Origin of the sequence: Vibrio wakamikoensis, assembly GCF_050337275.1 — a bacterium.
GTDB lineage: Bacteria > Pseudomonadota > Gammaproteobacteria > Enterobacterales > Vibrionaceae > Vibrio > Vibrio chaetopteri.
In genome coordinates this window covers 115,344-173,014 of sequence record NZ_JAKJST010000019.1, presented here as the reverse complement: position 1 = coordinate 173,014, position 57,671 = coordinate 115,344, and the positions used below count along the sequence as shown (strand labels likewise).

The 57,671-nt window shown below is 45.8% G+C and carries 54 protein-coding genes, 1 pseudogene and 1 riboswitch (2 of these 56 cut by a window edge); of the genes and pseudogenes, 23 read left to right on the top strand and 32 right to left on the bottom strand.

All coding sequences use genetic code 11. The features are described from left to right. The 4 genes from L4C42_RS11255 to L4C42_RS11240 all read left to right on the top strand — a co-directional run. Positions 1-157 carry the end of a HupE/UreJ family protein gene (locus L4C42_RS11255; RefSeq protein ID WP_353499602.1) on the top strand. Its footprint begins 416 nt before the window's first position, so the window shows 157 of its 573 coding nt (coding positions 417-573); the start codon falls outside the window, past its left edge; its stop codon occupies positions 155-157. A 3-nt stretch (positions 158-160) separates the two neighbouring features. Further along, a complete protein-coding gene (locus tag L4C42_RS11250; RefSeq protein ID WP_353499601.1) occupies positions 161-883 on the top strand; it encodes an urease accessory protein UreF in 723 nt (240 codons plus the stop codon). 83 nt (positions 884-966) lie between these two features. Further along, positions 967-1,602 carry an urease accessory protein UreG gene (gene ureG, locus L4C42_RS11245; protein ID WP_338166669.1) on the top strand — a complete coding sequence of 212 codons (636 nt, stop codon included), beginning with the start codon at positions 967-969 and terminating at the stop codon, positions 1,600-1,602. A gap of 98 nt (positions 1,603-1,700) precedes the next feature. Then, positions 1,701-2,102 carry a DUF4345 family protein gene (locus L4C42_RS11240; RefSeq protein WP_418642865.1) on the top strand — a complete coding sequence of 134 codons (402 nt, stop codon included), beginning with the start codon at positions 1,701-1,703 and terminating at the stop codon, positions 2,100-2,102. 103 nt (positions 2,103-2,205) lie between these two features. Here the strand turns inward: L4C42_RS11240 and L4C42_RS11235 are convergent, their stop codons facing one another. Both L4C42_RS11235 and L4C42_RS11230 read right to left on the bottom strand, forming a co-directional pair. After that, entirely contained in the window at positions 2,206-3,822 is a 1,617-nt protein-coding gene (locus L4C42_RS11235; protein ID WP_353499599.1) for a methyl-accepting chemotaxis protein, read from the bottom strand. A gap of 218 nt (positions 3,823-4,040) precedes the next feature. Continuing rightward, positions 4,041-4,166, bottom strand: a complete 126-nt coding sequence (locus L4C42_RS11230; protein WP_081941396.1) for a DUF3012 domain-containing protein — start codon at positions 4,164-4,166, stop codon at positions 4,041-4,043. A gap of 463 nt (positions 4,167-4,629) precedes the next feature. Here L4C42_RS11230 and L4C42_RS11225 point away from each other — a divergent pair, with 463 nt between their 5' ends. The 6 genes and pseudogenes from L4C42_RS11225 to L4C42_RS11200 all read left to right on the top strand — a co-directional run bounded on the left by L4C42_RS11225 (position 4,630) and on the right by L4C42_RS11200 (position 13,110). Beyond that, entirely contained in the window at positions 4,630-6,618 is a 1,989-nt protein-coding gene (locus L4C42_RS11225; RefSeq protein ID WP_353499598.1) for a methyl-accepting chemotaxis protein, read from the top strand. A gap of 117 nt (positions 6,619-6,735) precedes the next feature. Continuing rightward, the gene (locus L4C42_RS11220; protein ID WP_353499597.1) at positions 6,736-7,320 is read left to right on the top strand and encodes a TetR/AcrR family transcriptional regulator; all 585 of its coding nucleotides are present in this window, start codon (positions 6,736-6,738) and stop codon (positions 7,318-7,320) included. A gap of 105 nt (positions 7,321-7,425) precedes the next feature. Then, positions 7,426-8,454 carry an NADP-dependent oxidoreductase gene (locus L4C42_RS11215; RefSeq protein ID WP_353499596.1) on the top strand — a complete coding sequence of 343 codons (1,029 nt, stop codon included), beginning with the start codon at positions 7,426-7,428 and terminating at the stop codon, positions 8,452-8,454. A gap of 339 nt (positions 8,455-8,793) precedes the next feature. Next, positions 8,794-10,293: pseudogene (locus L4C42_RS11210) on the top strand (DUF1800 domain-containing protein). Positions 10,294-10,299: 6 nt separating this feature from the next. After that, complete coding sequence (locus tag L4C42_RS11205) at positions 10,300-12,066, top strand: DUF1501 domain-containing protein (RefSeq protein ID WP_353499594.1); 1,767 nt, start codon at positions 10,300-10,302, stop codon at positions 12,064-12,066. Positions 12,067-12,297: 231 nt separating this feature from the next. Continuing rightward, on the top strand, positions 12,298-13,110 hold the full coding sequence (locus L4C42_RS11200) for a MaoC/PaaZ C-terminal domain-containing protein (RefSeq protein ID WP_418642870.1): 813 nt from the start codon (positions 12,298-12,300) through the stop codon (positions 13,108-13,110). On the opposite strand, the gene L4C42_RS11195 is transcribed toward L4C42_RS11200, so the two are convergent. Then, positions 13,103-13,441: a DUF5329 family protein gene (locus L4C42_RS11195; RefSeq protein ID WP_353499592.1), complete on the bottom strand. Its 339-nt coding sequence runs from the start codon at positions 13,439-13,441 to the stop codon at positions 13,103-13,105. The two genes, L4C42_RS11200 and L4C42_RS11195, sit on opposite strands and share 8 nt — an antisense overlap. After that, a complete protein-coding gene (locus L4C42_RS11190; RefSeq protein WP_353499591.1) occupies positions 13,438-14,454 on the bottom strand; it encodes an MBL fold metallo-hydrolase in 1,017 nt (338 codons plus the stop codon). The genes L4C42_RS11195 and L4C42_RS11190 overlap by 4 nt, the downstream gene beginning before the upstream one ends. A gap of 178 nt (positions 14,455-14,632) precedes the next feature. Here L4C42_RS11190 and L4C42_RS11185 point away from each other — a divergent pair, with 178 nt between their 5' ends. After that, the gene (locus tag L4C42_RS11185) at positions 14,633-15,247 is read left to right on the top strand and encodes a TetR/AcrR family transcriptional regulator (RefSeq protein ID WP_353499590.1); all 615 of its coding nucleotides are present in this window, start codon (positions 14,633-14,635) and stop codon (positions 15,245-15,247) included. 89 nt (positions 15,248-15,336) lie between these two features. Here L4C42_RS11185 and L4C42_RS11180 read toward each other — a convergent pair whose 3' ends face one another. The 3 genes from L4C42_RS11180 to L4C42_RS11170 all read right to left on the bottom strand — a co-directional run bounded on the left by L4C42_RS11180 (position 15,337) and on the right by L4C42_RS11170 (position 17,945). Continuing rightward, the gene (locus L4C42_RS11180; RefSeq protein ID WP_353499589.1) at positions 15,337-16,191 is read right to left on the bottom strand and encodes an arginase family protein; all 855 of its coding nucleotides are present in this window, start codon (positions 16,189-16,191) and stop codon (positions 15,337-15,339) included. A gap of 6 nt (positions 16,192-16,197) precedes the next feature. Next, positions 16,198-16,932: an IclR family transcriptional regulator gene (locus tag L4C42_RS11175; RefSeq protein ID WP_353499588.1), complete on the bottom strand. Its 735-nt coding sequence runs from the start codon at positions 16,930-16,932 to the stop codon at positions 16,198-16,200. Positions 16,933-17,372: 440 nt separating this feature from the next. Beyond that, positions 17,373-17,945, bottom strand: a complete 573-nt coding sequence (locus L4C42_RS11170) for a porin family protein (RefSeq protein ID WP_429760523.1) — start codon at positions 17,943-17,945, stop codon at positions 17,373-17,375. A gap of 267 nt (positions 17,946-18,212) precedes the next feature. Between L4C42_RS11170 and add the strand changes: the two genes are divergently transcribed. Beyond that, positions 18,213-19,202, top strand: a complete 990-nt coding sequence (add, locus tag L4C42_RS11165) for an adenosine deaminase (protein WP_353499586.1) — start codon at positions 18,213-18,215, stop codon at positions 19,200-19,202. Between the two features lie 139 nt (positions 19,203-19,341). On the opposite strand, the gene L4C42_RS11160 is transcribed toward add, so the two are convergent. From L4C42_RS11160 to L4C42_RS11130, 7 genes are all read right to left on the bottom strand, one after another. Beyond that, on the bottom strand, positions 19,342-19,728 hold the full coding sequence (locus L4C42_RS11160) for a hypothetical protein (protein WP_429760521.1): 387 nt from the start codon (positions 19,726-19,728) through the stop codon (positions 19,342-19,344). Between the two features lie 259 nt (positions 19,729-19,987). Beyond that, positions 19,988-22,162: a TonB-dependent receptor gene (locus L4C42_RS11155; protein WP_353499584.1), complete on the bottom strand. Its 2,175-nt coding sequence runs from the start codon at positions 22,160-22,162 to the stop codon at positions 19,988-19,990. Between the two features lie 113 nt (positions 22,163-22,275). Further along, the gene (gene fecE, locus L4C42_RS11150; RefSeq protein ID WP_353499583.1) at positions 22,276-23,040 is read right to left on the bottom strand and encodes a Fe(3+) dicitrate ABC transporter ATP-binding protein FecE; all 765 of its coding nucleotides are present in this window, start codon (positions 23,038-23,040) and stop codon (positions 22,276-22,278) included. Further along, entirely contained in the window at positions 23,040-24,005 is a 966-nt protein-coding gene (locus L4C42_RS11145) for a FecCD family ABC transporter permease (protein ID WP_353499582.1), read from the bottom strand. Before L4C42_RS11145 ends, fecE begins: the two co-directional genes overlap by 1 nt. Continuing rightward, positions 24,002-25,000, bottom strand: coding sequence for a FecCD family ABC transporter permease (locus L4C42_RS11140; protein WP_420884627.1), 999 nt, complete (start codon positions 24,998-25,000; stop codon positions 24,002-24,004). The genes L4C42_RS11145 and L4C42_RS11140 overlap by 4 nt, the downstream gene beginning before the upstream one ends. A gap of 7 nt (positions 25,001-25,007) precedes the next feature. Beyond that, a complete protein-coding gene (locus L4C42_RS11135; RefSeq protein WP_429760518.1) occupies positions 25,008-25,919 on the bottom strand; it encodes a Fe(3+) dicitrate ABC transporter substrate-binding protein in 912 nt (303 codons plus the stop codon). Positions 25,920-26,074: 155 nt separating this feature from the next. Then, on the bottom strand, positions 26,075-26,686 hold the full coding sequence (locus L4C42_RS11130) for a flavin reductase family protein (protein WP_429760516.1): 612 nt from the start codon (positions 26,684-26,686) through the stop codon (positions 26,075-26,077). Positions 26,687-26,806: 120 nt separating this feature from the next. Between L4C42_RS11130 and L4C42_RS11125 the strand changes: the two genes are divergently transcribed. Further along, complete coding sequence (locus tag L4C42_RS11125) at positions 26,807-27,385, top strand: YceI family protein (RefSeq protein ID WP_353499579.1); 579 nt, start codon at positions 26,807-26,809, stop codon at positions 27,383-27,385. 71 nt (positions 27,386-27,456) lie between these two features. Here the strand turns inward: L4C42_RS11125 and L4C42_RS11120 are convergent, their stop codons facing one another. From L4C42_RS11120 to L4C42_RS11095, 6 genes are all read right to left on the bottom strand, one after another. Next, positions 27,457-29,073, bottom strand: a complete 1,617-nt coding sequence (locus L4C42_RS11120) for a methyl-accepting chemotaxis protein (protein WP_353499578.1) — start codon at positions 29,071-29,073, stop codon at positions 27,457-27,459. Between the two features lie 388 nt (positions 29,074-29,461). Continuing rightward, positions 29,462-29,755 (bottom strand): ArsR/SmtB family transcription factor, encoded by a 294-nt coding sequence (locus L4C42_RS11115; RefSeq protein WP_353499577.1) that lies wholly within the window; start codon positions 29,753-29,755, stop codon positions 29,462-29,464. 19 nt (positions 29,756-29,774) lie between these two features. Beyond that, positions 29,775-30,521, bottom strand: a complete 747-nt coding sequence (locus L4C42_RS11110; protein WP_429760513.1) for a phosphatase PAP2 family protein — start codon at positions 30,519-30,521, stop codon at positions 29,775-29,777. 208 nt (positions 30,522-30,729) lie between these two features. Further along, positions 30,730-31,026: a hypothetical protein gene (locus tag L4C42_RS11105; protein WP_353499575.1), complete on the bottom strand. Its 297-nt coding sequence runs from the start codon at positions 31,024-31,026 to the stop codon at positions 30,730-30,732. 149 nt (positions 31,027-31,175) lie between these two features. Then, positions 31,176-31,643, bottom strand: coding sequence for a DUF2850 domain-containing protein (locus L4C42_RS11100; protein WP_353499574.1), 468 nt, complete (start codon positions 31,641-31,643; stop codon positions 31,176-31,178). Between the two features lie 180 nt (positions 31,644-31,823). After that, positions 31,824-33,149: an ABC1 kinase family protein gene (locus L4C42_RS11095; protein ID WP_353499573.1), complete on the bottom strand. Its 1,326-nt coding sequence runs from the start codon at positions 33,147-33,149 to the stop codon at positions 31,824-31,826. A 130-nt stretch (positions 33,150-33,279) separates the two neighbouring features. Between L4C42_RS11095 and ppnP the strand changes: the two genes are divergently transcribed. Further along, on the top strand, positions 33,280-33,561 hold the full coding sequence (gene ppnP, locus L4C42_RS11090; protein ID WP_353499572.1) for a pyrimidine/purine nucleoside phosphorylase: 282 nt from the start codon (positions 33,280-33,282) through the stop codon (positions 33,559-33,561). Between the two features lie 118 nt (positions 33,562-33,679). Here ppnP and L4C42_RS11085 read toward each other — a convergent pair whose 3' ends face one another. Further along, positions 33,680-34,528 carry a pirin family protein gene (locus L4C42_RS11085; RefSeq protein WP_353499571.1) on the bottom strand — a complete coding sequence of 283 codons (849 nt, stop codon included), beginning with the start codon at positions 34,526-34,528 and terminating at the stop codon, positions 33,680-33,682. A 270-nt stretch (positions 34,529-34,798) separates the two neighbouring features. Here L4C42_RS11085 and L4C42_RS11080 point away from each other — a divergent pair, with 270 nt between their 5' ends. The 5 genes from L4C42_RS11080 (at position 34,799) to mepA (ending at position 40,547) form a co-directional block, all read left to right on the top strand. After that, positions 34,799-35,695 (top strand): ROK family protein, encoded by an 897-nt coding sequence (locus tag L4C42_RS11080; protein WP_353499570.1) that lies wholly within the window; start codon positions 34,799-34,801, stop codon positions 35,693-35,695. A 68-nt stretch (positions 35,696-35,763) separates the two neighbouring features. Beyond that, entirely contained in the window at positions 35,764-36,672 is a 909-nt protein-coding gene (locus tag L4C42_RS11075) for an ROK family protein (RefSeq protein ID WP_353499569.1), read from the top strand. A gap of 4 nt (positions 36,673-36,676) precedes the next feature. Next, positions 36,677-38,074 (top strand): glycoside hydrolase family 1 protein, encoded by a 1,398-nt coding sequence (locus L4C42_RS11070; protein WP_429760509.1) that lies wholly within the window; start codon positions 36,677-36,679, stop codon positions 38,072-38,074. Between the two features lie 54 nt (positions 38,075-38,128). Then, positions 38,129-38,228: riboswitch (purine riboswitch) on the top strand. A gap of 120 nt (positions 38,229-38,348) precedes the next feature. Beyond that, positions 38,349-39,356, top strand: a complete 1,008-nt coding sequence (locus L4C42_RS11065) for an adenosine deaminase (RefSeq protein WP_429760507.1) — start codon at positions 38,349-38,351, stop codon at positions 39,354-39,356. Positions 39,357-39,701: 345 nt separating this feature from the next. Then, positions 39,702-40,547, top strand: coding sequence for a penicillin-insensitive murein endopeptidase (gene mepA, locus L4C42_RS11060; protein ID WP_353499565.1), 846 nt, complete (start codon positions 39,702-39,704; stop codon positions 40,545-40,547). Positions 40,548-40,555: 8 nt separating this feature from the next. Here mepA and L4C42_RS11055 read toward each other — a convergent pair whose 3' ends face one another. Continuing rightward, positions 40,556-40,894, bottom strand: a complete 339-nt coding sequence (locus L4C42_RS11055) for a helix-turn-helix domain-containing protein (protein ID WP_353499564.1) — start codon at positions 40,892-40,894, stop codon at positions 40,556-40,558. A gap of 493 nt (positions 40,895-41,387) precedes the next feature. Here L4C42_RS11055 and L4C42_RS11050 point away from each other — a divergent pair, with 493 nt between their 5' ends. Continuing rightward, positions 41,388-42,578, top strand: a complete 1,191-nt coding sequence (locus tag L4C42_RS11050; protein ID WP_353499562.1) for a GGDEF domain-containing protein — start codon at positions 41,388-41,390, stop codon at positions 42,576-42,578. A 12-nt stretch (positions 42,579-42,590) separates the two neighbouring features. Here the strand turns inward: L4C42_RS11050 and L4C42_RS11045 are convergent, their stop codons facing one another. Further along, the gene (locus L4C42_RS11045; protein ID WP_353499561.1) at positions 42,591-42,968 is read right to left on the bottom strand and encodes a SirB2 family protein; all 378 of its coding nucleotides are present in this window, start codon (positions 42,966-42,968) and stop codon (positions 42,591-42,593) included. Between the two features lie 494 nt (positions 42,969-43,462). Between L4C42_RS11045 and L4C42_RS11040 the strand changes: the two genes are divergently transcribed. Continuing rightward, positions 43,463-44,833 (top strand): NAD-dependent succinate-semialdehyde dehydrogenase, encoded by a 1,371-nt coding sequence (locus tag L4C42_RS11040; RefSeq protein WP_429760504.1) that lies wholly within the window; start codon positions 43,463-43,465, stop codon positions 44,831-44,833. A 69-nt stretch (positions 44,834-44,902) separates the two neighbouring features. Here L4C42_RS11040 and L4C42_RS11035 read toward each other — a convergent pair whose 3' ends face one another. From L4C42_RS11035 to L4C42_RS11010, 6 genes are all read right to left on the bottom strand, one after another. Beyond that, complete coding sequence (locus L4C42_RS11035) at positions 44,903-45,910, bottom strand: metal-dependent hydrolase (RefSeq protein ID WP_353499559.1); 1,008 nt, start codon at positions 45,908-45,910, stop codon at positions 44,903-44,905. 171 nt (positions 45,911-46,081) lie between these two features. Further along, positions 46,082-48,916, bottom strand: a complete 2,835-nt coding sequence (locus tag L4C42_RS11030) for an FAD-binding and (Fe-S)-binding domain-containing protein (protein WP_429760502.1) — start codon at positions 48,914-48,916, stop codon at positions 46,082-46,084. Between the two features lie 21 nt (positions 48,917-48,937). Beyond that, the gene (locus tag L4C42_RS11025) at positions 48,938-49,603 is read right to left on the bottom strand and encodes a LutC/YkgG family protein (RefSeq protein ID WP_429760500.1); all 666 of its coding nucleotides are present in this window, start codon (positions 49,601-49,603) and stop codon (positions 48,938-48,940) included. Positions 49,604-49,616: 13 nt separating this feature from the next. Next, positions 49,617-51,053 (bottom strand): LutB/LldF family L-lactate oxidation iron-sulfur protein, encoded by a 1,437-nt coding sequence (locus L4C42_RS11020; protein ID WP_429760498.1) that lies wholly within the window; start codon positions 51,051-51,053, stop codon positions 49,617-49,619. After that, a complete protein-coding gene (locus L4C42_RS11015; protein WP_429760496.1) occupies positions 51,050-51,808 on the bottom strand; it encodes a (Fe-S)-binding protein in 759 nt (252 codons plus the stop codon). Before L4C42_RS11015 ends, L4C42_RS11020 begins: the two co-directional genes overlap by 4 nt. Positions 51,809-51,958: 150 nt before the next feature. Then, positions 51,959-53,650 carry an L-lactate permease gene (locus L4C42_RS11010; RefSeq protein WP_418642879.1) on the bottom strand — a complete coding sequence of 564 codons (1,692 nt, stop codon included), beginning with the start codon at positions 53,648-53,650 and terminating at the stop codon, positions 51,959-51,961. A 167-nt stretch (positions 53,651-53,817) separates the two neighbouring features. Between L4C42_RS11010 and L4C42_RS11005 the strand changes: the two genes are divergently transcribed. Next, positions 53,818-54,717, top strand: a complete 900-nt coding sequence (locus L4C42_RS11005) for a LysR family transcriptional regulator (RefSeq protein WP_353499553.1) — start codon at positions 53,818-53,820, stop codon at positions 54,715-54,717. Positions 54,718-54,735: 18 nt separating this feature from the next. Here L4C42_RS11005 and L4C42_RS11000 read toward each other — a convergent pair whose 3' ends face one another. The 3 genes from L4C42_RS11000 to L4C42_RS10990 form a co-directional block, all read right to left on the bottom strand. Next, positions 54,736-56,340 (bottom strand): SgrR family transcriptional regulator, encoded by a 1,605-nt coding sequence (locus tag L4C42_RS11000; RefSeq protein WP_429760493.1) that lies wholly within the window; start codon positions 56,338-56,340, stop codon positions 54,736-54,738. A 25-nt stretch (positions 56,341-56,365) separates the two neighbouring features. Then, the gene (locus L4C42_RS10995; protein ID WP_353499550.1) at positions 56,366-56,554 is read right to left on the bottom strand and encodes a hypothetical protein; all 189 of its coding nucleotides are present in this window, start codon (positions 56,552-56,554) and stop codon (positions 56,366-56,368) included. A gap of 128 nt (positions 56,555-56,682) precedes the next feature. After that, complete coding sequence (locus L4C42_RS10990) at positions 56,683-57,285, bottom strand: hypothetical protein (protein WP_353499549.1); 603 nt, start codon at positions 57,283-57,285, stop codon at positions 56,683-56,685. Between the two features lie 92 nt (positions 57,286-57,377). On the opposite strand from L4C42_RS10990, the gene L4C42_RS10985 reads away from it, so the two are divergent. Then, positions 57,378-57,671: the 5' portion of a YnjH family protein gene (locus L4C42_RS10985; RefSeq protein WP_112462483.1), read on the top strand. 3 nt of this gene lie beyond the right edge of the window; 294 of the gene's 297 nt are visible here — the first part of the coding sequence; it begins with the start codon at positions 57,378-57,380; the stop codon falls past the right edge of the window.

The window sequence follows — 57,671 nt, the reverse complement described above, 5'->3', positions numbered from 1 at the left end:
TGAAGCTGAAGGCACGCTAGGTCAGTTTTCGATGGGTATGGCCGTTGGCGCCTCGACACTAATGCTTCTAGGCACACAAATTGGCAGCCGAGTAGCATCTCGTTGGATGTCGGTTGGTGTTGCGGCAGCAAGCTCACTGTTTCTACTGGCAGCTTAGCCTATGACATCACGAGCCAATACCGCTCTTGATAGTGCCCTAGAGCCCACTACCAACAACGATGTGTCTAGCTATCGGCTATTTCAACTTATTAGCCCTTCTCTTCCTATTGGTGGTTTTACCTACTCCCAAGGACTTGAATGGGCGGTTGAGGCGGGTTGGGTGAAAAACCGCGCTTCGATGGAAGAGTGGCTGGCGAACATGTTGTTTAGCAGTGTTGCCACGTTGGAGCTGCCGATAATTGACCGGCTGTATCGAGCGATTCAAACGTGTGACACGGCGACAATCCACGATCTCTGTGAGCGGCTTTTTAGTAGTCGAGAAACGAAAGAGTTACGCGCTGAGGAAAAGCAGCGTGGTCTTGCACTCAACACGCTACTGGGCCGCTTAGACATTCGAGTCGATGGTATTGAGCTTGATGACTATCTGCCCAATCAGCTGCTCGGTCTATGTGTGGCTGCTGTGCATTGGCAAATTAATGTCAACGAGTTGAAGAAAGGGTATCTGTGGAGCTGGGCTGAGAATTTGGTGATGGCCGGTGTAAAGCTGGTGCCGCTAGGGCAAACCGATGGGCAGTTGGCGTTAATTCATCTCTCGGATCAGTTTTCAAAAGCATTAGAGATGGAACAGCAGACGGAAGATTGGATGATTGGCAGTTTCACACCTTCGGTGTCCATTGCTAGTAGCCTTCACGAAACACAGTACACAAGACTATTCCGCTCTTAGCTTAATGACGAGGCAGTAGATGATGAGCTGTCTCTTCAACGCTAAGGGGCTAAGAGTGAAAAAACAAAGGAAGAAATAGAATCATGACAAATACAACGGACAGTTATAAACAGCCATTACGCATTGGTATTGGTGGCCCAGTAGGCTCTGGTAAAACCGCTCTGCTTGAGGTGTTGTGTAAAGCGATTCGAGACAAGCTCCATATCGCGGTAGTTACTAACGATATTTACACCCAAGAGGATGCAAAAATCCTTACAAGAGCAGAAGCGCTTGAGCCGGATCGCATCATAGGCGTTGAGACCGGTGGCTGCCCACATACGGCGATTCGTGAAGATGCCTCTATGAACTTGGCTGCGGTTGAAGAGCTGGCTAAACGCCACAAAAATCTCGATGTGGTGTTTGTTGAAAGTGGCGGCGATAACCTAAGTGCGACTTTTAGCCCAGAGCTTGCGGATCTTACTATCTATGTGATTGATGTAGCCGAAGGGGAGAAGATCCCCCGTAAAGGTGGCCCTGGTATTACTCGTTCTGACTTGCTGGTTATTAACAAGATAGACCTTGCTCCTTATGTGGGTGCGTCATTAGAGGTTATGGAGCAAGATACACAGCGTATGCGACCAACCAAGCCGTTTGTGTTTACCAACCTTAAGGAGAGCAAAGGTCTCGATACGATCATCGATTTCATCTTAACAGAAGGTATGTTGGAGTTTCATAGTTAAGAATTTGAGGCTTCGCTTCTAATTACGCTGTCAAAGTTACACATAAGTGACGGTTCTGGCTTACACTTTTGCTATGACACGCGATACGCAGAACCTTTATGTTTCAAGCAAAATTGATGGTTTGGATAACGGCACTGGTATTTTTTGGTTACGGCGTTCTGTTTTCCCTTTCTCCGAGTACCTTGTTTGAAAGGGTGACAGACAGTGCGCTGTTTTCCTATTCGGCGGCCATTGACGTGAGAGCAACCTACGGCGGTATGATGGCCGCTGTGGGGATCACACTTGTGCTTTTGGTGCTAAAACAAGAGACTCTAAAACTCTCTGTCATTTCGGCCACTTTGCTGGCGGGGTTGATGGCGGTGACTCGTACAATGGGCATCATCGCTGAAACGCAGCCCAATGATACCATGCAGATCTACTTGATCACCGAAGCGTTTTTCACCCTTTGGGGACTGTTTATCTTATGGAAGTTTCCCAAGCGGCGAATGTACTTTAAGTAGCGAGTTACGATGCCGGCCTCTAATTTTAGAGGTCGGCATTTTTCTGTCGTTCAAACTCGTTCACTTTCTGGGTCACAGATAGGTTTACGCGAGTCTAAAATAATTAGGCGAGTCTAAAATAGGTCAGCTGCTGTTTTAGCTCTTCGGCAGCTACAGCCATCTCTTGTGTCTGCGAGGCAAGCTGATTACTGGCTTGATTGATCTCTCGTGCGGATAAGTGAATGGTGGTGACATTTTCACTCATTTCGTTAGAGACCATACTTTGTTGCTCAGCGGCTGCGGCTATCTGCGCGACCATGTCATTCGCCCCATTGAGGTCATCAACCATGGATTCTAAGGTAGTCTTGGTATCACTTGCCGCCGACACGCTCGCACTGATGCTAGCGTTATTTTGCTCCATCACACCTACCACTTCTCCGGTTTTTTCCAGAAGCTCATTGATGGTGGTTTGCACTTGATTGGTAGATTGTTGCGTTCGACTTGCCAAACTACGCACTTCGTCCGCGACGACGGCAAATCCACGGCCTTGTTCGCCCGCTCTTGCGGCTTCAATAGCGGCGTTAAGTGCCAATAGGTTAGTTTGTTCCGAGACTTCTTGTATAACCTCCACAACATCACCAATGTTGTCGACACCTAGCTTTAAATCCGCCATCAAATGTGTGCTTTGTTCAATAGCGATGGATATAGCGGATACTTCTTCAAGAGTGGAGTCCATGCTCGCACTGCTGGTGGTTGCGTGTTGGGCTGCACCACTGGTTTTCTCAGCACTTTGCTCCGCATTGTTTGCGACATCATTGATGGTGGCAGACATTTCATTCATCGCGGTAGAGAGCTGTTCGAGCTGAGCATTTTGCGAGTCTAAGCTTTGTGCCGTCTCTTCACTTGTCGATGCAATACTTTCTGAAAGACGACTCGCCGTGTTGGCCGTGAGTGTTGCCGCTGATAGCGTATCGCGTATCGTGCTTTGCATATCACTTAGGCCATGACTTAACTGCCCAATTTCATCTTTGCGGACTTGAGACAGATCCGCCGTTAAATCGCCATTGGCCATGCGTTTAAGATCGCTTAACAGTCGCTGTATCGGGTTAACGATGTTGTTGCCGATAACAAAGCTCGCAATCATCAGTATTAAGACACAGCCTAATGTAAATGCTATTTGCTTAATCACCTGCGTGATGAAGTCTTCTTTAATATCAGAAACAAACAGCCCAGACCCTACGATCCAATCCCACTGAGGGATGTGCGCGACATACGAGATTTTGTCTTTGAGCTCGCCCTGTGGAGATAACCAAGTGTAGTCGAGAAACCCCGCACTTTGTGTATTGGCAATCGAGGACATTTCACGCCAGTGATGCTTGCCAGCGCCATCGACGATATTGCTCATATCATTGCCGATAGATTTGGTTCTGAGAGGATGCAGCAGCAGTTTGTTTTGACTGTTGGTAATCCAAAAATAATTGCTCTTATCATAACGTATAGCATTGATTGCTTGTTTGGCGGCGGTCTGTGCTTGTTCTTGACTGAGAGTAGGTTGATTGCGGTAGTAATTGACAAGAGATACGGCTGCATCTACCTGAGCCCTGAGTTTATTTTCGCGTTCAGCAAGTTGCTGACTTTGCTGAAGGTAAACATTAAAAATACCTAATGAGAGCATTAGAAATGCGGAGAGGATGACAAGGAACTGGAGTTTGGTTTTTATACTTATATTGTTGAGCTTCATAACTAGCCTCTATGACATGACGTTCATAAAGGTTAATGCTATCGCATCATAGCGGTCGGTTTTAGTGCTCCTAGCCTAAAAAGATAGCCCGCGCGTGGTTGGTAGTAAAAAATGTAGGAACGATCGAGTTATGAAGGAAAAAATGCGAGAAAGTTATGATTGAAGAGTGAGAAAAGTGAGGCATATCAAACTACTAGTTGGACATGCCTCGCAAAAGCCTATTTGAAAATACAGTGCTTAGCGTAGTCGCTAGCTTCGTTTGCAGTCCAATCGCCTTTCGGTTTTTCCTGCATATCTTGGCACCATGCTTCGCTGCCAACTTCAGTACATGCAGCCAATGCCATCACGCCGAGCGCAACGACCGCCCAACGACTGAGTAATGTAATCATGATCTTATCCTTTGAGGTGACGTCCGTTTTATCTTGCGACTATGCCAATCATGGCGACTAAAAGCAACGTTCAAGCCCAATAAGTCAACTTGATCTCATGCTTGAGAGTGATTGTTTTGATGTTAGAAACGGGTTTTTGATAACAAATAGTGCTCAAATATTAAAAAATGATTAAATATCGTCCTAGTAAGCGTACGGTAATTAATTTTGGTTAAGTTACTGTCGCAAATTAAAAACCATTAAGTCTATTTCAACGATAAATATATAGAATGATATGTTTATTAATAGTAAGAAAACTAATCCATACGGTAAAAAAATTACTTTTATAAACTACTTGTCTTATGTGTTTGCTACCTTAATATCAAAAATATTAATATGATCTGTGGCCTGTTTGCTACGCTGTATTTTAGGGAATGGAATGTTGTTCAAGTTTAGAAAAAAAAACATAGATGCTCGTCAATCGATGAATGAAGAAGTGGTAAAGGTCATTAATCTTGATGTGGCTTCACTGTCATCGTTTGAATCATCAGAACTATTGTTTGACGGAAGCAAGCCAGCATTGGGAATTGGATTTGTGCCGCATGGTCACGATCTCAATCATATTCATCGTTTGCTAAGCAGGGTAGTCGATGGACCGTTGATATTGACCTCTACCGCAGGCGAGCTTTCTTCCACCCATGACAATCTCTATCTCGCGACCGGCCAAACCCAAACCATGGTGTTGCAGGTTTTCTCTCGAGAACTCATCAGTGATGTTGATACTCACACTGTGCCACTTCCTTGTGAGGATATTCAGAGCGGTATGAGCCAAATTCAGCCCTCAAGTCGTGTTCATGAGATTGAAAAACAATTGGAAAACATAAGGCTGGCTTTCTCGCTAGATCCAACAGACTGCTTTTCTATGACACTGGTCAATGGATTAACAAACAGTGAAAACTGGCTGATGGAAGCGGTCTATCAATCGGGTAGGTTTCCGGTTCCGTTTGTTGGCGGTACCTCGGCGGGAAGTTTGAATTTTGATAGTGCACCGTTTCATGATGGCACATCAGTACGTCATCAGCATGCGCTGTTGTGTTTTATCAAACTCAATTCTGCCTATCAATTTCAGCTGTTTAAAACGCAAAACTTTGAACCGGCAGGACGATCTTGGCTCATTGGCGATGCCAACCCATCACTTCGTTATGTCAAAGGTGTGTTGTCGCCATCAACGATGGAGATAAAGAGCTTTCTTGATGAATTAGCGAGTCATTTTCGTTGTAGTTTAGAACAAGTAGAGCAACGGTTAACAGGTTATACCTTTGCGGTGAAAGTGAAAGGCGAATATTTTGTTCGCTCGGTAGCGAGTATTAATATTTCTGAAGGCAAAGTGTATTTCTATTGTGATACGCCTTTAGGAACAGAGCTGCACTTAATGCGTAAAACGCCATTTGTCGAGCAAACAGATAGAGACTTTGTTCGTCAGTTGGTTAATGAAGACAAATTGGTTGGCGGTATTTTATTTGATTGCATCTTAAGACGATTAAATAACAGCCAAGAACTGAATAAACTAAGTAATTTTTCCGAACTACCAGTGGCGGGTTTCTCTACCTTTGGCGAGCTTTTTGGCGTCAATATTAATGAGACATTGAGTGCTATCTTCTTTAGTCGACGTGGAGAAGGTTTAGAACAAGCTCATGGTAAATTTGTGGCTGACTATGCATCTTATGCCAACTACTTTTCTCAACTTAAGTTGCGTTCAAATGAGCTGATGATGCGTATTCAAGATCGATCACTAACTGACTCCATTGAAGCCATGAGTGTCGCCCACAAATCCAGTGAACTTACTCAGAACTCAATCAGCTACATTGATCATATAGGTAATAACTCATCTGCGTTGTCTGCTGATACCAATCAGTTTAGTGGTACGGTCCGCTCATTGGAAAGTGAGGTCTTTGCTCTGCAGCAAAATATCAGTTCCGTAGAAAAAGAAGCGGAGAGTCTGCGAAGTGTGTTGTCGATCATTGATAAGATTGCAGAACAAACCAACTTGCTCGCTCTAAATGCCAGTATCGAAGCTGCGAGGGCTGGTGAGTACGGTCGCGGTTTTGCGGTGGTGGCCGATGAAGTACGCAATCTGGCGAAAAGTACCCAGCAGTCGCTCGATAACTCTCGAACCAGCGTCAGTGCTTTGTTTGAACAGATGGACACCATCGCTGATGTAGTTAAAACCGTCGGCAAGCACATGCATGATGCGACAGCAAGAACCGAGTCGATAGCGACGGCAATTCAAGACATCGACAGTTTGGCGCGCGATACCAATCGACTATTGGAAAATAGCCACAATATCGCTACCGAACTGCAAAGCATGGAGGCAAAGGCGCAGCAGCATCAGCAAGATGTTGAAACCATACGTAGTCAGGTGAGCTAAGCGCTATTTTAATTGAGCTAGCGGGTGAGGATATCTGCTAGCTTGTTTTTCAAAGATGAAAACGGAGTTTGAAAAGGAACTAGACGACTGGTCTATTTGTGTGTCATGATGCCTGCCATGAATGCAAAGACCAATGAAACCCGCCAACATATTTTGGATGTCGGGTACGAACTGATTTTATCAAAAGGCTTTACGGCGGTTGGACTGTCTGAACTTCTCAAGACAGCGGATGTGCCCAAAGGCTCATTTTATCACTACTTCAAATCCAAGGAGCACTTTGGAGAAGTATTGATTGCCAATTACTTTGAAGGCTACTTAGAGCGATTGAACGACTTTTTGTCTGATAAGCAGCTAAGTGGCTATGAGCGTTTAATGGGTTATTTTGCACGCTGGCTGGATGTAGAAAATGGCCGATGTAACGCTCATAAATGCTTGGTGGTAAAACTGGGCGCGGAAGTCTCAGATTTATCAGAACCAATGCGCGCAGCGTTGCACCTCGGTGCGCAGCAGATCGTGAGCAGTATTGCTGACTCCATTGAACGAGGTATTGCTGATGGCTCTATTACCAAACAAGATAGCCTCAGCACCGCGAGCATTGTCTATCAGCAATGGCTCGGGGCGAGTTTAGTAAGTAAGCTCAGCCAAAATACGCAACAACTTGAATTAGCTCTGGTAGCGACACAGTCACTGCTTAAGCGATAAACAAAAACACCTGCTTAAATTCTGGCTATGCTAAAGCAACAGGAAGCAGGTTTTTTTAGAAATGATTACTAGACGACTGGTCTAATATTAAAAAAGGGAATCCCTATGTCACAGAACAACAGAAGAATTGTTTTAGCCTCTCGCCCTATCGGCGCACCGACACAAGAAAACTTTCGCCTAGAGCAAGTTGATATTCCACAGCCTCAGGAAGGCGAAATGCTACTCAAGGCTATCTATCTTTCATTGGACCCTTACATGCGTGGCCGAATGAGCGATAGCGAATCGTACGCAGAACCGGTAGCGATCGATGAAGTTATGGTGGGTGCGACCGTATGTCGTGTAGAGCAATCTAACCATGCTCAGTTTGAAGAAGGCGAATGGGTACTCGCTTACACGGGTTGGCAAGACTACGGGATCTCAAACGGTGAAGGCCTAGTTAAACTCGGTAAAACGCCGATGAATGCATCATACGCTCTGGGTATCATGGGTATGCCTGGCTTTACCGCTTACATGGGTCTTTTAGATATTGGCGCACCAAAAGCGGGTGATACCGTTGTCGTGGCTGCAGCAACAGGACCTGTAGGCGCAACCGTGGGTCAAATCGCGAAGCTTAAAGGCTGTAAAGTAGTCGGCGTTGCAGGCGGAGAAGAGAAATGTCGCCACGCGGTAGAAGTATTGGGCTTTGATGTTTGTCTTGACCACAAAGCGGATGACTTTTCCGCTCAACTAGCTAACGCGTGTGACCAAGGCATCGATGTTTATTTTGAAAACGTCGGCGGCAAGGTATTTGATGCGGTAATGCCACTGCTTAACACTGGAGCACGTATCCCAGTGTGTGGACTTATCTCCCAGTACAACGCAACCAGCTTGCCAGAAGGACCAGATCGCATGTCGGCGTTGGTGGCAACTTTGCTAGTCAAACGTATTAAGATGCAAGGTTTCATTATCTTTGACGACTACGCCCACCGCTATGACGAGTTTGCCGCGCAAATGAGTCAGTGGCTAATGGAAGGCAAGATGCAATACAAAGAGCACCTAGTGAAAGGGATGGATCTGACAGTGGATTCGTTCATTGGTCTGCTAGAAGGTAAAAACTTCGGTAAGCTGGTGATTCAGCTTAATGATGTGGAATAGGCTCTTGTTGTTATAATAGTGAAGCGCTCAACTTAGTTGGGCGCTTTTTATTTGGTTCATTAATAGCTTTATTATCAATATAACAGTTACTATTGAAATTATTGCATTCCGTGTTGTTATCTTTATTAATAAATTAATTGTTCTGATTTTTAAGGTTCTATATATCAACCAAAATGGATTGTTTGTTATTTGATATATATAAGTCGCTGTTACTTTTCCTTGTAGTCCTTATGTGTCTTTGTTTTTTAATGGTTTTTACTTAAATCTGTTTTTTAGTTTGAAAAGTAAATCATAAAAACTAAGTTTATAAATGTCAGTTAGCACAATAAGGAACACGCTATGGATGGTTTATCATATAAACAGGCGTCTAAGTTTCTCGACGCCAGTACAATGGGAATTAAGAAAGGAGATATTGAGGAATTTATATCTACTAATGATCGTAATGCTTGGTTGGATGAACAAATCGGCACTCAATGTGCTCCACACGTAGAACAAACGCTATATCAACAGCAACAACGTGGAGAGAGCTCTGTTACACAAGAGATGCGAGTGTGTGCCTGGTTTGATTTGGCTCTTTGGGACGATGCTCAGCTCCGGCAACGAATGGCGTTTGCTCTGAGTCAAATATTGGTTGTTGGTGACCGAGATGCCCAGTTGGCGCCTTATCCACTGGAGCTGGCACACTACTACGATTTGTTGAGTCAATATGCATTTGAAGATTACAAAACACTTCTTTATCACATAACCCGCTCGCCCATTATGGGGCACTTCCTTACCATGGTTGGAAACTTGCCCACCTCTGAAACCGGCGTCAATCCAGACCAAAATTATGCACGCGAGCTCATGCAGCTATTCACAATAGGTCTTAACAAAGTGAATGAAGATGGCACGCTTGCTGTTGCTCCAGATGGCAATCCAATAGCGAACTATGATGACGCGGATGTTGAAAATATGGCTCGAGTGTTTACTGGTTGGTTTATGTCGAATGGTAGTATGTCTGAACCGATGGTAGCCAATGATGTGTATCATGATAGCGATGCCAAATCGATATTAGGTCAGGAGTTTCCCGCGGGAGTAAGTGCTGAGCAAGAGCTAGATAGTGTATTGAATTTATAAGTTAACCACCCCTGTACCGCTCCTAATATTTCAACTCTGTTGATTAAGCGATTTGTCACCTCTAATCCCGAGCCGGCCTATGTTCAGCGGGTAGCAAGAGTCTTTAAACAGACAGGCGGAAACCTTGGGCAAGTGATTAAAGCAATATTGCTGGATGATGTCGTATTAAATGAATCCTCGCTATATCGTGCCAAACTAAGAGAGCCGATATTGGCGATGACTTACCTATATCGTGCTTTGGACTGTCGACCTGGAGGTGGAGCCGATGTTACCCCAAATGCCATGCTTTACCAGGAAAGCTTTGGGCAATACCCCCTAGGATCTCCGTCGGTGTTTAACTTCTATTCCCCAGACTTTATACCTTCTGGTGAACTAGGGGAATTAGGCCTTTTTGCACCCGAGCTAGAAATTATAGATTGGAATCAAACGGTAAAAATGAGCAATATCGCTTGGAAGCTAGTTACTGAAAATGGCTACAAAACGAGTTCAAATAGTTCTGCCGAACTCTATCCGGATGTGTCTGATTTTGTTAGCGTCGCAAGCGATTATCCTCAATTGATATCACTAATTGCAAATCGCTTTTTTGATGGTGATATTCCCCCAGATATAGCGCCGAGGTTTGAAGGGCTATGGAATGCAAAAAGTAATAACAATAAGCCTTATGCAATATCGGCAATGTTGTATTTTTCCTTTGTTTCGCACCACTTTATGGTAGAGGAGTAATGGGTTATGAAAATATCGAGAAGGAACTTTCTAAAAAGTGGTGTTTATAGTACGGCAGCGACTTCTATTCCATTATCTCTTTCACTCCCTTCGTCTGCATTGGCGAATGAAAATTCAGATTACAAAGCGTTGGTATGTTTGTTTCTATATGGAGGCAATGACTCATTTAATATGATAGTCCCGCAGTCTGGAAATAATCTCCTCAATTATCAGGCTGCTAGGCCAGATATACAACTTTGGCCACATGAACTAGCGAGTAACGGTTTTGTTGCTGATGACGCCCAGCAGCCGCTTATCTTAAATGGGTCAATGCCGAAAATAGCTCAGCTATTTGAAGACAAACTTGCCACAAGTGTTGTTAATGTTGGCACGCTGATTGAACCAACGACAAAGGCAAATTATTCAACTGTAAAAAAATCGCCTAACCTAGGTGCTCATAACAAGCAGCAACTTGCGTGGCAGCGAGGGTGGGAGACAAGCCAGTATCATCCTTATGGTTGGGCTGGGATGATGATGGACATTCTAGCATCCGGTGCGGAGACGGTATCACCCAACCTATCGTTTGGTGGAAATGAGTTGATGAACGGCCAAGGAACACAAGATCTGAGAGTGAGTACATCGGGTATTCGGGCCATGTCATCTCTTGCTGTGAATTCAGTCAACAATAATCTGACTAAGTACCTGGCGGACAACACAGCGTCACCATTTGGTAAAGCTTATTTACAACGCTTTCAGGAGATCTATGACTTTCAATCTACGTTAGGTGATTTGTTGGATCAGTACCCGGAAGATCCATCAATTCCTTCAAGTTATCTGGGCTCTCAATTCAAAATGGTTAAAAGGCTGATTCAGGCAAGTAGCGGTTTAAACCAGTCGAGACAAATCTATTTTGTATCGCTCGGCTGTTTCGACAATCACAGTAATCAAAGAGGCAAACATGACAATCTGTTGGCTTCAATTGACGATGCTGTTTCCGCATTTTATGCGTCACTGCAGTCAGATGGATTAGAGAACAATGTTGTGACATTTACGATGTCTGACTTTGGCAGGACAATCGAAAACAACGGCAATCGCGGAACAGATCATGGTTGGGGAAGTAATCATTTGGTCGTAGGAGGTTCCATTCTTGGAGGGAAAGCTTATGGTCGCTATCCTGAATTTGTGAAAGACGGCTCCGATGCAATTGGAAATAAATTTATCCCGACGACCTCGTCAGAGCAGTATGCCGCTACTTTGTGTCGCTGGTTTGGGTTGTCTGACACCGGGGTAGACTATATTTTTCCCTCATTGTCTCCCGACAACGATAATGCATTTTCTAGCCGCTATCTTGGCTTCTTAGGCAGTGATGTCGTCGCGAGCCAACCGCTTCCAATTGTTTCTGTTAGCGCGTCAAAGACTCGAGTTGACCATACGCCCCAAATGGCCATTGATGGTGACCTTACTACCAAATGGACAGCGAAGGGCTATGGGGTCACATTTGATGTGGAGCTTTCATCACTCTCAAGTTTGGAAACATTGCGAGTATCGCAGGCAAAAGGAGACGTACGACAATATTTCTTTGATATCTTGGTAAGCAGTGACGGTACCAACTATACCCTATTGCAGCAGTATCAATCTCCAGGCGATACCACCGCGTATGTTGACATTTCGCTTGGTAGTCAGCAAGCAAAGTACTTACGCTTGGTCTGCAATGGCAATAACGACTCAGCTAATGAAAAATTGGTTGCCTGGAATAACTTCCAGGAACTCGAAGTGTGGGGAAGGTCTATTTAAATTCGTAGATAACTTACCTTAAGGGGGCTCGAAGCGCACTGCAAACTCGTTGATTTGACTTTGTAATGCGCTCAAAACCGACTCGGCCATAGAAGCTTGGATCGCCGTAGGTAAACGCAAGGGGTACGCCTTGTGCTATTTACTGGTGTGACAGTAAACTACAGCTAAGGTTTTGCTAGGAAAAAGATAATGCACATTGTCGCCTCTAACAGCGTTCGATATCGTTCACTATTGCTTAAAGCACTATTAAAAAGACCAAAACATGGAGTACTGTCGCAATCATCCGTCAAAGCGACTCTATTCAATTCTTCCTTTACGGTTAATGCCGATGCGCTTCGTTGTTATTGCAAACACTATGGTTTTGATGATTCGAGCGTACCCGCCACCTATTTGTTTGTAGCAACGCAGAGTGAATTGCTACAACTTTTCGTTCATCCTGATACACCAATACGTCCATTGGGGTTGGTGCATACGTTTGTTGGGTTTGAACTGATTGAGAAGCTAGAAGTAGGGCAGAACTATCAATTTACAGTAAAGCTTGAAATGAAAGAAAAAACGGAGAGAGGTCAAAGGTTTGAGACACTTGGAGAGTTCTCGTTGGATGGAAAAACGCTGGCACGTTATCGCAGCGGATATTTGATGCCAGTTAAAAGTTCGAAGCTAAAACGTGGGGGCGTAGCGTTGGCAGACGATATAACTGCCTATCAGCATCAAACCAACCTACAGACATCAAAAGCGAACACTAGAGCCTATGCGAGCGTGTCGGGTGACTATAATCCGATTCATCTAAGTGGTTTTATGGCGAAGCTATTTGGATTCAAGGCGCCCATTGTTCATGGCATGGATATGGCTGGGAGACTATTGAGTGTTAATAGTCAACAAGTTGGCAATAACCAGAGAGTGAACCAGTGCCATTTTAGCTTCAAACGCCCAATATTTGTCTCACAATTGCTGGACGTTGTTAGTGATGGTAATCAGGTTTTGCTGGTAAATGAAGAGGGGAAAACGTGTGTGATGATGAGTGTTTCACAGAGCATTAGTTAGGCTTTGATAGCAGTTTCTGGCTTAGCCACTCCGCACTGCTCGTCGATTGTCCATCACAGACTACCTGATACGCTCTGCCGGTAAACCAGCTTTTCGATGCCACTTCATCGATAAACACTTGAGTTGAGGTGACATCGTCTTTGGCATAATCCCACTTTCTGCGTAGGTGTGCCGCTGCTTCTTGGCCGTTATGTTCATCGCCATTGCGAATAAAGGTGCAAGGGGAGCTGTTCATCTGCTCGATGAGGTAGAGCACATCGCTTTCTGTGCTTGCCAGCACACTATGGCTGGCAAGACTTAGAAATAAAGCGGTGATCGGCAGCTTTCTCATTGCTGCCACCATTTAGTGACTGGCATTGGGTTAGCAATGTCGAGTCGCTGGCCAATTTCTGGTGAAACCATAGTCACGCCACGTTCTTCGCTGATTTCTAGCGCTCTATTCATAGGTTCGTACCAATCGTGCATAGCAAGATCGAAGGTGCTGTTGTGGATTGGCATCATGATTTTACCTTTTACATCTATGTGTGCTTGCACGCTTTGCTCTGGGAACATGTGGATCTGTGACCAGAGTTCATTGTATGCACCGGTTTCGATCATCGTAAAGTCAAACGGGCCATATTTTTCGCCAATTTTGGCAAAACCACCAAAGTAGCCAGAATCACCGCTAAAGAATACCTTCGACTCTTTACTGTCAATGATCCAACTGCCCCAGAGTGTTGAATCCCTATCGGTTAGACCACGACCAGAAAAATGCTGTGTTGGCGCGAGTGTAAACTCAACACCATTTACGCTATGCGATTCCCACCAAGCTAGTTCGGTTACTTTCTCTGATGGCACTCCCCATTTGATGAGGTAATCACCTACTTTTAGCGGCACGATAAAGTGGTCAACTTTGCCGGCGAGAGCTTTTACTGACGCTTTATCGAGGTGATCGTAGTGATCATGGCTAATGATCACGACATCGATATTCGGTAGCGCTTCTAAAGTAATCGGTGTTTGGTGGAAACGTTTTGGTCCGGCCCATTGCACGGGTGATGCACGGTCACTAAACACGGGATCGGCCATCACTAACTGACCATCAAGTTTCATGACGACACTTGAGTGCCCAAGGCGATAAACCACGTCGCTTTGCTCATCTATTAATTGCTCAGCAGTAATAGCGTGCACTGGTAACTCAAAAGTTGGAGTTGGCTCAGCGCGTTCGGTTGTGAAATAGGATTTCATCACATCAACGATGTCACCAAAGCTCGATTTGTATTCCATTTCTGTGTTGACATACTTGTCTGGGTAACGCTCAGTGTCTTTTTCGGTGTTAGTGCAAGCAGCAAGTGTGGCAATACTCATAGATAGAACTCCTAGTGTCGCGAATAGTGACTTATTCATCGTGTTGAACTCATATCATGGGCTAATGCCCATCTTTTAATTTAAGTAAACTACACTGAGTAGTTTACTTTTATGTGGTGAAAAGTAAACTGATTAGTGTAAAATAATCGAAGAAATTTTCGTCCCTCTGGTTAACGTAATGATTGAAAAGAAAAAAACACGAAGCGAGCTAAAGCGAGAAGCAATCATTAATGCTGCTAAAGAAGCGTTTAATGAATTTGGCGTGCAAAATACCAGCATGGATAAGCTGGCAGCAATGGCGGGTGTGTCTAAGCGAACTGTCTACAATCATTTTGAATCAAAAGAAGAGCTAGTGATTTTGCTGCTATCTGAGTTGTGGAAGCAATCTATGGCAGATGTGGACTTGAGCCCTCTAAAATCGAAAACAATTGAGCAGCAGTTGCAATATCTACTCGAGCACGAGATCCGAATTCTAAACCAAGCGTCGTACATTGATTTAGCCAAGGTGGCCTTCGGTCATTATTTCTATCGCCCGGAAGAGCTTCAGCAGCAAGCTGCGCAAATGTCTAAGCAAGAAACCGCACTATACAAATGGCTTGAACAGCAACATGCCGATAAAGTGATGGTTATTGATGATATTGAGACGGCAAGTATTCAGTTGCACAGCCTTATCAAAGGTAGCTGTTTTTGGCCACAACTGATGGGGCTGAGTAAGACTTTAACTGAAGAAGGTATCACCCAACTGTCTCAGTCAACCGCTGATCTATTTTTGGCTCGTTATATGGCGCGTTAGTTTTATTACTTTATTTTGTCTCGGCAGTATGGTGTCGGCTCATACTGCCTTAGAGCAATCTATGAAACAACCAAATTTAATGAAGTGGTCTACTCACAGAAATGTCCCAACTCTTGCACCAAAAGCTGTGTTGCTTTGGAATAAATATGGCGCTCTTCTGATCCCACTAACTGCGCCAGAAGCACCTTGTTCGAAGCCAAACATTGGCGAAGCACACGCAGTACCATATTGATGTCCAGCTTATGCTTCTCGCTACTAGAGTTGTGCTTTGAAATCGAGGGAAGGTCGATAGTTAACACCAACTTGTCGCAGTGGCTTATAAAACGAGCGAGCTGCTCTTTAACCATAGTACGACCGCGGTAATTCATTTCATCCGCCAGCAGCCAGTTACAACCCATATCCTCAGCATACTCAAGCTGTTTTCTGTCGCAACGATTGCGATCAATACCGACATGAAATGCACGGCATTCATTAAAGCGGTTTAGCGCGAAATGGAGCATAGAACCCATCGTCAAATCCAAACACTGATCCATGAGTAAATGCGCGTTGATATTAATAATGCCCATATCCTCTTGATCAATGATAAGGCTTGGCAGAACATCGAGCAGAGTTTCATGGCAGTTGGTGATCACCAGCGGCATTGCACCGACAGTCAGCTGTTCAATCAGTTTGTCGTTGAAATTCAAACTTGTTGTTGGATTCTCGAAATACGGCGGCTTGGTATGAGCGACCTTGAGGACAGGGAAATGCCCAATATTTCTCATTAAATGAGAATTATGTTGCGCACTCAGCCAATCGTAGGCGGTATCGAGTAAAGATTCAGCGTCTTCAACTTGAGCGTTGTTAAGAGGTTTAATCGTTTCACAGACGGTCAGTATAGACAGTTTGTTTTCCAGGACTGGATGATAACGACGTTTCCATAACTGTTTGAAGACGCTGAGCATGATGAATTACCTTTCTGGTGGCAGCGCTCTGGCTGCTTGTAATACATGTAGAATAAATCTGTCCTTGTTTGCCTCTACGCGGTGGGCAGGGGCCATAATGGAAACCGCACCGATCAGCTTTGTACCTTTGGTAACGGGGGCACTGATGCCTGTTACGCCAGGATCAAACTCAGAAGTGCTAATAGCAAAGCCTTGACGACGGATCTGTTCTAACTCGCTTTGCCATATCTCTGCGTTCGCGTCTTCGCCAAAGTGACGCAGGATCTTTTCGCGGCGAGCCTCAGGCAAATACGCCAACATCACTTTCGAAGATGCGCCTCGAAGTAAGGGCTGGCTTTGACCACGAACATAACTGCAGCGAAGCGCCTGTACACTTTCTTGTAAGCTAACACAGAGAGCTCTGTAGCCCACTGGCACCATGTAGGCTGCCATTTCACCCGTCTGTTTTTGTAAGCGGAACAAGATGCTTTCAATCGTTTCCAGATTGTGTGGACTGGATTGGTAGCTGTGCATAAGCAATAGAGCGGCTGGACCAACAATCAGCGTTTTATCGTGAGCGCTCTCTTCAATTAGGTTCCATTCTTTGAGCAGTTTTATATGTCGATACAGACTACTTAAAGGGACACCAAGTTGTTGGCTTAATGCTTTGGCAGAGACGGGCTCATCCGATACGGCAACTTGCATGAGCAGTTGCAATGGCTTTTCGTTGACCTGAGTCGAGGGTTGCTGTGCGTTTCCCATAATTGGTTATCTATCATCAATAAGGACTACGCAATTTATATTCCTGTCAGATAAGAAAGGGAACAAAATTCATCGATACCTTTCTCACTAGATGAAAAATACGCAAATTCTGACATTTTATGAATCTTGCGATGCATCAATGCAATTAGGTGAGTATCTAATTACAGTGTGCTTAATACTTAGGGAGAGATGATAAATGAAATTTGTTTGTGGAACCTGTCGCCAGTTTCAAAGAGACAAAGAGAATGACAAGGCTATCTGCAGTGCTTGGGGAAACCCGACGTCAGTGAAGCGTGATGGTTGTCAATTTTGGATGCCCAAAAGTGAGCGGCTATATCCGATGGAGGAATCCAATTTACAGGAATAAGTAAACGCCCAACATCGGGGGGAGGCATTGGGCGTTCGTTTGTTAACGATCAGGTTAACAAGCGCTTATTTGATTAGAATTTGTAAGAAGCGCCAAGGTACACAGAGCCAACCGAGAATGTGTATGTTTTTGGGTCACCAATATCGACATTGAAAGCATCAGCTTCATAAGCTAAACGCATTGCTAGACCTTCCACCATCTGAGGAGCATATTCTAGACCTAAGCCATAGCGGAAGCCTGTTGCTGAATCACTTTCTTTTTGACCGTTGTATTTTACATCCATGTTAACGCGAGATAGGCCTAGTGTAGCGAATGGGCGTAGACCATTGTCGAAGCTGTAACCAAGGTTTGCTGCTAGCGAGAAGGCAGTTGGGTTGATCTTTACGCCTTGTAAGCTCTGATGTGACAAGTCACCGTAGTTTGTGTAACCACCTTCCAGAGCAACGATACGGTTGAATTGGTAGCCACCATACACGCGTAGTGAACGCTCACCGTCAATGGTTGGGAACGCTGATACATCTTGGTTTTCTAGTTTACTTTCTGTTAGACCGTAACCACCACCAATGTAGAAACCTGATTCTGTAGAGTTCGCCCACGCGCCAGTTGCCATTAGTGCGGAAACTGCAAATACCACTGATTTTTTCATTTTGATACCTTAAAAGATTTTTTAGAGTGTTTGTTTGTCGGGGCGTAATGTAAGGGATCTCTGCGGAGAACTCTGTGCTAGAAGTGTCGTGAAATGTGGTGGAAGTGTCATAGAACTGTTTGTGACTTACGTCAATAAATGACAATCAAATACGCAAACGTTTACTCGAATATTATTGAGTCGCATCACACTTTTTTAGAACGTCAGGGTGGTTTTGTAGTACGTTTATCAGTATAACTGCCAACGATTACGACTAGAGAGGTAACGATGAATTATAAACAACTGCCAAAAATCGACCTACACTGCCACCTTGATGGAAGTGTGCGCCCGGAAACTATTATCGAGTTGGCGGAGCAACAGAACATCGATTTGCCTAGTAAGGACGTTAACGTTATTCGCGACATGATGATCGCACCAGAAACCTGTCCTAACCTTATTGAGTACCTAAAGCGTTTCGACTTACCACTGTCTGTCATGCAAACTAAAGAAGCGCTAGAACGTATTGCTTTTGAAGTGTATGAAGATGCAGCGCTTGAAAACGTAACGTATATGGAAGTGCGATTTGGTCCACTTCTACATCGTGAGAAAGGTCTGAATGTTGAGGAAATCATCGGTTCAGTCGTTGCGGGTATGCAGCGTGCTGAGAAGGTGCACGGTATTAAAGGCAATATCATTTTGTCGCTGCTGCGTCATATGCCAACGGATGAAATTAAACATGTCATTGATGTTGGTTCGCAATATGTAGGCAAAGGTGTGGCTGCTTTTGATCTTGCTGGCGGTGAAGAGCTGGGCTTCTGCGAGAAGTTCATCCCATTTGCTCAATATGCAAAAGAAAAAGGTCTCAATGTCACTATCCATGCTGGTGAGCAGGGCGAAGGTCAGAACGTATATGATGCGATTACAATGCTCGGTGCGGAGCGAGTGGGGCATGGTATCCATATCGCGACTCATCAAGCGGCATTTGATCTAGTCTACGACAAGCAAGTTGCTCTGGAAACGTGCCCAAGTAGTAACGTTCAGACCAAAGCGGTAGACAGTATGGATGTTCACCCAATTGAAGATTTTAGACAGCGTGGCATTCCAGTAACGATTAACACAGATAACAGAACCGTCTCCAACACCACCATGACAAAAGAAGTACAAAAAGTGATGGAACAGTTCAACTTGAGCGAAGACGACTATATTCACATCTATCGCAATAGTGTGAATGCGGCATTTACGGATGAAGCTACGAAATCACAGCTCCTAGCAAATTAGCAATAAGCTGAGCTAGTGTCACCAGCCATAAAAAAGACCCAGTTGTTATACGACTGGGTCTTCTTCTATAAGATACGAACGGCCTCTTAAATGACAAGCATTTAGCCTATGTACTCGCCTTTATAGCTAGACCAGTTCTCTAGAAATACACTCTAAAGCCGGCCCTTGCCTCAAGTTCTATTTCAAATTCATCAAGATAAATTGCCGGTGTAACATCTACATAAAATCCAACAGGTTTAACGCGAAACTCAGCTCCAATCCCCGGCGTAACCGCAATATAGCGACTATTTCTATCAACATAATGACCGCCGACAAAGAGGTAGATTGGCGTATCTTGAATACCGAAGGTTTTGTTGACGCCAAAGCCCTTACGGTCGTCGAGGCTAACATTAAAGCGAAGATCATTGTGCTTGAAGTCTAACCCCCAATATGGGTCTCCAACAAAAAGACCAACTCCGGTATCCGCTTTGGCGGCTGAGCTAAAGCCCAAGCACAGCGCCAATATCATCATTATTACGTTTCTCATGTTTGCTACCACTGCTATTTCGTAGGCGGCAACCATAAAAGATCAATGCAAAAATAATGTTAGATAGTTATTGGTTTGACGAATGTCTCACACGATCGGATAGTCTCTCACCATTGCTGACAGTAGGGAAACCAAACAGAAACAACTGCTAACAGCTGGAGCGCTAACTTGAGCGTTGCTCGCAGAATCGCTTAGTCGAATTAATACTTGCCTAAGCTTTTTATGGAAAAAGACCCTCACCAATGGTGAGGGTCTTTTATTAGAAGTCGACTTCGTAGCCTAAGCTAAAGGTCCTACCGCGACCTGAGAAGTAATAGGCACTATGGTGACGGATTTGGCTAAAGTAGTTGATGTACTGCTCATTAAACAGGTTTTCAATACCGACACTGATTCGGCCATACTGTTTCATGTTGTAGAACATCGAAAGATCCATCAGGCCATAGCCATCAAATTTCTGTGCACTGCCCGCATCGTTCTGCTCTTTTGAGCGCGAGAACATGTGGTTGTATTGTACTCGGCCATTCCAGTTATCCGAAAACTGGTGGTTCATTGCGACCAACAGGCGATCTGGTGATAGGTTTTTCAAATCCATATCGCTGTCTACACGACCGTCTTGGTTAGTATCTACCTGACCTTCGACATGCGAGTATAGCGCTTGAAGCTGAGTAGTTGGCAAAATGTGGTAGGTGGAGCTTAGCTCATAGCCTTTGATGTCGGTTCTTTGACGGACAACATCATAGGTACCGCCTTTGTTTAGGCTCAGGTTAGCGCCATCTTTTGCGATTGACATGTAAGTGCTACCGCTAATGAAGAACTTATCGTTGCTGTAACTTAGTCCAACTTCATAGTTGTCGGTTACGACGGGTTTAACTGCCGGCATGGTATTGAAATCGATAGGGTGTCCGCCAGATGGAGCATCAACACCAGGGCCGCCGATCCAATTACCGCGAAGTACTCGGCCAATATCAGGTAAGCCGAATCCTTGGCTAAAGCCCACGAACGAAGACACATTTGGTGTGAAATCATAGACCGCGCCCGCGTTAAACACAGCTTGAGAGAAGGTTTGTTCTCCACCGATGATGTTCACCTCACGATGACCGCCGTTGCCGTAGCCCCATAGAGTTTGACCGTTAGCGACTTTCACACGTGTATTTTCAAAACGTACACCACCAGATAGACGCAATGAATCTGTAACCAGCATGTCACCTTGAATAAACGGAGCGATACTCTGGTACATCATATCTGGTGTCACATCGCGGTTTGATTGTGTCAGTTTCTGCTTAGTCGAGTCTTCTAGGCCATCAAGCCCAATCACCCAACTGTCATCAAGACCCAATAAGTCCAGCTTCACATAGCTTAGTTTGAAACCTTTTTTGGTCGAAACGATAGCGCCTTGGTCATACTGTTTGTCTGGTGTTGGCCACCAAGATGCTTGTCCGTAGACAGCTTCAAAGTTTTGATAGAAGGCCTGGAATTTAAGCTCACCGCCTAAGAAGTCGTAGTGATCATAACCAAAGTTGTAGAGTTCAGCGTAGTTAGAGGTTGGGTCGCCACTTGGCGTGCCTTTTACAACCGTACCCGGAACACCATTTTGCCAATCGCCTTTTACTGCAACGTAGTTTTGGTTACTTTGCAGTTTGAATCGGCTGGCACTAAAGCTGACGCGTTGATTGCCACCATCAAAGTTGTAGCCACCTTTTGCAAGAAAATTGGTCGCGTTGGAGTCTTGGGTTTCACCCTGGATCGAGTTCATGCCAATAGGGTTGCCATTACCATCGTAATACAGCCCTTGCTGCTCCCAAGCACCACCGATGAACAGATCATAGTCTTCATCGTACTGGCTAAGGTTGTAGTAAACTTTGCCGCCAGTGCCATCTTCTTTAAGGTTGGAGGTTACTCTTGTGCCTATGGTTTGTTTCCAGTGATCGCCTGGCTTCGCACTCTTGGTCACATAGTTAATGATACCGCCAGTCGCGCCATTGCCTTGCACCGCACTCGCACCTTGAACCACTTCTACGCGTTCTAGCATTGAAGAGTCAACGGTATAGCCATTACGGTTACCATTTCGAAGAGGGTTATTTTGTGGAACGCCATCGACCATAATCAGCGCAGTGCGGCCGCGAAGGTTTTCACCTTGCGTCGATAGTTTTTGACGACTCGGGGTCATGCCTGGTACCAAGTTTGCGATAACGCTGGTTAGGTCGTCGGCGACAGCCGTTTGCTGTTTGAGCTCTTTTTCTGAGATAACGTGGATAGACCCAGGGATCTTATCTGCGTCTTGGCTGTAACGTGTTGCTGTCACAACCATGTTTTCATCGGCGTTGTCTTGTTCTGTTTTTGTCGATGATGCTGTTGTTTCAGCTGCGTTGGCTTGAGCAATGGATAGTGCGAGTAATGAGAGAGATAAAACTCGGTTCCCTGTTGATGATGCCATGAGATGTAATTACCACTGATTTTTAATTTTGCGGCAATGGTAGTGCTTATGATAATAATTATCAATACCGAATTTTCAATGTGTTGTACCTGATGTATAACACATTGAAATGATTAGCGAGCGACGCACATTGGGGTATTGGAAACTGGGTCTTCAATCACCATGGCATCAAGGTCGAACACTTGCTTGAGCAATGATTGAGTAAACACCTCTGAAGGCGTGCCTTCGGTCATTAGTTGGCCATCCCTAAGAACAACCAAATGGTCACAATAGCGGCAGGCTTGGTTGAGATCATGTAAAACGACAACCACTGTTTTGCCTTGCTGATTCATGGCTTGCATGGTGTGCATTAGCTCAACTTGATGAGATAGATCAAGGTAGGTGGTGGGTTCATCTAGCATGACAATTTCGGTGTCTTGCGCAATGATCATCGCGATCCAAGCACGTTGACGCTGTCCGCCTGAGAGAGCATCGATGGGCAATTCGGCTAACTCGCTAATGCTGGTGGCAGCCATAGCGTGTTCGACGATGAGGTTATCCTGTTCGTTGAGTTTTCCCCAATGTGAGGTGTAAGGCGCTCGTCCATATTCCACAAGGCGGCGGATAGAGATACCTTCTGGGCTAGCATGCGTTTGAGGCAACATTGATAACCTCTGTGCAAGCGCTTTGGTTGGGATCTTTGTTAGCGGCGTGTTGTCAATAAACACTTGGCCTGACTTCGGCTGATTAATTCTTGCTAGAGTTTTCAACAGGGTTGATTTTCCACAACCATTAGGCCCAATAAGAGCCGTGATTTTGCCCTTTGGGATAGACAGGTTGAGATCTTGGATAATGGTTTTATTGCCATAGGCAACGTGTAGATTCTTAACAGACAGCATTACCAACCCTTGTGTCGTTTTAATAGAAAGATGAAGTAGGGTGCCCCAATGACGGAAGTCAGGACGCCAGCAGGAAGCTCAATTGGCGGCGAGATACCTCTAGCAATAGCATCAGCGATTAGCACCAATAATCCACCAATCAATGCAGAGCCGATAGCGAGCGCTTTATGATTGTGTCCAAATAGCATGCGAGCTAAATGTGGCGCTAACAATCCAACAAAACTGATCGTTCCTGCAATGGAAACGCTGAGACTCGCCAGCATGACGGCGCTGAGTATTGCGGCTATCTGTACCTTTTCGAGTTGCACACCCAGAGCAATGGCGGATTCGTCACCAAGGCCGATGATATCCAGTCGCCATGCGTACCATAGGGCAATTGGCAATAAAATGGCCAATCCGAGCCAAATATAAGGTAGCTGCTCCCATCCTCTTCCCCATAAACTTCCTGTCAGCCAAATCATGGCGGTGTTGATCTCGATAGGATGGACAACTAAGAGAAAGTCGATACCACTGGCTAAAAAGGCGCTGATAGCAATACCAGTAAGCGCCATTCGCGCAGGAGGCAGCTTTACCGCCTGTGCAATGATAACCAAAGCAAGTCCTACACTGACACCACCAAATATGGCCGCCAAAGGCAGATACCAAATTGGTGCATCGGGATAGATGGTCAATAGCAGTGTGGCTGCGAAACCAGCGCCAGCACTCACCCCAATTAAGTCTGGAGAGGCAAGGGGGTTTCTGATCACACCTTGTACAAGCGCACCAGATACACCAAGTCCCGCACCGACACCAATGGCAAGCAATAGGCGCGGGAATCGATATTGGTTGACGACAAAGTCGTAGTCACCACCGTGAAAAAGGGTATCAACGACTTGTAGCAATGATAATTGAGTGACACCGACGAGCATGCTTACGATGCCTACAGCAATCAGAATTACCACCAGAATTAGCCAAGAAAGCTTCATGAGTTGATGCGGCCTTTTATGGAAATAAGGATGAAAAATGGCGTGCCAATTAGGGCTGTCACTACGCCTACAGGCGTTTCGCTTGGGAAAGCAATAGCGCGAGCCAAGGTGTCAGACAGCATCAATAATAATGCGCCAAGAAATGCGCTCGCAGGTATCAAAGGGAAGAAGTTGTTTCCAACGAGCTTGCGTGCCATATGAGGAACCAATAATCCTAAAAAGCCAATTGGACCTGCTGTGGAGACACTGATACTGGTCAACATAACAATCGCTAGGCAAGCAAGTAGACGAATGACAGTGGTGTTGACGCCAAGCCCAGTCGCGACATCGTTACCCAGCACCAATAAGTTTAATTGATGAGCCAGTCCCCAACTGAGTAACAGAGCAAATAGACTGATCGGGACGAGCAGAGTGATAGAGTCCCAATTAAGGTTACTGACAGAGCCAATTAACCAAGATTGAATGCTATAGGCTTGGTCGTCTGCAAGAATAATGGTGGCTCGAGTTAACCCTAACAGCAGAGCATTGACTGCAATACCAGCGAGAACAAGCTTGACTGGGTGAGGTCTATTTTCGAAGAAACCACCAAGATAAATGACCAGTAGACCACTTAGCGCACTTCCCAGTGCGCCTGCTACAAACGTAGGTAGCGGAAGGGTAAGTATTCCAAAACTGGTCAATACAATCATAAGTGCCGCACCTGAATTGATGGCGAGCACCGACGGTGAAGCAAGTGGATTTCGAGTAAGGCCTTGCATGAGCACACCAGCAACGGCTAAGTTGGCACCAATCAGCGCACAGCCCAACACTCTTGGCATGCGAAGCGTATTGATTATCTGGTGTTCCATATTATTGGCATCGAAAGCAAACCAATAGTGACTCAGAGCAGAGAGCGTTAAATCGAAACTAGACCAAGCGATCAAGGAGATGTTTAGGGAAAGAAACATTCCCAAAAAAAGTGCAAGCCAAAGCTTGCACTGTTGGAATTGGAACATGGGAAATCTACGGCTTTTGAATAATGTCAGTTAGGTTCTTAGCAATGCCTTCTGCTGCGATTATCCCTCGGTTTAGTGACCACAATTGTGGCGACACTTTGACGGCTTGCTGTGACTTTGAAACGTTCAGCATTTTAAAAAGAGGGTTGTTTGCCCAGTCATCGTAGACGGTATGAGGTTTATATGGACCCAGCAGCAGCCAATCAGGGTTGATCTTCAAAAGCTGCTCAAAGCTCACTTCAATGTACGCTTTGTTTGTTTTCGGAACGGCTGGCCCTTTGAGTCCCAATGCAGTAATAACGCCACCCGCGTAGGAGTCTGGTCCATGTAGCCACATGCCTTTGTCAGTTACGACCGCAAACTGAAAGTTGTCTGCTGATGATAAATTTTGGCGATACTGAGCCATGATCTGCTGGTGCTTTTCAATTCGAGCTTTCATTGCAGCTTCACGGTTTACCGCAATTCCTATCTTCAGTGCTGAATCAAGGTTTTCCTCGTAAGTCTCGCCTCGGCTTTTTAAAAGGATGGTCGGTGCAATGCTTGAAAGATCGTTGTAAATGGTAGCGTGACGTTCAGCATCCGCGATGATGAGATCGGGTTTAAGCTCCGCGATGGCCTCTAAGCTTGGTTGTGGACGCACGCCAACAGATTGCCAAGGTTTAATCAGTTCGCGAATTTCAGGAAGAATGCGTTCGATGTTCTTGTCATCGGCGACACCGACTGGAGAGATGCCTACCGCCGCGAGCGCATCCACAAAAGAGTACTCAAGAGCGACAACACGACTGGGGCTGACTTGAATAGAAACTTGTCCTTGTTGGTCTTCGAAAACTCGGGTGTCGCTTGCCACAGCGGAAACACAGACAAAAGCGAGAAAATTGACAATTACAGCACGAAGTCCTTGTGCAAAAGAGATATTCATAGCGAGCTCAATGTAAAAAATAACAGGAGCGCAATCCTACATTGATTGGGAATGGTTATCAATAACATTAAAGATAAGTTGCTAATATGAAGAAAAACAAACCATTACATTGAGTGAATGGTTTGTTTTCGTTGTCGTGGGCTAATAGAGAGGTGCTATTGAGGGCGTTGTACCGTGATGGTTTTGTCTAACGTGGCGTAATCATTACCGCCCAAGCGAGATAGCGGATCAACTTTGAGAGCATCGATGACCAAGCGTTCGTTCTGCACCGTGACGACTTGGTCATCGATGTAAACTTTTTCTATTTTGGCGATGAGCAAGTGTTGAGGGGTATTACCGACCTCTAGAACATCGTGAAGGGTGCAACCAAAGGCGATAGGGCATTGTTTAACTCTCGGCAGATTGAAGCCGTCTAGATCGTCGAGTTCCACTTGGCTAGCGATGATTTCTGACTCGCCATGACTCAATGTTGCAGAGGTTTGAGTCATGGTTTCGGCGCTTCCAGTAGACGCAATGTGGATGACTAGCTCTTTATTGTTAATGGCGTTCACCGCGGTGTCTTTTAACTTGCCATCAGGCTTTTTGCCCACTGAGAGCATCAACAATGGTGGATTGCTCGATATCGGAGCGAAATATGAAAATGGAGCGAGATTATAATTGTCGTCGGATGATTCTGTGAGCGCCCAAGCTATCGGGCGAGGGATGACGGTTTGCGTCATCAAATGATAGATAGCGTTGGGGGATAACTCATCGAGGTTGAGCTGCATACTGACTTCTCCGTGTCGTCATTTTTAGTATGTCAAAACAGTATCATATTCAATTGACAGTGTGGAGATCCGAAGCGTCCTAGACTACACCTATAGAGTCAGCATAGATAAGGAAACCCCATGATGATCCGACTAGGTACGCTACTCGCTGCTCTGGCAGTGACGTTCTCGTCACAAGCTGAGTGGATGCTCGATAGTAGCAATTCGACACTCAAATTTGTCTCCACTAAAAGCAACAGTGTAAGCGAAATACATCACTTTGAAGCGATGACAGGCACGATCAGTGACGATGGCAAAGCAACGCTGGTTATCGATTTGTCCAGTATCGAAACCAACATACCCATTCGAAATGAGAGAATGCAAACCATGCTATTTAACGTTGCTGACTTTGCTAAAGCAACGATTACCACCGTGGTTGATATGAGTGAACTGGACAATAGCGATATTGGCGGCATTTATAGCATCATTAACGATGTCACTGTGGATTTGCACGGTAAGCAGAAAACTTATCCCGCCAAACTGACGGTAATGAAAATGAGTGATGACAAGGTGGTGATTGTCGCAACTGATCCTTTGATTGTATATGCCGCGGATTTTGGTTTGGAACAGGGTATAGAAAAACTACGTGAAGTGGCGGGTCTGCCGGCTATTGCGACGTCGGTACCGTTGACGTTTATGTTGGTCTATAACCAAAAATAACCAAAAATAACCAAATAAAAAAACGCTGCGTAATTTCGCAGCGTTTTTGAGTCTTCCAAGCTGGGGTCAGCTTACACTCTAAAGTAAGCCAGTTTTTGCGTTAGCTCATCGGAAGCTTGAGCCATTGACTGTGACTGCTGAGCCAAACTTTGGCTCGCTTGTCGGATTTCGCTAATCGATAGATGCACCACGCTAACGTTTTCATTGACGTCATTGGCAACAGTGCCTTGCTGCTCAGCCGCCGCCGCAATTTGCGTCACCATATCGTAAGTGTCGTTGAGTTTGGCTACCGCAGTATCCAGTTTCTCCTGAGTTTGCGAAGCCAAATCCACACTCTCAGACACCTTAGTTTGGTTTGCTGCCATTACTGACAATACGCTGTCGGTGCGCTCGTTAAGCTGATCAATGGTGGTTTGTACTTGCGCCGTAGACTCTTGAGTGCGGCTAGCCAGGTTTCGAACCTCATCGGCAACCACGGCAAAACCGCGACCTTGTTCACCGGCGCGCGCTGCTTCAATCGCTGCATTGAGGGCAAGAAGGTTGGTCTGCTCTGAAACTTCGTGAATCACGTTTACTACCGAGCTAATATCGCTTACGCCTTGTTTCAGCGCTTCCATGAGCTGGTGGGTGCTGGTGATGTCATCAGAAATACCGGCGATATTAGTCAACGTATAGCCCATGCTGCGACTGCCTTCAGCGGCAAAGTTTTTGCTCTCTTCTGTTGTTGTGGCAGTGTGCTCTGAGTTACTAGCGACGTCTTGAATGGTTGAAGACATTTCATTCATTGCTGTTGCAAGCTGCTCAAGTTGCTGGCTTTGAGAGTCAATACTGGTAGAGGTTTCTTCGCTCGCAGCGGCAATGCTACTAGACAGTTGGCCTGAATAATCTGCCGACGACTTCGCTGCGGTGATGGTATCTTTGAGCGCCGACATCATGCGTGCAAGTTCATTACTTAAATAGCCCAGTTCATCTTTACGGTCGCTCGACATATTAACAGTTAGATCGCCGTCAGCTACTCGATGAACGCGTTGTACTAGGCTCTCAATCGGCTTGACGACATTCCGAGCAATGTAGACGCTCATAATAATTAACACGATGGCAGCTAGGGTATCGACAATGAGATCTTTAATTAGCTGGCTTTGGAATGCTTTGTCGATGTCTGCAGTTTGAACACCCGAACCGATAATCCAGTCCCATTCGGGAATGTAACTGACGAAAGAGATCTTTTGCGACTCTTCGCCGTCGCTACCAATCCAGTAATAGGTAACAAAGCCGCTACCTTGTTTGGTCGCAACTGCACTCATTTCCTGCCAGAAATAGTGACCACGAGAGTCTCGCAAATTACTCGCTTTAGTGCCGTTTAGCTGTGGGTTAGTCGGGTGCATGACCACCTTTTCATCGGAAGTTGCGATGAAGAAGTAGTTGTTGCCGTCGTAGCGTAGCGCCTCAATGGCTTTCGCTGCCGCTTGCTTCGCTTGCTCTTCGCCCATCGAAGCACTGAGTTTTTGATAGTGACTTGCTAAGGTGTACGCCACTTCGACATTCGAGCGTACTCGGTCTTTACGTTGGTCGTAGCTTGAGTTTTTTTGAATGATAAGATTATAAGTACCCAGTGAGAATAGAATGAGTACGGCAAAGCCGACAAGAGCCTGTAACTTCGCTCTGATCGACAAATTATTCAGTTTCACAAAAATATTCCTCTTTACCTTATGAATGCAGCAAGTTCCATTTGAAATACCATCGACAGTGTTTTGATTGGTCAGTAGCAAGTCATAGTATCACTTATTACTGATAATAATGGTACTTATTGATTTAGATTATTTATTAACTGCCGAAATTTCGATCTATTTAATATAATTGGCTGGGTTTGGTATGGAAATAGAGGGTTGAATGGATTATTAGAGTATAACTCTCACTGTTGATGGGGGTTTATCTATCTGTTTAATCAATGAATTGGTCGTGGATTGATTGTGGTTATATTAAATGTGGTGTTTATTTATTGGTGATTTTATCGCATTCAATCTGGTATTTATTATCTGAATTAAAGTGAAAGAGAGTTTGAAAAAGTGCTAATTGCTAGCACTTTTCATCAACACAACATTCATCTTGTAAGAAGTCAATGACGCCTGTGAGATGCTCGTATTTCGCAACACAAAATAGAGTTCGACCTTCACGACGTTGCTCTATTAAATTGGCTGAAGCAAGACTCGAAATATGGTGTGATAGTGTCGAACCGGGAATATCAAGTCGCTCTTGTATCTCACCGACAGGGATACCTTGTCGTCCTGCCTTAACGACTTGTCGATAGATAGCGAGGCGGGTAACGTGTCCCAGTTCTTTCAATGCTTTTGCTGCAATTTCAATCTGCATCTGTTTCTCTCCGCAATTACTATTTCGATAGTAATCGAAATTTGGAGTCAGCGCTAGGGACAATCAAGAAAAGCACCAGTGCAAATGCCAGTGAACCAAATAGGTCTTCCGGGCGATGCATACCAAGCCAAAGTCGACTGGTCGCGACGCCAACTGCCCATAAGATCACTAAGGATGAGAGAATAGGATACTGGTGGTTGGCAAATAACCCGGCAAAGAAGAGAACACATACTGCCACAAAAATCGTGTGACCAGAAGGAAAGGAATAGTCAGTTTCACCCAACCAGTGCTTGGTTCGCCATTGGCTTACTTCATCACTCGCTAAAACGATGATCTGGTTTTGGTCAGTACTAACAAGCGTGTAGAACTGCTCGGGTGAAGAGAGCAGCCCCTCTGCCGCTAGTTCATGAGTGTAAGGTCTAGGGCTTTCGGTCCACTGCTTCAAGAACGTCTTAGCGCCAAAGCTGAATACCAGCAGTAACCCTAACTGGGCAATCAATATTACTTTATGTTTGCTGGCTCTCGTAACCCAGAGTGTTATCACTCCAAGTATCGCTAATGTGATTAGGAACCCTTGGTGACCAGCAGAATAAGAGAGTACTTGCATCACGGTACCTAGCTCGTTGCTTACTTGAGCGCTGAGCTCATATGGGTAGAGCAAAGATGATAGAACGAACAAAATGGTCGCGAAGATAGCGAGGCAGACAATCCCCAACAATTTATCTTGGGTAAAAAATCGCAGTTGATGAAGATTCAAGTTTGGCATAGGGAGTCGGGAGTGCTGATGTAAAACAGGGTGGATAGGGTATTGGATTGATTGTATTGATAATTCAGAGGAATGTCATAATTTGTTTGAATTGCCGTTTTAAGCCACTTATTTTCACTGGCGCATGAAAACAACAAGGTACAAAGCAGCATTAAGTGGCAAGCAATGTCGCCACTTGCCACACTAATTCGAGATGCTACTCACTGTCTTAAAGATCACGCATTAATTCTTCATAATCATCATTTGCTCGTTTGACTATGGTGCTTAGATCATCTGCATCTCGATTGTTGAGCGTGATTTGCCATGCTTTATGATCGTGAATCTCAAACCCTCTCACTAGCGTTGAGTGTTGCGAACGTTTGAAGCTGAGCTCGGTCAACTCAGTATTATGGTGTTCATTAGACTCGACAATATCGATATCGAGTTCACCTACTGGATTGACGTGAATTTGAGCGTGACGCTGGTTGCTGCCATGCAGCACAAAGTTGCGATGTGTTTTGATCATTGTCCTCTCCTCTGGAAAGTAACGATTCCTACTAGCCTATGAGACAGTGTAGGAGAGGATGAGTGACGTCTATATGAAATTTAAGTGAAGCTTGATACGGGTCAAACAAACATGCACAAAAGCGATGTGACCACATCTAACTTTTGACATTACTTGGTTGTGAAATGCTCTCGCAACGCGGAGCGGCGGTTTTGAGTTGGATTGTAACCATCCATAGGAACGGTATCTTCATAGCCTTCAAGAATAAAACGTTGCGGAGGCAAAGCAGGCGTGACGCGACGAAGCTGGGGGGAACGGGGTGTGCCGACACGTTCATACACCCACAAGCCACTGCCTGTTTTGAGACGCACAATACGACCATCAAACTCGAAGGAAGTCGTCACGAGTCGATGGTTGCGAAGCGCACCTGCGTCAGAAAACGTCAAGATCTCTGTGCTTTGTTTTGGAGCGCCAATTTCAATCCAATTGCCGTAGACGCGGGTTGGGGAGATATGGTTTTGGTGACTGCTATAAAACGCAAAGCCAAGCAAGCCAGACAGCACGACGATGACCAGCAGTATTACTACCAGCATATAAGAGTCGGTGTTGGGGGTTGCTTTGGCTCTGATCCTTGTCATTCGCTCGGCCTTCCTTGTCGCCTAATTGAGTCTGTGCTCGGTTGTGTTTTTAGCGTCTATTTAGGTTATCGACTAAAGCCGTTATAACTTTACCAAACGCTAGATAGGGAATGTCGCTTCCTCAGCATTAACCATAGCGCTAGATATGAAAAGCTGACAGATAGGCTTTGTAATACTTTGTTATTTCAAGACTTCCGTCAACCTAAAGGGCAAAAACAGCTGGTTTACATCGACTTTGGCCTTGAGGCGAGCCGCCAATAAATACAAGCCACCTATCTTACGATGCAAGAATAACGCATCAGCTGGGGGAGTATGCCAATAGTCCTGCTCCATACTAATTACCGTGCCCGCTTCACTGATGCGCTGTGCAAGGTTACTGGCGCCAAAATCATAGCTACCTTGGTGCTTAAGTGGCTCGCCGGCAAGTTTAACTAGGTTAACGACTGCGTCTCTCTGCGCAGGTAGGATTTGTTGAGTGAAGAAGCCAATTTGCTGCAATGCCTCATAGAGCGCGTCGTCGTCACCGTCGAGGATGGCGCTGAAAGCGAGACGATAGCCATCGCTGATGCGGTCGTCGTAAGCTCGAGTCGCACCAAAATCTAGCAGGACGACTTTGTGTTGCCGCTCATCAAAAAGAAAATTAGCAAAGTTAGGATCCGTTTGTACCAGCTTAAAATCGAATATCTCTTTGAACAGAAGCTCCAACAGTAGGGTAACCACGCGGTTGCGAGTTTGCTGACTACTGTCCACTAACGACTCTATCGCAACGCCATCTACATAGGTCATGGCTAGCACATTATCGGTTGTAAGTTCATCTCGGACGTCAGGCAAGATAAATTGCGGGGAGCTTGCGAGGTAGTTGCGAAATTGGCGCAGAAGTTTGGCTTCTAATAAGTAATCTGCCTCGGCATGAAGCTGTTTCTTTGCCTCTTCCAGTAATCCTTTGTAATCGACATCCTTGGGAATGAGTCCAACCACATTGAGTAGGGTGCCTACATTGTCGACGTCACTGTCGATACTTTGCTTAATACCTGGATACTGCACTTTAATCGCCAGTTTAGTGCCATCGTCTGAGTGGGCTTGGTGTACTTGTCCAATCGATGCACTGGCGATGGGTTTGAAGTTAAATTCGATAAAGTTCTGCTTCCAGTCGGCTCCCAACTCTTGTGTAAGAACCGAGGAAAGTTGACTGGCAGGCATTGGTGAAGCATCGGAGCGCAGCCTTGAAAGAATGTCAGCCAATTCTGGGCTAATAAGATCGCCCGCATCCATCGACATTAACTGACCGACTTTCATCGCTGCACCACGAAGATGAGCCAGTTGATCGGCCACTCGTTTGACGTTACTCGGGGTGAGTAGCAGTTCGCGCGCCTTGGGACGCTTTCCTTGAGCAAACTGTTTTGCGCCCTCTGTGACCATAGAGCCTGTAACTCGCGTTGCCAGTGAGGCTAATTTTCCGAAGCGGGTGAGGCGATTGGTTGGAACTTTACTTTCCTGATTGGACATACCTTGTCTCTGATTAATTGGTTCTGTTTATTTATACCATCACAGACTAGCAAGTGATCAATGACTTGTTTTCGTTAACTTTGTGAGGTAAAACGATGTTTTGCCTTAAGTAAATTACAAGGAAGTCATTATGATCAAAGAAAACACCTATTTTGAAGGAAACGTAAAATCCCTCGCTTTTACACAAACTGACGGTGACAGCAGTGTCGGCGTTATGGCGCCAGGTGAATACACGTTTGGAACCGCTGCTCCAGAGAAAATGACGGTAGTAAAAGGTGCGCTAACGGTCCGTTTAGCTAACACGCAAGAGTGGAAAACCTACACAGCGGGTCAGGCGTTTGACGTTGAAGGCGACTCAAGCTTTGATTTGCAAGTCGAGCAAGCAACCGCTTATCTTTGCGAATATCTGTAGCATTAAAAGCGACAGCGTTAAAACGAATATCGCAAAAAAGAACGCATCGACGTATTCAGTCGATGCGTGACACACAGGCAGTGGATTAAGGTGTCAAATCTAAAACTTGATTGTTGAATCAATAACGTTCAAATTCGCCGCGATTATAGTCATTAATAGCCTGCTGTATCTCTTGGCTACTATTCATAACAAATGGACCGTAGTGAACGACTGGCTCGTTGATAGGTTCACCAACAAATACCAACAATCCAGAATCTTCTTTCGCTTTAATCTCCATAGTCTCTCCTTTTGAGACTAGTGCAAGTTCACCTTTAATCAATTTTTTCTCACTCAATGAGATTTCACCTTCGTAGACATAAACCATGGCGTTGTGGTGTTTGGGTGTGCCCAAAACAAGTTGGTCGCCTTTTTCAGCGCGCCAATCAGCAACGGTTGCCGCTACGCCTGTTTGCGTGAGAGGGCCTGTCAACGCCTCACCATCGACGGTTAATGTGCCAGCTAATAGACGCACCAATCCAAATCCCGGTTTTTGATACTCGGTAATCGTTTCTGGTTGGAAATCGTGGTATTGCGCTGGCTTCATTTTGTCTCTGGCCGGCTGGTTTATCCAAATTTGGAAACCGTGCAGTTGACCGTCATCCATTATTGGCATTTCGCTATGGATCACGCCACGGCCTGCTGCCATCCATTGAGCACCGCCAGAGCGTAACTCGCCCACGTTCCCCATATGGTCACGATGCTGGAAGTGTCCTTGCATCATATAGGTAAGTGTCTCAATACCGCGGTGTGGATGAGGGGGAAATCCGCCAACATAATCTTTTTTGTCGTCAGATTTGAGCTCATCAATCATAAGAAACGGCGAGAACGCCTGATTGTCAAAGCCGTGTACGCGACGAATTTTTACACCATCACCATCAGAGGTGGCATGCGATGGAATGATCTGTTGAATGGTTCTAAATGAAGTCATTTGGGATCTCCTTGTTATCTGATAGTCAAACTATAGATCTCCGGAGATCTAAAGAGCAGAGTGGTAATGTGAAAGAGACGTTCGAATAGTTCGAACTAAAAACTGCATGTGTATTTTTGTAAAACTATATAGTTTTGTGACTTGTTCGTAATTTTGAGGGTCTCGTCCTTTAGAAGAGAACGAAAATTTGTTTTATTAGAATCAATCCAACGAGATGTTGGCGACCCCAGGTTTAAAGATTGGCGAACAAACAAATCAAGAGAGCAAAACATGATAGTAGGACTAGATATCGGCGGCACAAAAATAGAGGGTGTCGGACTCGATGCCAATAGCTACGAGACCTTGGTTGTTCATCGTGAACCAACGGCAAAAAACAGTTATTCAGAGTTCTTAACAGCGGTGATGTCTGTGATTGATGCTGTGAGCCAACATGGGGAGATCGAATCTATTGGCATAGGCTGCTGTGGTTCTGTCGGCAATGACGGCCTGATGCAGGGAGCAAATGTGTCTGTGTTAAATGGACAGGACTTTATTGGTGATATTCAAAAGCAGATCGATGTCCCAGTTGTTATTGCCAATGATGCAGATTGTCTTGCGCTTTCTGAATATAAAGATGGCGCTGCAAAGCACGCGACCAACTCTTGTGTCGCAGTCATCATTGGAACTGGCTGCGGTGCTGGCGTGGTGATCAACAATGGCTTGGTGACCGGTCTCAATAAGCTCGGTGGCGAGTTGGGACACAACCCACTGCCTAACTTTAATCCAGAGGTTGATGGTAATCCTAACCAATGTTACTGCGGCTCGATGAACTGCGCAGAATCATTTGTCTCAGGTACGGGCTTTGCTCGCACATTCGCAGAGAAGTATGAACCCGCAAACTCTAGAGAGATTATGGCTCTCTATGAAAGAGGCGACGACCGAGCCATTGAACACTTCAATTTGTACTGTGATCAGCTTGCTAGAACTTTGGCGGCTATTGTGAACTTTGTCGACCCTGAAGTCATCGTGCTTGGTGGTGGGATGTCGAACGTAGACGAAGTGTATCCTTTGGTTCAGCAAAAGCTCTCGCAATACACCTTCACAAAATCGGTCACGACCCAGGTTGTAAAAAGCGTACATGGCGATTCGTCTGGTGTGCGAGGCGCCGCCTTCTTGCACACGCTCTAGTCAAAGCTAATCTCTTTGTCACATATAAACACTTAATTCGCAAATATAACGAGTTCATAAAAACAACTATGACACTAAAAGACGACCTGTTTCTAACTCTAGATTTTGGTGGCTCATCGGTGAAAGGTGCAGTCATGTCGGTGGATGCACAAATTCATGAGCGCTTCTCGCTCTCTAGCCAGGCTGACAGTTATGAGCAGTGGCTAGACACGTTTACCCCTACGTTCGATGAGCTTGCCGCTCGCTTTGCACTGAAAGGCATCGCAATAAGTACTTGCGGAGCTGTCAATGTGGATACTGGGGTGATAGAAGGGGCAAGTGCTCTACCTTATATCCACGATATCGACGTGAGAGCTTTATACCAAGCTCGGTTCAATCTACCAGTAGAGCTAGAAAACGATGGCTGTTGCGCTGCACTTGCAGAAGATTGGCTCGGAGCTGGAAAAGAAGATAACGAGTTTTGCCTACTAGTTTTGGGCTCCGGGATCGGCGGCGCTATCGTGCGTGATGGTGGAGTCATCAAAGGGACCCACTTGCATGCCGGGGAGTTTGGCTATTGCATACTCCGTTTTGAAGAGGGGCAGCCTATTACCTATTCGAACGCAGCATCCACTCGTGCCCTGGTTGAAAACGTGGCAATGGCCAAAAATCAAAAGGTCGAAGAGTTCGATGGTATTAAAGTGTTTTCGTTTTACGAACAGGGCGACAGTGACGTACAACCGTTGGTTGAGCAATGGTATGGCGATCTGGCAACGATTCTCTTTAATGTTCAGTACTCTTTGGATCCTAAATGCATTCTTCTTGGAGGGGCGGTCAGCCGCAGCCCTCGATTAATTGACAATATCAATCGCAAACTGGATGAGCTGCAATCAAGCATTCCGATTGCCCGAATACGTCCGGTTCCCGCACTGACACAATTTGGTAACGACGCCAACCTGATTGGCGCTTTAAAACATTTTCTGAATAGACAAGGTTAGTAAGATGACGACATACACTTTTCCGCAAAACTTTTTGTGGGGCGCGGCTGCGTCTGGCATTCAAACAGAAGGCACTACAAATAAAGCCAACGATTCTATTTGGGATCTTTGGCACCAGCAAAGTCCAGAGCGTTTTTATCGTGGCATTAGTTCTCAAACGGTAACGGATACTTATCACCGATACAAAGAAGATGTACAAGACATGAAAAAGGTCGGTTTCAATTCGTTCCGTACCTCTATTCAGTGGTCTCGCCTAATCAAAGATTACGAAACGGGTGAAGTATGCCAAGATGCTGTTGAGTTCTACAACAACTACATTGATGAAATGATCGCCAATGGCATTGAGCCAATGATGAACCTTTACCACTTTGACATGCCAGCAGAGCTTCAAGAGAAGTTTGGCGGTTTTGAGTCAAAGAAAGTGGTCGACCTATTTGCAGATTACGCAGAGACCGCGTTTAAGCTTTTCGGTAACAAGGTGAAGCACTGGATCACGTTTAACGAGCCAATCGTGCCAGTAGAAGGTGGTTACTTGTATGACTTCCATTACCCATGCAAGAAAGATGGCAAGCTCGCCGTTCAGGTTGCTTTCAATATCATGCTTGCTCACGCAAAAGCGGTACACCGTTTTAACGCGTTGGAGTTGGAAAACTCGCAAATTGGTATCGTGCTTAATTTAACTCCTTCTTACACGCGAAACGACAGTGAAGAAGATAAAAAAGCAGCGTGGTATGCAGACCTTTTGTTTAATCGCAGCTTCCTAGACCCAATGGTGAGAAATGAAATCCCTCAAGAGCTGTGTGATGTTTTGGCTGAGCAAGGGTTAACGCCTGAAGCAACAGCGGAAGAGATTGCCGCGATTACAACCGCAAAAGTCGAGTTTCTTGGTGTTAACTATTATGTTCCGCGCCGTGTGAAAGCACGCGAAGCAGAGTACGACCTAGATTACTTTACTCCAGAGGTATACTTCGAGAACTACGTAAACCCAGAGGGTCGATTCAATCCATATCGTGACAATAACGAAATCTTGCCGACGGCTATCTACGATATCGCTAAAAATGTTCAAGAGAATTACGGCAACATTCCTTGGTACCTTGCTGAAATCGGTATTGCGATGGATCTAGAATCAGAGGGAGAGCCAGGTGCCGACGGTCTGATTGACGATTCATTCCGCACAGGCTTGATGAAGGAGCATCTAGTTCAGCTTCACAAAGCAATTGAAGAGGGCTCAAACTGCTTTGGTGTTCACCAGTGGACCTTTATCGATAACTGGTCTTGGTTGAACTCGTTCAAGCGTCGTTATGGCTTCTTCCGCTTGGATCTAGAGACTGGTAACCGAATCCCTAAGAAACATGGAGTTTGGTTTAAAGAATTGGCGACGACGGGCTCATTTGACGACTAATTATATTTTTTGAGGCAAAGCGGTGGACTGTAGGTTGTCAATGGCCTTCATCATTTGATACAGTCCCCGCAGCTTCGTATAACCCCAATAATACGGTTTGGGGGTCTCTACCAGTTCCCGAAAAGTGCTGATTACGAAGAGTTAGGATGGCATTGCTGTCTTTACTCTTTGTATTGGCGTTCGAAACTTTTCTTCATCTGTTCCTATACTCAGAGTAAGTGCATCCGCAAGCCCCATAAGCCGTTAAGGCTCTTATAAGCATAATAGGTGGTATATGAACGCATTTATTCAAGGTCTCCCAAAAGTCGAGTTACACCTTCACATCGAAGGTTCTCTAGAACCAGAACTACTTTTCAATTTGGCAAAACGCAATCAAATCGACATACCTTACGACTCGCCAGAAGCGCTTCGCAAAGCGTATGAGTTTGATGACTTACAGTCATTTCTCGATATTTACTATCAAGGCGCCAATGCGCTGCAAACCGAGCAAGACTTTTACGACCTAACTTGGGCATATTTAGAGCGTTGTCAGCACGATAATGTGATTCACACAGAAATCTTTTTTGATCCACAAACCCATACTGATAGGGGTATCGCGTTTGATACCGTTATCAAGGGAATTGTAAGCGCGTTAAAAGATGGGCAACAGAAACTGGAGATAAGCTCGCAGTTGATTATGTGCTTCTTGCGTCACCTTTCTGAGGAGGCGGCAATTGAAACACTCAAACAAGCCATTCTCTACAAAGATGACATTGTTGGTGTAGGTCTGGATTCTTCTGAGCAAGGTCACCCACCTGAAAAGTTTGCCCGTGTATTTGAAATGGCTAGAGAGCATGGCTTCTTGACGGTTGCTCACGCAGGGGAAGAAGGTCCTGCTCAGAACATTATTGATGCGATCAGTATGCTGGGTGTTAGCCGTGTTGATCATGGCGTACGCTGCGTTGACAATGAGGCGCTGGTGGTACAGCTTATTGAGTCTAGGATGCCGCTCACGGTATGTCCGCTATCAAACATAAAGCTTCGAGTGTTTGATGAAATGCAAGATCACAATATTGTGGAGCTACTAAGAAAAGGCGTTGCAGTGACCATCAACTCAGATGACCCAGCTTATTTTGGTGGCTATATGACAGACAACTTTGTCGCGGTCAGTCAGGCTCACCTTTTAACCCATGAAGAGCTCGCACAGTTTACGCTTAATGCTATCGATGCCAGCTTTATTGGTGACACACAGAAGCAAGCTTACCGGAAAAAGGTGACGGATTATTTAAATTCGGTGGTTTAGTGAGGTCGATATAAATAGAGGTTAAACGCCAAGAAAAAGTTAAGTCGTCACTCCCGAAAAAGGTGGCAGCCTCAAAAAAGGAATGACGACTTGAGTGGTAGACTCAGAGGTGGTTAATCAACTGAGTGATTTATTTGTAGCGCGTTCTGTTATTACCTGCAATACAACAGGTTATGAAACCTCAATTAGAGTTCGATTTTGTGAAACATTTCACTTTATGTAGCGAAAAATTGATGTAGTGCACTTTGTTGTACTACATCATTTTGCGTTTGATTGTGTGCAAGCTCAATTGAGCGCGCTATCCTTAAGCTAACGTCTTCTCAGCATCTACAGCGAGGAAGTGACATGGGGAAATTGGCTTGGCTAGTGTTGTTCATTGTATCGTGCAACGTTCATGCTTTGCAGCGCTCGTGGGATGAAGTGTCGGTGCCGAGTGAGGGGGAGTCCAATTCAATAGGCAGTTATGCCAATGGCTGTTTAGCTGGGGGACAACAACTTTCTCTAACGGGTGAGGGCTATCAAGTCATTCGCTCGCAACGTAATCGTTACTACGGCCACCGAGATATGATTGCCTACTTGACCGAATTAGCTCGTAACGTCGATAAGCTCGGGATAGGGCATTTACTAGTTGCCGACATCTCAATGCCAAGGGGAGGGCGATTTACGTCTGGGCACGCGAGTCATCAAACCGGGCTTGATGCCGATATTTGGCTAAGACTTCCCAATGCTCCTCTCAATGCGGAAGAGGCAGCGGATCCCAAACCTTACCCTGTCGTAGATATTGAAAAGTATCGTTTTAAACAAGATAAATGGACGACGAATCATGAACTCCTGCTTCAAGTTGCTGCTGTCGATGAGCGGGTAGCACGTGTCTTTGTTCATCCTTTAATCAAAAAGCAGCTTTGTGAAGTCGAATGGAAGGAGAGAGATTGGCTTCGTAAAGTGCGCCCATGGTGGGGGCACTACTACCATTTTCACGTAAGACTGCATTGCCCTGAAGGGGAGGGAAAGTGCATAGCGCAAAACCCTCCACCACCGGGAGATGGCTGCGGACAAGAGCTTGCATCGTGGAAGCCCTATATTCCAGCTAAGAAAAAGCCTGCAGACAAAGTAACGAAAAAGGTGACGCCTAAAAAGCGCGTTTCAAAACCAAAGTTTCAAGAGTGTATTGCGTTATTGGCTGAGCCTTAAGAAAGCAGTTATTGAAGTCGATACTCGATGGTGACCTGATTGCCGTCGACACGGATATTGGTAATGTCGCCGTCGATCGTTAGGCGAGTATTGAAAACTCGGTCAGCTTCGCTAACAAAATGGCTGCGCATTGATGGTAGGTGGTGGCATGGGTCGATATGCAATAGTCGACAAAAGCGATCGACAAAGGTGGCGTCTAAAGGCACGTTGCCATTGAGTCGATTAGACAGTTCAATTTGACTGACGTTTAGGCGTTTGGCCACTTCCATTTGCGTAATGTGCATTTTTGCTTTCTGTGACATCCAGACACGGTAAAGTGCTTCAGTATCTTGTTGTGTAAAATTCATTATTAACCCCTGCAATTAGTTGGAATTGTCCCATTCCCTTCTATACCCAAGTAACCTGTAGCACTCTGAATTCGGCATCTTGTGGCCTCTTGGGTAGATGTCGCGTATTTCAGCTTAGCTTAGGCTTGATGTTGTCAGAGCCTTGCAAGCCAGGTAAAGCCACTGTCCGATTGAGGACAAATGCGCGTCAATATTTTGAACTACGTTGTGTCGCACTGAAGCTGTTCTCACTATGTAAGAATTCATTCACCTTTCTTCACTGCGCTCCTAGTGTGTAACCTTAATTATTATGTCATTGAACAAACGAAAGTTATCTGCTCCCTCAACATACTATTGTCGAAAAATTACACATACTGATAACAATATTAGTGATGCGCTTCTCAAAAAACATTCACTAATTCCAATTTGCTACCTGGTTGTATAGCATTTGTTAATTATTGCAGGGTTATTGATTTGCAGTAGTAATTGACATAACTATAAAGCTAGGAAGTGGATGGATACATTGACTGCATTTTCTCTTGATATGAGAACGCTGAATTTTGTGATGATTTTGTTCAGCGTTATATACTGCATTGGATTGCTGTTATTCGCTACGACTCAAGAAAAAACCAAAGGAATAAGACTGTTTGCATTGGCGCTATTGGCCATGGGGGCAGGTCCATTATTAATAAGTTTACGCGGTGTCGCCCCTGACTGGGTCTCAATTGTTACTGCGAACACATTGATCGCCGTCTCCTTTCATATGATCCTGCATGGCATGTGTCAGTTCCGTGGGGTTCAAGCACAGTTTGCGCATAGCTTCAGTTGGGTCGTTCCACTTGTCTTGGTGCTAAATCTCTATTTCACTTATGAAGCCAACTCGATCAATCAACGCATTTTGGTTAGTGCGTTGTCAATCGCAGTCGTTACGCTGGCAACTTCGTTTGTAGTCATAGTGGGTAAACACAGAGACTACCAGCCTGCAGTTTTTACTATGGCCGCGACGTTTGGTTTCTACGGGTTGTTTATGTTGTTCCGCGCTGCTTATACGTGGGACAGTGCTGAGATCTTCCAGTTTATGGATGCTGACTTAGTACATAAACTGACATTTCTCTTCAGCATTTTTTTAACGGTAGCCTCTAGCTTTAGTATGCTGTGGCTGATTAATGCCCGTCAGATGGATGATATTTATGCGCTGTCTTATTTCGACTCCTTGACCAATCTGCGTAATCGCCGTGCTCTTGATAGTTATACGTTGGCGCTGGCAGAGGGTGGTGGTAAGCCTAAACAAAGCATTATTATGCTTGATATCGACAGGTTTAAATTGATCAATGATCGCTATGGCCACGTTATTGGCGATAAAGTGATAAAGGCAGTCGCTTCGCAGATAAAAGGCACTTCGAATGCCCCCAAAGCTATCTATCGATTTGGGGGCGATGAATTCATTATCGTCTTAAACAATCAAACCATCGACTTTGCACTGTTCCTTGCTGAATCCATGCGCAAGCGCGTCGCAGAGCACGTGCGCGTGGATGGTATGCCCGTCAAAGTGAGTTGCAGCTTTGGGGTCGCAGAGTCTCTTTGCGATGAAAGTTGGGACGCTCTGGTTGCGCGAGCAGACGAAGCCTTATATCGAGCAAAGCAAGAGGGTCGCAACTGTGTTCAAATGGCCTCTGAGCAAGCTCAACTTATCGTAAACGCATAGAGCGAACAGCCATTATCCAAAAAGTAGCGGGGCATGAGCTTTACCTATGGTAAAGATGGTCAGCCATATTCCACAGGTAATCAACATCACGAGTACTCGAGTACGTTTTGCGAGTGGGAACTGGAAGATAACCATAGTGCTGATCGCATAAACGATAAATAACCCGAGTTTCTCAGTAAGCCACGGGTTTGATAGTGGAAATTGTCCAATAGTCATACAAAGTCCCGCCGCACTTAATAACATAAAGGCGGTAAGTACTTGATGGATGACCAGAGCAAACTTGTTTTCAACTAAAGCGGAATGACTAAAACCCCACCAAGCGCGAATGATGAAGCTGATAAAGCTCAGTAGTGCCAAAGTGACGTGTGTTTTCAAAAGAAGCGTGTACATAATATCTAAATAACCTCAAGCCGCCGCCGCGGTTGCCACCCAAGTCGTGCTCGCTAACTCAAACATTGAGTTCAGTGCTAACTAGCACTAGCAGGGTATAAAGCTTTTACACAGTGTTTACATTTTCATGTCGCCACGATAGGGAATAGTACAGAGGTGGTCTTTGATGTAAATCAAGTGTTACTTCATTGTTTCTTTTATCTGCACCATAGGGTTCTTAGAACGTGATGTCTGCCGGACAATGTACCTATTTATACAAATCCATACGTTTTACTGATGTTCTAATCCACTGAAATTAGGGGAGATACTTTACCTATTTACAGAACTCATACAACACGCCGTTTAGTCATGTTGTTTTCAAATTGATGTAAGTTTGCCTGGTTGTTTCTTGATTGTTTCCGGGTGTATGTTGTTTTCACAATAAAAACAGCGCAAATAGCGTGAACATTTTTGGTCGGTGCGTGCCGACTTACTCTATCCCTCGGAGAAACAACATGGCGATTAGAACATTAAACCCATATACCAATCACATAGAACAGCGATTCGATACTTGGCAAGACGCTCAAGTTGTGGAGCGGATTGATACGGCTCAGGCTGCTTTCGAAGCGTGGAGAGCAACAAGTCATCACGAGCGAGCGGCTTTGCTTTCCCGCGTTGCATCGATGCTAGAAGAGCGAGCAGAGCACTATGCGGCGCTTATGACGACAGAGATGGGTAAATTGCACAGCCAAGGTGTCGCGTTAGAAATCCCACTGTGTGCTCAGATATGCCGCTACTATGCTGAACATGGTGAGCGCTTTCTTACTGCAGAGCCTATTGAAGAAGTTGCCACAGGCCGAGCTGAAATTCAAAATCACCCGCTCGGTGTGATTTATGGCGTCATGCCTTGGAACTTTCCGTTTTATCAAGTGATTCGTTTTATTGCACCGAACGTGATGGTAGGCAATAGCGTTGTGTTTAAGCATGCATCTAACGTTCCTCAGTGTGCAAAGGCGATCAGTAAACTATTTGAAGATGCGGGTGCGCCAAATGGATTAGTGCAGCACCTATTTGTTGCATCGAGCCAGTCTGAGCTGATTATTGCTGATAAACGAGTACAAGGTGTGTCGTTAACGGGCAGTGAAAAAGCTGGAGCAAGCGTGGCTGCGCTGGCCGGAAAGTACTTGAAAAAAGTGGTCATGGAACTGGGCGGTAACGATCCGTTTATCGTGCTTGCTGATGCCGACGTAAATAAAGCGGTAGAGCTGGCTACAATCGCGAAGATGTTTAATTCTGGCCAGGTGTGCATTAGTGCTAAGCGATTTATTGTTGCCGATGAAGCTTATGATGAGTTCATGGAAAAGTTTGCTGCAGCGCTAGGCACTCTAAAGGCGGGAGATCCTATGGATTCTCAAACCGGGTATGCGCCTGTCGTGAGTGTTCAAGAACGTGATTATTTACTTGAACAAGTACAACATGCCGTTGAACAAGGTGCTAGCTTGGTATTGGGGGGTGAGTCAGAAAACCTCGAAGGGGCATGGCTCAAGCCAACTATCCTTGCCGATGTTACTCCGCAGATGGATGTGTTCGACCAAGAGCTATTTGGACCTATTGCCGTAGTATATCGCGTTAGCAGCGATGAAGAGGCGATAGAACTTGCTAATAACAGCTCTTATGGATTGAGCTCTGCTGTCATTTCAGAAAACATCGATCGCGCCAATGCGGTCGCCGGGGTTTTGGACTGCGGCGCATCGTTTATTAATACGTTCTCAATGTCGGAGGCATGCCTCCCATTTGGCGGTATTAAAAACTCTGGTTTTGGTCGTGAACTAGGCCGATTGGGGCTGGATGAGTTTGTAAACAAGAAGCTGGTTAGGTTCGCATAACTTTGACTCTACGGTCGAGCATGTCCATGTTGGACATGCTCGTCGTTATTTCATTTCAGTACGCTGGTCCTATTGAGAGCGACCAAAAAGCATGTTGTAAAATCGCTGCCTGTCTTTTTCGCTGCTGCTGCGGTGAGTGAGGTAGGTAACGTGTTCGTTATCGGCGGCATTTTCAGACAAAGAGATGCTCCACAACGCATTGAGCTCATTGGGAACAATGGAATATCGTACGTCGATAATCCTCTGATTACTCTGTTCGCTAAGAGCCACAAAATCATCAGAAAACCAAGAAAAACGCCCGATATCTTTGGCTTGCTGCGAATTTTCATGTAACCAAGGAAACGCTTTTTCCTCGTTTAGCTTTTCTACATTGGTGCCAGGATACACAGTCAGCTTTTGTCCAGCTCTCACCGCATCAATGTAAAACCTTCCGTCAGCTTCATAGATAATCTTCCAAACCAGAATATTGCCAAAACTGGGTTTCGCTTCGAGCCTAACTGGGCTGTGATTACGCTCGTTTGCGACTTGCCAGCCTGTGCGCTCTGCCCTGTCTCTTTGCAGCATGCCTAGGGTTGGATAAATTAGCGCCCATAGGAATGCGACTCTTGCAATTGCTGGGCTTCGCTTCCACAGAGCTATAGCCAACACGATGAGCAGTGGGAGCGTGAATAGGGGGTCGATGACAGAAATGCTGTTCCAAGCAAAGCGCTCATTAGTCAGCGGCCAGAGTAGTTGCGTGCCGTATGACGTGCACGCGTCTAAAAGTCCATGAGTTGCATAACCAAGTGTGCAATAGAGCCAAGATTGCTTGAATGAGAAGCCACGCTTTTTGGCGATCAGAGGGTGAAAAAGCATGGCACAAATAAGGCTCCCTATCGGGATAAACAGCAGTGAATGAGTAAATTGGCGGTGAAACTCCAAAAACAACAGCGGATCGTGCGAAGAGCGGATCAATACGTCTATATCGGGTGCTAGTCCAGAAAGCAGACCTAAAACCCCCGCGACCACAAACCTAGGTCGGTTACTCACCGATTGCGATAATGATGCTCCCAACAGTCCTTGTGATAATGGATCCATAAATAGTACTTTGATCGCCCGAGAATAAATAACTTAGAATACAATAAGCTATAGCAGTAAACCGTTAGAAGCGACAAGGCGAATGGGAAAACTAACGGTAAAAATGAATCTGCCATTAAAGCTTTTAGACTTCGATGGCAGATAAATTAGGTTTACTGGGTCAATACTCGATTAGGACTGAGCCGGAGAGGCGACTTGATCGACAAGATAAAGAATCGATTGATAAGGGATCCCGCTATGGTGAGAGAGGCCAATTTCACAGGTAATACTGTTGCTAAAGCCTCGGGTGCACCCTTGTGGTACTTGTGCCTTAAGAGGTGATACAGCCGCTTCATTGAGTTCTGGAGTAGTGAAGCCTTTGTCACCTGCCCAACCACAACATTGAATGTGTTCTGGGATGATGACGTTGCTAGCACAAGCTTTTGCGAGCGATAGCATAGCGCTTTCCAATCCCATACGTCTTGAGCTGCACGTGACATGCAGCATCACGGTTTCATTGATTGGCGATAGTGTTAGTTCGCTGAGCAGATAATCACTGACGAATTTTACTGGTTCAACAATGGTCATCGGTTTAGTGAACTGCTCTATGCTGCGTTTCGCGCATGGGCTGGTGTCCATCAAAATAGGATATTTGCCATGCTCCGAAGCTTCCCATAAAGCAAGCTCTAGCTGTTCACTCTTTTGTTTGGCGATGTCGGTCATTCCTTTGCTGTCATAGGGCATGCCACAGCATTGGTCACTGAGTGATTTTGGAGTGATGAGTGATACTCCCGCTTTTTCAAAAAGTGACACTGTCACCTCGCCAAGGGAGCGCTGGTCATATGCATCGGATTGAGTACTCATATTGCGGCTGGCACAAGATGGTAAATACACCACTTTTTTGTCTTTCGCCATTAGGTTATTTGAGAGGTTTCGGCTGTCAAACTTGGCTCCTCGCGGTGTTTCTGGTAGCCAGGCTGGGGTAGCGTTTTTGGTGATTTTGCGTATTCCTTCGGCGGCCTTAACGACACGCTCTTGGCCTAGGATATTGGTAGCAACCGCACCACTTTTGAGACCGAATCGCGCTATGGCTGTGGTCGCGGTAAAGTGATCTGCCGTCCACTTGGCGAACGGTCGGAATTTTTTGTATTTCGGCTCTCGAAGTTTCTTAATCAGATCACCGGTGTTGATACCGACAGGGCAGCGATCGGCACACAACCCCGTGGCTGCGCACGTATCGATGCCTTGGTACTCAAAGACTTGCTCCAGTTCTGTCGCCTCAACCGTTTCACCAGCGGCTTTGCGACGTTGAAGTTCACGGAACAGAACAATGCGCTGACGAGGTGAAAGGGTAAGGGTGCGAGACGGGCAAACTGGCTCACAAAAACCACACTCGATACAGCGGTTCACAATGTCATCGGCAGCGGGCATAGGTTTGAGATTTTCGATGTGCGAGTGGGGATTGTCGTTAATAATCACACCAGGGTTGAGCAAACCTTCTGGATCGAAGAGTGTTTTGATTTGTTGCATCAGCGCGTAGCCTTCTTGTCCCCATTCCAGTTCGACATAGGGAGCCATATTGCGCCCTGTACCGTGCTCAGCTTTCAACGAACCTTGGTATTTGACGGCAACAAGATCGGCCACATCATCCATAAAACCGCCGTAGCGGTTGATCTCTTCCTGGCTATCAAATCCTTGGGTAAACACAAAGTGCAGATTGCCCTCTAGTGCATGGCCAAAAATGATGGCTTCGTCGTAGTGGTATTTGTCGAAGAGTTGCTGCAAGTCACGCACGCCGGCCGCGAGGTTTTCTACTGGGAAAGCAACGTCCTCAATGATGACGGTGGTGCCGACTTCTCGCACAGCGCCAACCGCTGGGAACATGCCTTTGCGAATGCCCCAAAGCGTGGCAACAGTTGCTGGATCAAGTGTGAATGGTACAGACTCGACGATAGTATATTCACTCAGCGCTGTCATTACCGCGTCGGTGTGGCTATCTAATGTATGCTGGCAAGACGCATGAACTTCCACCAAGAGCGCGGTCGCTTCTAGGTCGAGTTGCTGAATGAACTCGGGCATGCCTGGTTTATCTGCCACTGAGCGTAGAGCGCGTCCATCCATCATCTCTACTGCGGCAACTGGCGTTGTTGCTATCGTCGTTACTGCCTTACTTGCTGTTTCAATATCGGAAAACACCAGCAAAGTAGAGGCTTTGTATTTGTGTTCCTCGACCGTGTTATAGGTAATATCAGCGATAAAACCTAGGGTTCCCTCGGAGCCAATCATCAAATGCTCTAGAACTTCGATAGGGTCGCTGTAATCAACGAGCGCATTCAGTGCGTAGCCAGTGGTATTTTTTAAGCGGTATTTATGAGCAATTTTCTCGGCGAGCTCGCTGTTGGCTTTGGTTGTCTCTGCAAGGTGTTTGAGCCCTTCAATAAACTCAGGTTTGTCCGCTTTAAAGCGCTCGATACTTGCCTTGTCTCCGGTATCTACCAAGGTGCCATCACTCAGCACTATCTTCATGCTGTCGACGGTTTTATACGAGTTTTGTGCGGTGCCGCAACACATGCCGCTCGCGTTGTTGGCAGCAATACCGCCAATTTTACAGGTGTTGATAGACGCAGGGTCTGGGCCGATTTTACGTTGGAATGGGAGTAGGTATTTATTGGCGTCGGCGCCGATAACACCGGGTTGAAGGCGGATTTTGGCGCCTTGCTCAAAGATAGTATGTTCGCGCCAGTCGTCAGTGAGAGCGATAAGGACAGAGTCAGACACCGCTTGGCCTGACAAACTGGTGCCAGCGGCGCGAAAGGTAAATGGAATACCGTGTTCACGGCAACACTGGATAGTAAATATCACCTCATCGAGATCTTTAAGGCGCAGCACGATCTGTGGGATCAGTCGATAGAAGCTCGCATCGGTACCATAAGCTAGGCGCTCTGCTTCACCGGTGATGATGCGCTGGGAGTCGATTCTGGAGGCGAGTTGCTGTTTGAGCAATTCATAATCGCGTTTGTGACTCATCTTGGTGTCCTTTATAAGTTCTTATTCGTCTTCCAATAACAGTACGATCAACTGACTCGGGCCATGGGCGCCGTAGGCGAGCGTTTGTTGAATGTCCGCGGTTTTCGAGGGGCCAGAGATTAAAAGCGCATTGGTCGGCATGTAATGATCCCAATTGTTCTCTTGCATCACTTGCAGAAAGTGTCCGTAAAGCGCTGACTTTTTGACGACTGCTATGTGACTTGGTGGCACTAGAGATAAGGTACGCGGCTCGTGCTCGTTTGGCCACAGTACCAGTGCGCCTGTGTCTGCAATACCGCCTAGCGTGTGGGTGATGCCGACATCAATATCGCTAAAAAGCTCGGCTTTCCAGGCTTCGATTTTCTGGTTGAATGACGTCACTTGTTTATCTTGAGCGGCAGCTTCGAAATCGCGGATGAATTCTCCTGCTGTCCCTATGGCAACGCGATTGAAGCCGTAACTGTTCATCACATCACGTAGGGCTTGGGTAAGTTCAGAGCGCTGTATTGTGCGAACATCTGCATGATTGGCGCTCATCATGTCGACAAAGCGCTTCGCTTTGTCATCAATAGTGATATCTGGATGACTACCCCAAGGATAAAACGCTAATTCTTCCGCTGACTTTGGGGTGCGTTTAGCTTGTTTCAGTCGGCCAAGAATAGTGTCTTTGGCAAGTCTAGTGTTCATCTTGGTTTCCTCGCTACTGCTTATCGCTTTTGGCTTTGCTGCGTTCAGCCATGATCTGGTGTAAGGTTTTCTTAGCCGGTTTTGGGCTGGTACGACATTGTGTCCAAGCGCCGAGTTTATTCGGGATAAGATTTTGCAGCTTGGTCGCCATGTAAGTGCCTGTGTGATACAAGTTTGGATTACTTGCTGCGAGCGCGAACCCTTTCATTGCCGCGGTTTCAAGACCACTGCTGGCGGCGTTTTGCCCTTTCAGTGCTAGTGTTTCTTTTTCCGCTTTGTTTTTGGCTTCTTTACGTAGGCGAAGCAGCATGTCCGGTATCGGAATTCGTACTGGGCAAACCTCGCCACATGCACCGCAGAGGCTAGAAGCGGTAACAAGGTCTTTGGTTTTATCTATACCCAGTAAATGAGGCGAGATAATTTTGCCAATAGGGCCAGGGTAAACTGTGCCATAAGCATGACCGCCAATTTTGGTGTAGACAGGGCAGTGGTTCATACATGCGCCGCAGCGAATACATTGTAGAGTCTTGCGAAGCTCTTCATCGTGGTACGCTTGACTACGTCCGTTGTCGAGCAAAATTAGATGCACTTCTTGCGGGCCGTCTTTCTCACCGTTTTTGCGAGGAGAGGTGATCATGTTGAAGTAAGTGGTGATGGCTTGCCCAGTCGCAGAGCGAGTTAACGCGCTGTAAAGCGGTGGTACATCAGACAAAAACTCAACGACTTTCTCGATACCGGTGATGGCAATGTGCACGTTTGGTACCGTTGTCGACATGCGGCCGTTGCCCTCGTTTTCAACTAGACACAGCGTGCCGGTTTCTGCAACGGCAAAGTTGACACCGGATAAACCAATATCGGCTTCGAAGAATTTTTGTCTCAGACGGGTGCGGCCGGTTTGAATCAGGCTATCTACATCTGTGGTAGGTTTGAAGCCATCGAGATGTTGCTCAAAGGTGTCACTTACTTCCTGCTTATTTTTGTGAATCGCTGGCATGATTATGTGAGAGGGCTTGTCGCCATCGAGTTGAACGATGTATTCGCCCATATCACTTTCTAAGCATTCAATACCGAGTTTCGCCATCTCATGGTTCATCTCGATCTCTTCGCTCACCATGGATTTGCCTTTGATGATTTGTTTGGCATCGTGCTCATCAGCAATAGCGGCAATGATGGCATTCGCTTGTTCTGGGTTTTCTGCCCAATGAACTTGAATGCCATTTTTGTAGCAATTGAATTCCAACTGTTCGAGAAGTTCTGGTAACTTGCTTAGGCAGCGTTGGCGGATGGATTCGGCAAGATCTCTTATCTGCTTCTCTTCCTTTTCGTCACTAAATGCTGTTTTACGCTTATCACGCAGATAATCCATCGCACCACGAAAGTTTGCTCTGAGCTGTTTATCACCTAAGGCATTTTTGGCTAGCTGGTGGAACTGTTCAGGAGTTTGACTCATTGTGCATTCTCCTGTGTTCGCTCAAGAAGAAATGAGGCTAGATGACGCCCTTTGATGGTCTTTCCTTGATATTCAAACGCGCCATTGATGTTGAGAAGGCATCCCCAGTCAGCACTCACCAGCGTATCGGATTGGGTCGCTTCGATATGGTGAGTTTTGTCTTTCACCATCGCTTCGGAGATATTCGGGTGGCGTACAGAGAAACTACCACCAAAGCCACAACACTCGCTTTCATAGTCTTGCATACGAAGCTCGACATTGGAGAGCTGACTCAGTAGTTCGGTCGCCGTGACGTGGACGTTCATTTCACGTCTTGCCGCGCAGGAGGTGTGTATAACAACGCTTGTTGGTTGGCCTTTGTCGTCAAGTTTGACGCGACAGACATTAACGAGAAACTCGGTAAGTTCAAACACTCTGTCGCAGAACTTATCGACTTGAGCTTGATTGTTATCCCCCTTAAATAGGCGGCGATAATGGTGATGCATCATGCCACCACACGAACCAGACAGAACAATAATCGGATACTCTTCAGGAAACAGATCCATCTGGCTTTTTGCAACCTGTTTAGCTTCTGATTCATAGCCCGATGTATAGGCAGGTTGTCCGCAACAGGTCTGTTTTTCGACGAACTCAACTTCAATGCCTTGTTGCTCTAAAAGGGTCATGGCATCTAAGCCTGCTTTGGGGTCAAATACGTCTACTAGGCAGGTGGCATAGAAGTAGACCTTGCTCGGTTTTGAGGGATAGATTCGCATTGTATTGCTCCAGCACTAGACCCATTTTTATGGGTTCATATTTTTATATAGACTAGTTGTAAGGTTATGAAAAATAAGCGCACTTACCTTCTTGAAGTGTTTCACAACTTTGCCGATAGTCGGCAAGTGCGCCTTTGACTAAAACCTAAATCAGTTTATGAGTGCATCGGTCACATGAAAACCGTACACCATTGCCAGTCCGATAAGGCCAGTGACAACTAGGTAGTAGAACGTAGGGATAATGGTTTTTCGCAACGTCAGACCTTCACGGCCGAGTAGTCCCACCGTGGCAGAGGCTGCGACGACGTTGTGAATAGCAATCATGTTACCCGCAGCAGCGCCAACGGCTTGTAAGGCAATCACAGCGGTCGTTGAAATAGTCAGTGTCTGAGCCACTTCAAATTGGAACTGACTAAACATCATGTTCGAGACAGTGTTAGAGCCTGCGATAAAGGCACCGAGCGCGCCAATGGTCGCACTCAAGGCTGGGAAGGCTTCACCAACTAGAGCGGAAGCAAAATTCGCTGTGGTTACTGGCATGCTTGCGAGATCAGCGCCGTTAACACCGGAGTTAATAAAGATACGAACCATAGGAATGGTGAACACGAGAACAAAGCCTGCACCAATCAGTGTCTTACTCGATTCACCAAACGCTTCGACTAATGGTTTTGCAGAGCGCGATTGAATGATGACCGCAAGGATAGCAACGAAGACTAAAATCCCTCCTGGCAGATAAAGGGGCTGAATGGCCGTACTAATACCCGTCTCACCAAGAATATTACCGAATGACAGGCTTACACTGGTTAGGAAACCCTTGAACTCGCTGCTTACTCGGCTTGCGACAAGGATAACGGCCAGTAAAACATAGGGTAGCCATGCCACTGTCATTGACATCGGTTTGCCGGCATTTTGCTTAAGATCCATTTTTAGCGAGCCAAGCCATTCTGCTGGCCACTTATTTTCGCTTTCAAAGTCCCACTTTGATTTGGGAACGAGAAAACCACGTTTGGCTGCGCTGACGACGATCGCAAGGCCAACCAGACCACCAATCAGTGAAGGGAACTCAGGACCCAGTAGCACGCCTGTTAGTGCGTAGGGAACGGTGAATGCAACACCAGCAAAGAGTGCGAAAGGAAGGATATCTAGACCTTCAGTCCAACTGCGGTTTTTACCAAAAAAGCGAGTCAGCATCATCGCCATAAGTACCGGCATCAGCGTACCCACACAGGCATGAATAATGGCAACGTTAGCGGTGATTTGCTGTAGGTAGAGATCCCACGACGCACCTTGGGAAACCAATGATTCGCTGATGTTATGCGTATCTAAACCCTTGTTTACACCAACGATGATTGGAGTGCCAACCGCGCCAAAAGAGACCGGGGTTGATTGAATCATCATACCCATCAAAACCGCGGCTAGGGCAGGAAAGCCAATCGCAACTAGCAGAGGTGCTGCTATCGCTGCAGGCGTGCCAAAGCCGGATGCGCCTTCGATGAAAGACCCGAAACACCAAGCGATGATGATGGCTTGAACGCGGCGGTCAGGTGAAATATCGGTAAAGCCATTACGAATCGTTGTAATAGCGCCAGTGTGTTTCAGTGTGTTGAGCAAGAAGATGGCGCCAAACACAATCCAAAGTACGGCAACGGTGATGCCGAATCCTTGGAAAATGGACGCTAAAACACGGGTAACGGACATGTCCCAAGTGAATAGGGCGATGACTACGGTTAGGCCAAACGCAACAGGCATGGCTTTTTTGGCTGGCCAATTCAATCCCACCAGAAGTATGGCTGCAACCAAAATGGGAGAAAAGGCAACAAGGGCAAGTAAAGTTTCAGACATTAGCGACTTCCTTTTGTCTTGGCTGACTGTTGGTGTTGAGTGAGTCAGCCGCGTCGTGCTTATTATTTTTGTAATAGGGTTGTTAAGGTGGGGTAAATTTATCCCTTTCTTTTTTGGTGATATAGAGAAATAATGAAAATGATTATTTCCAAAAATGACATAAAAGTATGCGTGCAGACGATTTGATCCTGTTTTATCAGGTAGTAGAAACTGGGGCGTTCAGTCGTGTTGCTGAGCAAAATAACCTTACAAACTCAGTAGTTAGCAAACGAATTGCAAGGCTTGAGGAAGAGTTAGGGGTTCAGTTATTATATCGAACAACGCGCAAATTAACGCTAACTGAAGCAGGTAAGGCGCTAGTCCACGGCGCTAAAAATGTGAAGCAAGCCACCCAAGAAGCAATGGAATCGGTGTCGGGATTTGGTGAAAACGTCAGTGGTCACATCAAAATGTCGGTACCAACCATCTCGGGAGACCTCATTTTGGCCGATGCTGTGGCTGAGTTTTGCAATATGCATCCGGGTCTTTCGGTCGATATGTCATTGGACAACCGCTTTGTCGATCTTGTTGATGGCGGATATGACTTAGTCATCCGTACCGGCTATTTGGAAGACTCAAGTCTGATTGCGCGCCATATTCTGGACTCCCAGTGGGTGGTGTGCGCATCTCCATCTTATATTGCGAAAAACCGCAAGCCACTAGAGCCTGAGGATCTGACTGAGCATAACTGTTTACAATACGCCTATCAGACGACGGGGGCGTCGGAGTGGGAGTTCAAAGGAAGCAAAGGCAACTATATCGTACGCGTGTCAGGCTCTTTCTCTACCGATAATGCGACTGCACTTCGCAAGGCTGCTCTGGGAGGACATGGTATCGCTTATGTACCAAGATGTTTGGTATATCACGATATACGCAATGGCCAGCTGGTGGATATTTTCCCGGATCAAGTGGGCAAGAGGCTGGGTATTTACGCTGTCTATCCATTTACCCGTCAGCCTCCAAATAAAGTGAGATTGCTAATCGAGCATATTCGTACACGCTACCTTGCGATCTCGCACTACTTTTAATGAGCACGATACTAGGTGTTAAGCGCCAGTGGAGCTCGGTTTTTGCTGGATCCACAGCCTTGAAAAGTTACACCAACCGATGGAATTGATTTCCACACCGCGAATCCGAGAGGGGATGGTTAGGGTTAAGTCTTCGGATTTGATGATTGCAAGTACGTTGTCTTGATATAGCCATACCAGTAGTTCATCTAAGAGCCGCTCTCTTTCTGTCGAGTTGTGCGCATGCCTTACTGTGCTTAGCGCCTTACTCAACTTATCTTGCTGTTTCCAATTAAGATTGCTGTGCCAGTATGGGTAGAGCTTGAAGAAGGCAAACAGACTGGTAGCTCGGTCTCCTTCTAATCGGATGCCACCAATAGAGAGTGCTTGGTTAGTCTTAGGATGCCCGTAGATAACTTGCGTTCCGTGCCCTTGCGAGCCGCCAAGCGTTAGACCTTCTTTAAGTTTTTTGGCGAAGGTACGATTTTCGTTGTTGTTTTCATAGCTAAATTCGATTGGCAGAGACGAGCACAGTGCTGAGGACTGCTCTTCAGAGAACAGTGACTCTAACTGATGTTTGAAGTTGGTATTTTGAAGCTCTGTGTGGTTGAGCAATAAAAAGAAGTAACCAATATCGGCGGTGGCGACTTTATAGGTTTCCTCCTCGTCGTTAAGAAAGAAAAAGTTTTCTGCACATTTTTTATCTTTCGCCCATTCCTCATGAATCCAAAGCTCTATATGTTCTACCAGCGCATTGCTACCAGAGTATTGACTGTGCCGAGTAAGACGCAGCAATTTTTCTGAATTCACAGTGACCGAAAATGCACCGGAGCCAATGGGTTTGTATACGCTTTCGGCTCGGTGCACCATACTTTTGGGCAAAATAGCGGCTTCTGAGCGGCATAGGAGAGCAAGAAAGTGAGGGTCAGGCTCTGTTAGCTCAATGGTTATTTGATAGGGGGAGTTTGCACTGATAGAGTCGATGTGATCATACAGACGACTCCAATAGGGAGAGGTTGCCAGAGCTTGAAGGCTTTCGACCACGTCGAACGCGCTGAGTGGCGTTTGATCATGAAAAACAACGCCAGTACGCAGGTAAAATGTCCAACTGCGATAGTATTGGCAATGGTTCCAACTGTGTGCTAACTCACCAGTAAATTTTTTCTCACTTGAGGTCACCAAGGTTTGAAATACTTCATGGATTAAATGCCGCTCGGTTCTCTCCATCGCATGGTGAGGATGTAACCAGCTGAGCTTGCGATGAAATGGCGCATGCACCGTATTCTCGCTTTCGATGGTTGCGTGAGTGAGATACTGCTTCAGCGCACTAGCAACATTACGATCGTTGAAGCCGATGAGCTTATGAGCAACATCGTACTTGCCTTGTTCAGTTGCGATATCGACTTCGTTATAGCAGGCTTGAAGTGGCTCAAGCAGGCAGGTAAGACTACCTTTCAAGCCTCGGCCTCGAGCTGGCTTCCAGCAAAGCCAGCCGCGCTCCGACATCTGCTTGAGTAGTGTTCGAGCATGTCGCTCGCTGCAGTTCATTGTCTCCCCAATCGCAGAGACGGTGATAGTGTGAGCGCCAGGCCCTAGATGTCTAAATAGGTTTTCGTAGAGCTCAAGTTTACGTTTGTTAATCATGCCAGCCCGCTAACAAATGTTCCGGTTATTTGTCTTGTTTATCGCTATCTATACCTAACTCTAGTCCCCAAAAGGCGTCGGTATCAAAGAGTTCATTGAGACGTGCGGCGCGCTCAGCTGGAGACAAGTAGAACAGCTTGGCTAGTAGTGTGTCATTGGTTTCGTATTTATAGGTTGATTGAAAGTAGTTTGCAACGTAGTTGAAAAAAGCCATGTTTGTATCTCTGTTTACTGTTGATGACAACAGATTACAGAATGCAGATAAAATAAAACCGGAACAGATTTTTCAACTGTTCCGGTTTACTGTTTAAGCATGACTCTGTTTAAACATGATATCTGAACTTAGCGTGCGACCGCACCACCAAGTGTTAGATTGTCCGGCCACTGTGTAATCACATTACCGCCAAGAAAGATGTTGCCATTGACGGTCATGGTTTTGGGGAATTGAGTGATCTTTGAGCCACCAATATATAGGTTGCCTTCGATAACAATGCCTTCGGGAAGTTCGGAAATAGGCGTTCGAACTAAACTTAGGTCTCCGTTGACCAGCATACCGTTAGGCAGTTTTTCAATGGGTGTATCACCCAGGTTGATGTACCCACCAGGAACAACACCTTGCGGCCAAGCTTTGAGTTGGCTGCCTAAAAAGTTGGCGTAACCTGTGATTTTGGTTCCTCTTGGCATGAATTCCACTAAACTATCTGAAGCATCTAGGCTACCTTTGATCTCGAGATTTTGCGGCATCATTTTTATCGGTGTTTTGGCGATATTCAGATTGCCTTTGACCACTAATCCATTGGGAAGGCTGGTATAAGGTTTATTGCGTAGATCCAAATTGCCGTAGTTGTCTAGATGGTTGAGAATTTTGTAGTAATCAAGCTCAATGGCACTTGAGTTTGAGGCTAGCAACACTAGAGACAAAAGGGCAATGGTGGATCGAAGCATACAGTTTGGGTTCGCTATAATTGGCAACAGAATATTTTCGAAATATAGTCTGTCTAGAACATGGTCAGTTTGGAAACGTTAGGTAGTTTGCAATGGAAAAAACAATTTCACAATGGAAATCCACACGCGTTGTGATGCTCGCCATTGTTGGCGCGCTGGTGGCGTCGACAGTATCGGCGAAAGTCATTACCACGCCTGGTTCGGATGTCGGTGCTGCGGTACTACTGTCAGATTCTAAGTTAGGTAAACGGGTTTGTTATTACAATGATAAGGCTTACTCATTAGGGGCGGTAATCAATGTTGAAGGAGTGGTTCTTCAATGTGTGGCTGAGCAAGATTTTGAGATGAATGGACAGCTCAAGTGGAAGGCATTAAAAAGCGAGCAA

Excerpts from the sequence above, each read along its gene's own strand:
- L4C42_RS11065 (WP_429760507.1), top strand. The coding sequence starts at position 38,349 with ATGAACGCATTTATTCAAGGTCTCCCAAAAGTCGAGTTACACCTTCAC.
- L4C42_RS10990 (WP_353499549.1), bottom strand. The coding sequence starts at position 57,285 with ATGCTTCGATCCACCATTGCCCTTTTGTCTCTAGTGTTGCTAGCCTCA.
- L4C42_RS11015 (WP_429760496.1), bottom strand. The coding sequence starts at position 51,808 with ATGCGAATCTATCCCTCAAAACCGAGCAAGGTCTACTTCTATGCCACC.
- L4C42_RS11035 (WP_353499559.1), bottom strand. The coding sequence starts at position 45,910 with ATGGATCCATTATCACAAGGACTGTTGGGAGCATCATTATCGCAATCG.
- L4C42_RS11075 (WP_353499569.1), top strand. The coding sequence starts at position 35,764 with ATGACACTAAAAGACGACCTGTTTCTAACTCTAGATTTTGGTGGCTCA.
- L4C42_RS11045 (WP_353499561.1), bottom strand. The coding sequence starts at position 42,968 with ATGTACACGCTTCTTTTGAAAACACACGTCACTTTGGCACTACTGAGC.
- ureG (WP_338166669.1), top strand. The coding sequence starts at position 967 with ATGACAAATACAACGGACAGTTATAAACAGCCATTACGCATTGGTATT.
- L4C42_RS11070 (WP_429760509.1), top strand. The coding sequence starts at position 36,677 with ATGACGACATACACTTTTCCGCAAAACTTTTTGTGGGGCGCGGCTGCG.
- L4C42_RS11240 (WP_418642865.1), top strand. The coding sequence starts at position 1,701 with ATGTTTCAAGCAAAATTGATGGTTTGGATAACGGCACTGGTATTTTTT.
- L4C42_RS11140 (WP_420884627.1), bottom strand. The coding sequence starts at position 25,000 with ATGTTCCAATTCCAACAGTGCAAGCTTTGGCTTGCACTTTTTTTGGGA.
- L4C42_RS11160 (WP_429760521.1), bottom strand. The coding sequence starts at position 19,728 with ATGAGAAACGTAATAATGATGATATTGGCGCTGTGCTTGGGCTTTAGC.
- L4C42_RS11135 (WP_429760518.1), bottom strand. The coding sequence starts at position 25,919 with ATGAATATCTCTTTTGCACAAGGACTTCGTGCTGTAATTGTCAATTTT.
- L4C42_RS11220 (WP_353499597.1), top strand. The coding sequence starts at position 6,736 with ATGAATGCAAAGACCAATGAAACCCGCCAACATATTTTGGATGTCGGG.
- L4C42_RS11195 (WP_353499592.1), bottom strand. The coding sequence starts at position 13,441 with ATGAGAAAGCTGCCGATCACCGCTTTATTTCTAAGTCTTGCCAGCCAT.
- L4C42_RS11185 (WP_353499590.1), top strand. The coding sequence starts at position 14,633 with ATGATTGAAAAGAAAAAAACACGAAGCGAGCTAAAGCGAGAAGCAATC.
- L4C42_RS11155 (WP_353499584.1), bottom strand. The coding sequence starts at position 22,162 with ATGGCATCATCAACAGGGAACCGAGTTTTATCTCTCTCATTACTCGCA.
- L4C42_RS11000 (WP_429760493.1), bottom strand. The coding sequence starts at position 56,340 with ATGATTAACAAACGTAAACTTGAGCTCTACGAAAACCTATTTAGACAT.
- L4C42_RS11010 (WP_418642879.1), bottom strand. The coding sequence starts at position 53,650 with ATGTCTGAAACTTTACTTGCCCTTGTTGCCTTTTCTCCCATTTTGGTT.
- L4C42_RS11145 (WP_353499582.1), bottom strand. The coding sequence starts at position 24,005 with ATGAAGCTTTCTTGGCTAATTCTGGTGGTAATTCTGATTGCTGTAGGC.
- add (WP_353499586.1), top strand. The coding sequence starts at position 18,213 with ATGAATTATAAACAACTGCCAAAAATCGACCTACACTGCCACCTTGAT.
- L4C42_RS11180 (WP_353499589.1), bottom strand. The coding sequence starts at position 16,191 with ATGCTCAGCGTCTTCAAACAGTTATGGAAACGTCGTTATCATCCAGTC.
- L4C42_RS11175 (WP_353499588.1), bottom strand. The coding sequence starts at position 16,932 with ATGGGAAACGCACAGCAACCCTCGACTCAGGTCAACGAAAAGCCATTG.
- L4C42_RS11040 (WP_429760504.1), top strand. The coding sequence starts at position 43,463 with ATGGCGATTAGAACATTAAACCCATATACCAATCACATAGAACAGCGA.
- L4C42_RS10995 (WP_353499550.1), bottom strand. The coding sequence starts at position 56,554 with ATGGCTTTTTTCAACTACGTTGCAAACTACTTTCAATCAACCTATAAA.
- L4C42_RS11100 (WP_353499574.1), bottom strand. The coding sequence starts at position 31,643 with ATGACAAGGATCAGAGCCAAAGCAACCCCCAACACCGACTCTTATATG.
- fecE (WP_353499583.1), bottom strand. The coding sequence starts at position 23,040 with ATGCTGTCTGTTAAGAATCTACACGTTGCCTATGGCAATAAAACCATT.
- L4C42_RS11130 (WP_429760516.1), bottom strand. The coding sequence starts at position 26,686 with ATGCAGCTCAACCTCGATGAGTTATCCCCCAACGCTATCTATCATTTG.
- L4C42_RS11225 (WP_353499598.1), top strand. The coding sequence starts at position 4,630 with ATGTTGTTCAAGTTTAGAAAAAAAAACATAGATGCTCGTCAATCGATG.
- L4C42_RS11095 (WP_353499573.1), bottom strand. The coding sequence starts at position 33,149 with ATGTCCAATCAGGAAAGTAAAGTTCCAACCAATCGCCTCACCCGCTTC.
- L4C42_RS11205 (WP_353499594.1), top strand. The coding sequence starts at position 10,300 with ATGAAAATATCGAGAAGGAACTTTCTAAAAAGTGGTGTTTATAGTACG.
- mepA (WP_353499565.1), top strand. The coding sequence starts at position 39,702 with ATGGGGAAATTGGCTTGGCTAGTGTTGTTCATTGTATCGTGCAACGTT.
- L4C42_RS11250 (WP_353499601.1), top strand. The coding sequence starts at position 161 with ATGACATCACGAGCCAATACCGCTCTTGATAGTGCCCTAGAGCCCACT.
- L4C42_RS11215 (WP_353499596.1), top strand. The coding sequence starts at position 7,426 with ATGTCACAGAACAACAGAAGAATTGTTTTAGCCTCTCGCCCTATCGGC.
- L4C42_RS11085 (WP_353499571.1), bottom strand. The coding sequence starts at position 34,528 with ATGACTTCATTTAGAACCATTCAACAGATCATTCCATCGCATGCCACC.
- L4C42_RS11005 (WP_353499553.1), top strand. The coding sequence starts at position 53,818 with ATGCGTGCAGACGATTTGATCCTGTTTTATCAGGTAGTAGAAACTGGG.
- L4C42_RS11055 (WP_353499564.1), bottom strand. The coding sequence starts at position 40,894 with ATGAATTTTACACAACAAGATACTGAAGCACTTTACCGTGTCTGGATG.
- L4C42_RS11105 (WP_353499575.1), bottom strand. The coding sequence starts at position 31,026 with ATGATCAAAACACATCGCAACTTTGTGCTGCATGGCAGCAACCAGCGT.
- L4C42_RS11025 (WP_429760500.1), bottom strand. The coding sequence starts at position 49,603 with ATGAACACTAGACTTGCCAAAGACACTATTCTTGGCCGACTGAAACAA.
- L4C42_RS11080 (WP_353499570.1), top strand. The coding sequence starts at position 34,799 with ATGATAGTAGGACTAGATATCGGCGGCACAAAAATAGAGGGTGTCGGA.
- L4C42_RS11110 (WP_429760513.1), bottom strand. The coding sequence starts at position 30,521 with ATGCCAAACTTGAATCTTCATCAACTGCGATTTTTTACCCAAGATAAA.
- L4C42_RS11030 (WP_429760502.1), bottom strand. The coding sequence starts at position 48,916 with ATGAGTCACAAACGCGATTATGAATTGCTCAAACAGCAACTCGCCTCC.
- L4C42_RS11190 (WP_353499591.1), bottom strand. The coding sequence starts at position 14,454 with ATGAGTATTGCCACACTTGCTGCTTGCACTAACACCGAAAAAGACACT.
- L4C42_RS11115 (WP_353499577.1), bottom strand. The coding sequence starts at position 29,755 with ATGCAGATTGAAATTGCAGCAAAAGCATTGAAAGAACTGGGACACGTT.
- ppnP (WP_353499572.1), top strand. The coding sequence starts at position 33,280 with ATGATCAAAGAAAACACCTATTTTGAAGGAAACGTAAAATCCCTCGCT.
- L4C42_RS11020 (WP_429760498.1), bottom strand. The coding sequence starts at position 51,053 with ATGAGTCAAACTCCTGAACAGTTCCACCAGCTAGCCAAAAATGCCTTA.
- L4C42_RS11170 (WP_429760523.1), bottom strand. The coding sequence starts at position 17,945 with ATGAAAAAATCAGTGGTATTTGCAGTTTCCGCACTAATGGCAACTGGC.
- L4C42_RS11050 (WP_353499562.1), top strand. The coding sequence starts at position 41,388 with ATGGATACATTGACTGCATTTTCTCTTGATATGAGAACGCTGAATTTT.
- L4C42_RS11125 (WP_353499579.1), top strand. The coding sequence starts at position 26,807 with ATGATGATCCGACTAGGTACGCTACTCGCTGCTCTGGCAGTGACGTTC.
- L4C42_RS11230 (WP_081941396.1), bottom strand. The coding sequence starts at position 4,166 with ATGGCATTGGCTGCATGTACTGAAGTTGGCAGCGAAGCATGGTGCCAA.
- L4C42_RS11235 (WP_353499599.1), bottom strand. The coding sequence starts at position 3,822 with ATGAAGCTCAACAATATAAGTATAAAAACCAAACTCCAGTTCCTTGTC.